40 protein-coding genes, 5 tRNA genes and 1 pseudogene (1 of these 46 running past the window's edge) are annotated in these 44,784 nt (G+C 39.8%); 29 read left to right on the top strand and 17 right to left on the bottom strand.

The annotated features are described in order from the left end of the window. The 7 genes from CWC11_RS12440 to purF form a co-directional block, all read left to right on the top strand. Nucleotides 1-1,751: FimV/HubP family polar landmark protein (locus CWC11_RS12440; protein ID WP_283241008.1), on the top strand; the 1,751-nt coding region annotated here is incomplete at its 5' end. Nucleotides 1,752-1,897: 146 nt separating this feature from the next. Beyond that, on the top strand, nucleotides 1,898-2,692 hold the full coding sequence (gene truA, locus CWC11_RS12435) for a tRNA pseudouridine(38-40) synthase TruA (protein WP_138682937.1): 795 nt from the start codon (nucleotides 1,898-1,900) through the stop codon (nucleotides 2,690-2,692). 155 nt (nucleotides 2,693-2,847) lie between these two features. Continuing rightward, nucleotides 2,848-3,723 (top strand): acetyl-CoA carboxylase, carboxyltransferase subunit beta, encoded by an 876-nt coding sequence (gene accD, locus CWC11_RS12430; RefSeq protein WP_138682936.1) that lies wholly within the window; start codon nucleotides 2,848-2,850, stop codon nucleotides 3,721-3,723. Nucleotides 3,724-3,748: 25 nt separating this feature from the next. Beyond that, nucleotides 3,749-5,014 carry a bifunctional tetrahydrofolate synthase/dihydrofolate synthase gene (gene folC, locus CWC11_RS12425; protein WP_138682935.1) on the top strand — a complete coding sequence of 422 codons (1,266 nt, stop codon included), beginning with the start codon at nucleotides 3,749-3,751 and terminating at the stop codon, nucleotides 5,012-5,014. A gap of 11 nt (nucleotides 5,015-5,025) precedes the next feature. Beyond that, the gene (locus tag CWC11_RS12420) at nucleotides 5,026-5,667 is read left to right on the top strand and encodes an SPOR domain-containing protein (RefSeq protein WP_138682934.1); all 642 of its coding nucleotides are present in this window, start codon (nucleotides 5,026-5,028) and stop codon (nucleotides 5,665-5,667) included. Nucleotides 5,668-5,861: 194 nt separating this feature from the next. Then, a complete protein-coding gene (locus tag CWC11_RS12415; RefSeq protein ID WP_058548420.1) occupies nucleotides 5,862-6,356 on the top strand; it encodes a CvpA family protein in 495 nt (164 codons plus the stop codon). An 18-nt stretch (nucleotides 6,357-6,374) separates the two neighbouring features. After that, on the top strand, nucleotides 6,375-7,901 hold the full coding sequence (purF, locus tag CWC11_RS12410) for an amidophosphoribosyltransferase (RefSeq protein WP_058548419.1): 1,527 nt from the start codon (nucleotides 6,375-6,377) through the stop codon (nucleotides 7,899-7,901). Nucleotides 7,902-8,005: 104 nt separating this feature from the next. On the opposite strand, the gene CWC11_RS12405 is transcribed toward purF, so the two are convergent. Further along, a complete protein-coding gene (locus tag CWC11_RS12405) occupies nucleotides 8,006-8,605 on the bottom strand; it encodes a Yip1 family protein (RefSeq protein ID WP_058548418.1) in 600 nt (199 codons plus the stop codon). A 214-nt stretch (nucleotides 8,606-8,819) separates the two neighbouring features. On the opposite strand from CWC11_RS12405, the gene miaE reads away from it, so the two are divergent. Then, the gene (miaE, locus tag CWC11_RS12400) at nucleotides 8,820-9,587 is read left to right on the top strand and encodes a tRNA isopentenyl-2-thiomethyl-A-37 hydroxylase MiaE (protein WP_138682933.1); all 768 of its coding nucleotides are present in this window, start codon (nucleotides 8,820-8,822) and stop codon (nucleotides 9,585-9,587) included. 292 nt (nucleotides 9,588-9,879) lie between these two features. On the opposite strand, the gene CWC11_RS12395 is transcribed toward miaE, so the two are convergent. The 3 genes from CWC11_RS12395 to CWC11_RS12385 all read right to left on the bottom strand — a co-directional run bounded on the left by CWC11_RS12395 (nucleotide 9,880) and on the right by CWC11_RS12385 (nucleotide 12,051). Next, a complete protein-coding gene (locus tag CWC11_RS12395; protein ID WP_138682932.1) occupies nucleotides 9,880-10,677 on the bottom strand; it encodes a substrate-binding periplasmic protein in 798 nt (265 codons plus the stop codon). A 55-nt stretch (nucleotides 10,678-10,732) separates the two neighbouring features. Next, nucleotides 10,733-11,470 (bottom strand): UDP-2,3-diacylglucosamine diphosphatase, encoded by a 738-nt coding sequence (locus tag CWC11_RS12390; RefSeq protein ID WP_138682931.1) that lies wholly within the window; start codon nucleotides 11,468-11,470, stop codon nucleotides 10,733-10,735. A gap of 89 nt (nucleotides 11,471-11,559) precedes the next feature. Then, the gene (locus tag CWC11_RS12385) at nucleotides 11,560-12,051 is read right to left on the bottom strand and encodes a peptidylprolyl isomerase (RefSeq protein ID WP_058548414.1); all 492 of its coding nucleotides are present in this window, start codon (nucleotides 12,049-12,051) and stop codon (nucleotides 11,560-11,562) included. A 132-nt stretch (nucleotides 12,052-12,183) separates the two neighbouring features. Between CWC11_RS12385 and cysS the strand changes: the two genes are divergently transcribed. Then, a complete protein-coding gene (gene cysS / locus CWC11_RS12380; RefSeq protein ID WP_138682930.1) occupies nucleotides 12,184-13,563 on the top strand; it encodes a cysteine--tRNA ligase in 1,380 nt (459 codons plus the stop codon). Nucleotides 13,564-13,663: 100 nt separating this feature from the next. Here the strand turns inward: cysS and folD are convergent, their stop codons facing one another. Continuing rightward, on the bottom strand, nucleotides 13,664-14,518 hold the full coding sequence (gene folD, locus CWC11_RS12375) for a bifunctional methylenetetrahydrofolate dehydrogenase/methenyltetrahydrofolate cyclohydrolase FolD (protein ID WP_138682929.1): 855 nt from the start codon (nucleotides 14,516-14,518) through the stop codon (nucleotides 13,664-13,666). A gap of 349 nt (nucleotides 14,519-14,867) precedes the next feature. On the opposite strand from folD, the gene CWC11_RS12370 reads away from it, so the two are divergent. The 11 genes from CWC11_RS12370 to CWC11_RS12320 all read left to right on the top strand — a co-directional run bounded on the left by CWC11_RS12370 (nucleotide 14,868) and on the right by CWC11_RS12320 (nucleotide 24,331). Further along, a tRNA-Pro gene (locus tag CWC11_RS12370) sits at nucleotides 14,868-14,944 on the top strand. Nucleotides 14,945-14,988: 44 nt separating this feature from the next. After that, a tRNA-Arg gene (locus CWC11_RS12365) sits at nucleotides 14,989-15,065 on the top strand. Nucleotides 15,066-15,089: 24 nt separating this feature from the next. Then, nucleotides 15,090-15,165: transfer RNA gene (locus CWC11_RS12360), tRNA-His, on the top strand. 15 nt (nucleotides 15,166-15,180) lie between these two features. Then, nucleotides 15,181-15,257, top strand: a tRNA-Pro gene (locus tag CWC11_RS12355). 51 nt (nucleotides 15,258-15,308) lie between these two features. After that, nucleotides 15,309-15,385 (top strand) — tRNA-Pro (locus tag CWC11_RS12350). Nucleotides 15,386-15,757: 372 nt separating this feature from the next. Continuing rightward, nucleotides 15,758-17,062, top strand: coding sequence for a trigger factor (gene tig / locus CWC11_RS12345; RefSeq protein WP_138682928.1), 1,305 nt, complete (start codon nucleotides 15,758-15,760; stop codon nucleotides 17,060-17,062). Nucleotides 17,063-17,228: 166 nt separating this feature from the next. After that, entirely contained in the window at nucleotides 17,229-17,846 is a 618-nt protein-coding gene (gene clpP / locus CWC11_RS12340) for an ATP-dependent Clp endopeptidase proteolytic subunit ClpP (RefSeq protein WP_058548410.1), read from the top strand. 134 nt (nucleotides 17,847-17,980) lie between these two features. Then, entirely contained in the window at nucleotides 17,981-19,264 is a 1,284-nt protein-coding gene (gene clpX, locus CWC11_RS12335; protein ID WP_058548409.1) for an ATP-dependent protease ATP-binding subunit ClpX, read from the top strand. Between the two features lie 150 nt (nucleotides 19,265-19,414). Next, nucleotides 19,415-21,775 (top strand): endopeptidase La, encoded by a 2,361-nt coding sequence (gene lon, locus CWC11_RS12330; RefSeq protein WP_138682927.1) that lies wholly within the window; start codon nucleotides 19,415-19,417, stop codon nucleotides 21,773-21,775. Nucleotides 21,776-21,961: 186 nt separating this feature from the next. After that, nucleotides 21,962-22,258: an HU family DNA-binding protein gene (locus CWC11_RS12325; RefSeq protein WP_303430189.1), complete on the top strand. Its 297-nt coding sequence runs from the start codon at nucleotides 21,962-21,964 to the stop codon at nucleotides 22,256-22,258. Nucleotides 22,259-22,429: 171 nt separating this feature from the next. Beyond that, a complete protein-coding gene (locus CWC11_RS12320; protein WP_138682926.1) occupies nucleotides 22,430-24,331 on the top strand; it encodes a SurA N-terminal domain-containing protein in 1,902 nt (633 codons plus the stop codon). Nucleotides 24,332-24,423: 92 nt separating this feature from the next. Here the strand turns inward: CWC11_RS12320 and CWC11_RS12315 are convergent, their stop codons facing one another. The 7 genes from CWC11_RS12315 to pspF all read right to left on the bottom strand — a co-directional run bounded on the left by CWC11_RS12315 (nucleotide 24,424) and on the right by pspF (nucleotide 31,334). Continuing rightward, nucleotides 24,424-24,906, bottom strand: coding sequence for a VOC family protein (locus CWC11_RS12315; RefSeq protein WP_138682925.1), 483 nt, complete (start codon nucleotides 24,904-24,906; stop codon nucleotides 24,424-24,426). 72 nt (nucleotides 24,907-24,978) lie between these two features. Beyond that, nucleotides 24,979-25,740 (bottom strand): ATP-binding cassette domain-containing protein, encoded by a 762-nt coding sequence (locus CWC11_RS12310; RefSeq protein WP_138682924.1) that lies wholly within the window; start codon nucleotides 25,738-25,740, stop codon nucleotides 24,979-24,981. After that, entirely contained in the window at nucleotides 25,740-26,732 is a 993-nt protein-coding gene (locus CWC11_RS12305) for a peptide ABC transporter ATP-binding protein (protein ID WP_058548403.1), read from the bottom strand. Before CWC11_RS12305 ends, CWC11_RS12310 begins: the two co-directional genes overlap by 1 nt. Further along, a complete protein-coding gene (locus CWC11_RS12300; protein WP_138682923.1) occupies nucleotides 26,733-27,626 on the bottom strand; it encodes an ABC transporter permease subunit in 894 nt (297 codons plus the stop codon). Beyond that, on the bottom strand, nucleotides 27,613-28,647 hold the full coding sequence (locus tag CWC11_RS12295) for an ABC transporter permease (protein WP_138682922.1): 1,035 nt from the start codon (nucleotides 28,645-28,647) through the stop codon (nucleotides 27,613-27,615). Before CWC11_RS12295 ends, CWC11_RS12300 begins: the two co-directional genes overlap by 14 nt. Continuing rightward, the gene (locus tag CWC11_RS12290; protein WP_058548400.1) at nucleotides 28,647-30,254 is read right to left on the bottom strand and encodes an ABC transporter substrate-binding protein; all 1,608 of its coding nucleotides are present in this window, start codon (nucleotides 30,252-30,254) and stop codon (nucleotides 28,647-28,649) included. Before CWC11_RS12290 ends, CWC11_RS12295 begins: the two co-directional genes overlap by 1 nt. 15 nt (nucleotides 30,255-30,269) lie before the next feature. Continuing rightward, nucleotides 30,270-31,334, bottom strand: a complete 1,065-nt coding sequence (pspF, locus tag CWC11_RS12285) for a phage shock protein operon transcriptional activator (protein WP_138682921.1) — start codon at nucleotides 31,332-31,334, stop codon at nucleotides 30,270-30,272. A gap of 186 nt (nucleotides 31,335-31,520) precedes the next feature. Here pspF and pspA point away from each other — a divergent pair, with 186 nt between their 5' ends. The 8 genes from pspA (at nucleotide 31,521) to CWC11_RS12245 (ending at nucleotide 38,126) form a co-directional block, all read left to right on the top strand. Then, entirely contained in the window at nucleotides 31,521-32,180 is a 660-nt protein-coding gene (gene pspA / locus CWC11_RS12280; protein ID WP_138682920.1) for a phage shock protein PspA, read from the top strand. A gap of 67 nt (nucleotides 32,181-32,247) precedes the next feature. After that, on the top strand, nucleotides 32,248-32,481 hold the full coding sequence (gene pspB / locus CWC11_RS12275) for an envelope stress response membrane protein PspB (RefSeq protein ID WP_138682919.1): 234 nt from the start codon (nucleotides 32,248-32,250) through the stop codon (nucleotides 32,479-32,481). Continuing rightward, on the top strand, nucleotides 32,478-32,879 hold the full coding sequence (pspC, locus tag CWC11_RS12270; protein ID WP_138682918.1) for an envelope stress response membrane protein PspC: 402 nt from the start codon (nucleotides 32,478-32,480) through the stop codon (nucleotides 32,877-32,879). Before pspB ends, pspC begins: the two co-directional genes overlap by 4 nt. Before the next feature lie 55 nt (nucleotides 32,880-32,934). Next, nucleotides 32,935-34,359: a YcjX family GTP-binding protein gene (locus tag CWC11_RS12265; RefSeq protein WP_138682917.1), complete on the top strand. Its 1,425-nt coding sequence runs from the start codon at nucleotides 32,935-32,937 to the stop codon at nucleotides 34,357-34,359. Beyond that, nucleotides 34,356-35,384 carry a YcjF family protein gene (locus CWC11_RS12260; protein ID WP_138682916.1) on the top strand — a complete coding sequence of 343 codons (1,029 nt, stop codon included), beginning with the start codon at nucleotides 34,356-34,358 and terminating at the stop codon, nucleotides 35,382-35,384. The genes CWC11_RS12265 and CWC11_RS12260 overlap by 4 nt, the downstream gene beginning before the upstream one ends. A 142-nt stretch (nucleotides 35,385-35,526) precedes the next feature. Further along, a complete protein-coding gene (gene megL / locus CWC11_RS12255) occupies nucleotides 35,527-36,708 on the top strand; it encodes a methionine gamma-lyase (protein ID WP_138682915.1) in 1,182 nt (393 codons plus the stop codon). A 237-nt stretch (nucleotides 36,709-36,945) separates the two neighbouring features. After that, nucleotides 36,946-37,743 carry a phenylalanine 4-monooxygenase gene (gene phhA, locus CWC11_RS12250; protein WP_138682914.1) on the top strand — a complete coding sequence of 266 codons (798 nt, stop codon included), beginning with the start codon at nucleotides 36,946-36,948 and terminating at the stop codon, nucleotides 37,741-37,743. 38 nt (nucleotides 37,744-37,781) lie between these two features. After that, nucleotides 37,782-38,126, top strand: coding sequence for a 4a-hydroxytetrahydrobiopterin dehydratase (locus CWC11_RS12245; RefSeq protein ID WP_006793641.1), 345 nt, complete (start codon nucleotides 37,782-37,784; stop codon nucleotides 38,124-38,126). 59 nt (nucleotides 38,127-38,185) lie between these two features. Here CWC11_RS12245 and CWC11_RS12240 read toward each other — a convergent pair whose 3' ends face one another. The 4 genes from CWC11_RS12240 to CWC11_RS12225 are packed head-to-tail and all read right to left on the bottom strand — an operon-like array spanning nucleotide 38,186 to nucleotide 42,910. Then, a complete protein-coding gene (locus CWC11_RS12240) occupies nucleotides 38,186-38,623 on the bottom strand; it encodes a hypothetical protein (RefSeq protein ID WP_138682913.1) in 438 nt (145 codons plus the stop codon). 8 nt (nucleotides 38,624-38,631) lie between these two features. After that, complete coding sequence (locus CWC11_RS12235; RefSeq protein ID WP_138682912.1) at nucleotides 38,632-40,992, bottom strand: ABC transporter permease; 2,361 nt, start codon at nucleotides 40,990-40,992, stop codon at nucleotides 38,632-38,634. Next, the gene (locus CWC11_RS12230; RefSeq protein ID WP_138682911.1) at nucleotides 40,992-41,672 is read right to left on the bottom strand and encodes an ABC transporter ATP-binding protein; all 681 of its coding nucleotides are present in this window, start codon (nucleotides 41,670-41,672) and stop codon (nucleotides 40,992-40,994) included. Before CWC11_RS12230 ends, CWC11_RS12235 begins: the two co-directional genes overlap by 1 nt. Beyond that, a complete protein-coding gene (locus CWC11_RS12225) occupies nucleotides 41,672-42,910 on the bottom strand; it encodes an efflux RND transporter periplasmic adaptor subunit (RefSeq protein WP_138682910.1) in 1,239 nt (412 codons plus the stop codon). Before CWC11_RS12225 ends, CWC11_RS12230 begins: the two co-directional genes overlap by 1 nt. Before the next feature lie 227 nt (nucleotides 42,911-43,137). Between CWC11_RS12225 and CWC11_RS23620 the strand changes: the two are divergent. Next, nucleotides 43,138-43,233: pseudogene (locus CWC11_RS23620) on the top strand (4a-hydroxytetrahydrobiopterin dehydratase); the annotation flags it as partial. An 82-nt stretch (nucleotides 43,234-43,315) separates the two neighbouring features. On the opposite strand, the gene CWC11_RS12220 reads toward CWC11_RS23620, so the two are convergent. Beyond that, a protein-coding gene (locus tag CWC11_RS12220) for a BCCT family transporter (protein ID WP_138682909.1) crosses the window boundary here: on the bottom strand, nucleotides 43,316-44,784 show its 3' portion. It continues 562 nt past the right edge of the window; 1,469 of the gene's 2,031 nt are visible here — the last part of the coding sequence; its start codon lies beyond the right edge, outside the window — the gene reads right to left on this strand; it ends in the stop codon at nucleotides 43,316-43,318.

Genomic DNA, 44,784 nt, shown 5'->3' with positions numbered 1-44,784 from the left:
TTGTAGAAGAGCCAGAGCTTGAAGAAGAGCCAGTGCTTGAACAAAAGCCAGAGCTTGTAGAAGAGCCAGACCCGGAACTTATAGAAGAACCAGAGCAAGAGCTTGAAGAAGAGTCTGAATCTGCGGATGATTTTACTGATATATCACAATCGCTTTTAGACCCAGAAGATTCGCTTGAAGAATACACTGACGACACACTAAAAAGCGTAGATGAACTTTTAAATGAGTTACAACAAGCAACAGATGATGATTACGTAGAAACGCCGGATTGGTCTTTAGACGAGCTTGATGATGACATGGAGGAGATTGAAGTCGACCTAGGTGACGATCCACTTGCGGCTGATGAAGCTGATCTGACGCAAGATGATGAAAGCCAGGAAGATGAATTAGTAACTCCTAGTGAAGAGCTTGATGAATACCCTGAATTAGAATTGGATGATTCGCAACCTATCGAAGATGAGCCTTCGTTTGTTCCTGAGGAGCTACAAGGAGATTCTCTGGACGGCGATGCTAAAGGCATGTCGCCAAGTCAGGCTGAACAAGACTTAGCTAGCTCACTAATTGGTGACATTGATCTAGATAGCCTAGAAGATGATTTTGATGATGAACTTTTAATTGATAATGACTTTACTGAATTAACCTCTGACAATGAGCAAGCGTTGGATGTTGATGCTAAAGAGCAGGCAGATTTATTAAATGATGAATTAAACCCAAGCGAGTTAGAAAATGAAAATATTGATAGCTTACTTGAAGAGCTTGAAGATATAGAGTTACCTGAACAAGCAGATACTCAGTCACCTTTAGAACATGAGGAATTAAATAACTCTGAACTGCTAGAAGACGCTGACACAACTGAACATACACCACTGTCGGCTAGCCAAACTGAGCAAGATTTAGCAAATGCGCTTTCTCAAGATGTTGATTTAAATTCTTTAGATGATGACTTTGATAATGAACTATTAATTGAAAATGATTTCTCTGATTTTGACGACGATTTAGAGGCTTTAAATGAGCTAGAGCTTGATAACGAAGTTTTAGCTGAACCTGATAGCCCAGAAACCATAGACGAGCTGCCTGTTGAACCAGAAAAATTAGATGATGTTCTAACGCAGACGACAGAGGATAGTTTACTCGAACAAGCCTTTACTGATGAGTTGACACCGCAAACAAACGCGGAGCGAGAAGCGCAACTAACGCAAACGAATACTACTGATCAAAACAATGTTATTTCAGATGATGAACTCGATGAAGAGTTTATGGCTGATTTAACACAAACTGACTTTGATTCATTACTAAATGAATTAGCACAGCCAGAAGAACTAAATGTTGATGATTGCAGTGATTTTGATGTCGATTTTGATAGCTTATTAAGCGAAGACTTAGTCGAAAATTCAGGCGTGGATAAACCTCAAAATGCGCAAATTAATGAAGTAGATACGTCAGTAGAGGATGCCTTCGTTGATATAGACTCGTTGCTTGAGCAAAGTGACGATGCTGAACTTGAACACGAACCATATAACGATGTAAATATGGATGTAGGTTTGAGCGAGTTTGACGCATTATTAGCAGGTGATAACCCAACTGATGTAGATGCTGAAAGCGGTGGGTACTCTGCCAAGCTAGACCTTGCTCGTGCATACATTGAAATCGACGACTTTGACTCTGCATTAAATGTGATTGATGAGGTTATCGACAAAGGCCCTGAGGATGTTCAAGAAGAAGCACTTAGTTTAAAAGCAAAACTAAAGTAGTTTTTTAGGCATTATAAAAACCGCAATAAGGAATTTATTGCGGTTTTTTTGTAGGTATTTATTGGATCACAACACACTGGCTTTTATTGCATCGCGAGATAGCATAAAATGCCCCGTTCATTAGTACAGTAGGTAAAGCAGTAATTATGCGAGTAGCACTTGGAGTTGAATACAATGGCGCACGTTACAGTGGTTGGCAGCGTCAATCACATGTAAATAGTGTACAACAAGAAGTTGAAAAGGCGTTGTCGCGTATTTGTAATCATCCTGTAGAAGTTACCTGTGCGGGGCGCACAGATGCTGGCGTTCATGGAACAGGCCAAGTAATACATTTTGATACTGATGCTCAGCGCGATATGGTTGCATTTACTTTAGGCATGAATACGTTAATGCCCAAAGATATCGCTATTCGCTTTGCTCAGCCAGTTTCTGATGACTTTCATGCTCGCTTTAGTGCAACCGCTCGTCGTTATCGTTATGTTATTTATAATTATCCGTTTCGTGGAGCTGTATTAAACGAAGGTGTTACGCACTTTCATCATCATTTAGATGAAACTAAAATGCAGCAAGCTTGCCAGTATTTAATAGGTGAGCACGACTTTACCTCTTTTAGAGCGTTGCATTGCCAAGCAAATACGGCAACACGTACAATTCATCACTTATCGGTACAGCGTCAAGGTGATTACGTTATTATAGATATAAAAGCGAATGCTTTTTTACATCATATGGTGCGTAATATTACTGGTTGCCTTATGGATATTGGTTTGCACAAGCATGAGCCTGTATGGCTAAAAGAGCTTTTAGATGTTAAGGAGCGAGCAAAAGCTAGCGCCACTGCAAAAGCCGCAGGTTTATATTTAGTTGATGTTGACTACCCTGAACAATTTAATGTACCTAAAACGCCATTAGGGCCTTTATTTTTGCCTGATGTTGATATTTAATCAGCATCGGCTTTTAGCTATTTACTAAGTAGCAGCAACTACTAAGACCAGTTTTTTATACCGTGTTAGTGTAATTCATGTTTTAATTGAAAAAATTTGTCTGTGAGTTATTACTTGCAGGCTCGCGACACAGAACAGCATTAAGAGAGTTGCAAATGAGTTGGCTAGAAAAAATCTTACCAAAAACGACAAAATCATCAGGTCGTAAAGAAATCCCAGAAGGTGTTTGGGCTAAATGTACATCATGTGACTCAATTTTATATAAAGCTGAGTTAGAAAAGTCATTAAATGTATGTCCTAAATGTTCTCATCACATGCGTGTAAGTGGCCGTAAGCGCCTTGAAAGCTTTTTAGATGAAGCTGATCGTGTTGAGCTTGGTACACAACATGAGCCTAAAGATATACTTAAGTTTAAAGATTCTAAAAAGTACTCAGACCGCATTAGCGCAGCTCAAAAAGCAAGTGGTGAAAAAGACGCTCTAGTTGCCATGAAAGGGCGCTTAAAAGGCGTACCTATAGCAGCTGTAGCCTTTGAATTTTCGTTCATGGGTGGCTCTATGGCATCTGTGGTAGGTGCACGCTTTGTAGACGCTGTAGATGAATGTTTAGAGCATAACATGCCGCTCATTTGTTTTTCGGCTTCAGGTGGAGCACGTATGCAAGAAGCGCTAATGTCGCTTATGCAAATGGCTAAAACAAGTGCCGCTCTTGCTAAAATGAGCGAAAAAGGTTTACCATTTATTTCTGTAATGACTGACCCAACGATGGGCGGCGTATCAGCATCTTTAGCAATGCTAGGCGACATTAACGTTGCAGAGCCAAAGGCTTTAATTGGTTTTGCGGGCCCTCGTGTTATTGAGCAAACTGTTCGTGAAACGCTACCAGAGGGTTTCCAGCGTAGTGAATTTTTACTAGAACACGGTGCAATTGATATGATTATCGACCGCCGTGAAATGCGCGATACCTTAGCGCGTATTTTAGCTAAATTTATGAACTTGCCTTCTACTGAACAAGAGCATAGAGTAGCGTAAATTTCAGCTTTACTGATTACACGCTATGACAAAAACAATCCCTAGCCAATCATCAAGCCTTGATGATTGGCTTTGTTATTTAGAAAGTGTTCATCCGGCCAATATAGAAATGGGCCTTGAACGCGTTGCCAGTGTTGCCAATAACATTGGTCTTTTAAACTCCCCTAGCAAAATTATTTTAATTGCAGGCACAAATGGCAAGGGCACAACAGCGCGTTGTTTAGAGTCTTTATTACTTGCTCAAGGCTTTTCTGTTGGCACATACGCCTCACCTCACTTAATACGCTATAACGAACGAGTTCGCATAAATGCTCAAGAACTTGATGATCAATATCATGTAGATGCATTTCATTTGTTAGAACAAGGGCGTAAAGACACACAGCTTACTTATTTTGAATATGGCACCTTAGGTGCTCTTGCTATTTTTAAACGCTGCCAAGTTGATTATGTGTTGTTAGAAGTGGGGTTAGGTGGGCGTTATGACGCAACAAATATAGTGACACCATTTGCCAGCGTCATCACTACAATAGATTTAGACCATAAAGAATATCTAGGCGACACCCGAGAGCTAGTCGCTTACGATAAAGCAGGTATCTTTCGTGAAAACACTCCCGCAATTATAGGTGATTTAAATATACCTCACACCATGACTGATTACGGCGATGAAATTAATGCCAATATGGTTTTATCGGGCAGTGACTTTATTTTTAAAGAAAATGCGCACAGTTTTACCTGGCAGTATAAAGAGCTTGATTTAGAACTAGTTAAACCCGCAATTCCAAGTCAGAATGCTGCAACAGCTTTAACAACGCTAAGTGTTTTAAACCTACTACCTACAGAGCAAGTAATTAAGCAGTGCTTAGCTAACTTAGCCGTTGAAGGTCGTTTTCAACAACTAAGTGAAGTGCCTTTGGTTTTTACTGATGTGGCTCATAACCCAGAATCTGCTCGTTATTTAGCTAATAAGTTATCAAGCTACGTAGATAAAGGCTTTAAAATTCATGCATTAGCCGCTATGCTTGCTGATAAAGATAAAGCAGGTGTACTTAAAGAAGTAAGCCACTTAGTAAGTCAGTGGTCGGTAGCGAGTTTAGGTGGTCCGCGCGGAGATAGCGCAGAAAACTTAAATAACGCACTTCAAAGTATCTCTCAGGCTAATAATATACACAGTTATAGTAGCGTTGCAGAAGCCCTAGATGAAATTTTACCACAGCAAAAAAACGACACTGTTTTGATTGTTTTTGGTTCGTTTTTTACAGTCGCTGGCGCTATTAATTACTTTAAAAAATAGAGAGGGTATCGGTGAACTCAGGTTTTATTAATCGCTTAGTCGGAACGAGTATAGTGGTGATCGCAGCAATTGTGTTTATCCCTAACATTCTAGATGGCGAAAAAGTACACTATAAAGAAGGCTTCAAAGCTATTCCAGATAGCCCTGAGTTCAAAACAATTGATCTTCAACAATCAATTGACGAAAAAGTAGCTGATTCAGAGCCGCTAAAGCAAGATGAAATAGAAGATATAACTGCCGATGATGATATTTTAAAGCAGCAACCAGTGGTTACAGAGAGCGATTATGCTGAGCAACCAAAGCTTGTTGAAGCGACTATAGAGCCAAAAGAGCAGCCAAAGGTTAAAGACGTTGTGCCTGTTAAAGCAAAGCCTATTGCACCTCGCAAAAGTGATGAAAATCTTACAAGCATGGCTTATGTTATTCAATTAGGTAGCTTTTCTCATGTTGCTAATGTTAAAGCGCTGCAGGCTAAGTTAAAGGCTCAAGGTTTTAAAACATTTACTAAGCCTATAAAAACACCAAATGGAACACTCACAAAAGTGTTTGTTGGTCCATCGCTCGATAAAGCAGAGCTGCAAAAACAGCTCCCTGAGCTGAAAAAGCTTACCAAACTAAATGGTAAAGTGACTCAATACGAAGTGACAAAATAATATTTTAAAAGGCTCATTTAATGAGCCTTTTTTATTTTTAGACAATTATTTTTTAATGCTTCAGTGCACATAATGTGTATTTTTATATGTTAATTATTTGTATTAACACCAACATGGTAATCTCCCGTTTAAACTTGCATACAAACGATGTTTAGGTATAGAATGCGCCCCAAATTAGCGACTAATTGGTTCTTATGATCTGGGTTGATTACGCCATTCTTGGCATCATTGCACTGTCTACCATCATCGGTTTAATACGCGGCTTTGTAAAAGAAGCAATGTCATTAGCGGTATGGGCTGGCGCCTTTATCATCTCTAGTTTATTTTACCAATATTTAGCTTCCTTCCTAACAACCATTTCTGAACCCCTTTTAAGAAATGCGGCGGCCATAGCCATATTATTCTTTGCGACGCTACTGTTAGGCGGTTTACTAAACTATATTTTAGGTGAGCTTGTACATCGTACTGGTTTATCGGGTACCGACCGTGTTTTTGGCATAGTGTTTGGTGCTCTACGAGGCGTGTTGGTCGTGAGCGCGTTACTCTTCTTTCTTGATGCTTTTACTGGTGCACCTAGCACGCACTGGTGGGGCAATTCTATTTTGATTCCAGAATTTGGCTTTGTTGTTGAATGGTTTTTTTCGTACCTCGAAAACAACTCTAGCTTTTTAAATTCAGTAAACCGTTAATCGGCGAGGATAAATTACATGTGTGGTATCGTTGGAATAGTCGGAACGTCTCCTGTAAATCAGGCGATATATGATGGCTTAACCGTTTTGCAGCACCGAGGCCAAGATGCCGCGGGTATTATTACCATAGAGAACAATACGTTTAGCTTACGCAAAGCGAATGGTCTTGTGAAAGATGCATTTCACACCCGCCATATGAAGCGACTACAAGGTACAATTGGTATTGGCCATGTGCGTTATCCAACTGCAGGCTCTTCTAGTTCATCTGAAGCGCAGCCTTTTTATGTTAACTCACCATTTGGTATTGCACTTGCCCACAATGGCAACCTTACAAATGCTGAAGCGTTAAAAGAGCAGTTATTTTCAGAAGCTCGCCGTCACGTAAATACAACTTCAGATTCAGAAATTTTGCTTAACATCATGGCACATGAATTAAGCAAATCAGATAAGTTACATTTAGACCCTGAAGATATTTTTACAGCAGTAACCGAAGTAAACAATAAAGTAAGTGGTGGTTATGCAACAATTGCAATGATCATCGGTCACGGTATTGTTGCTTTTCGTGACCCGAACGGTATTCGCCCATTAGTATTTGGTAAGCGTGAGACCGAAAAAGGCACTGAATATATGTTCGCTTCAGAAAGCGTAGCGTTAAAGCCAGATGGCTTTGAATTTATTCGAGACGTAGCACCTGGTGAAGCTATTTATGTTACAGAGTCGGGTGAGTTTCATTCGCTAAGCTGTGCAGAAAAAGCATCATACTCTCCGTGTATTTTTGAATTTGTTTATTTTGCTCGTCCTGACTCTACCATCGACCGCATGTCTGTTTACGCAACACGCGTAAATATGGGCACTAAACTAGGTGAAAAAATTGCTCGTGAGTGGGCTGATAAAGACATTGACGTAGTTATCCCAATCCCTGAAACATCGTGCGATGTAGCTCTAGAAATTGCTCGTGTGCTTGATTTGCCTTACCGCCAAGGTTTTGTAAAAAACCGTTATATTGGTCGTACGTTTATCATGCCAGGCCAAGAAATGCGTAAAAAGTCAGTGCGTCAAAAACTAAACGCTATTGACCGAGAATTTAAAGGTAAAAATGTACTATTAGTTGATGACTCAATTGTACGTGGTACTACATCAGCACAAATAGTTGAAATGGCACGTGAATCCGGCGCTAAAAACGTATACTTTGCATCGGCAGCACCTGAAATTCGTTTCCCAAATGTGTATGGTATTGATATGCCATCGGCAGCTGAGCTTATTGCTCACGGCCGTGAAGTAGAAGATATTAATACGAGCATTAGCGCAGATGGTTTAATTTTCCAATCATTAAACGATTTAATAGCCGCAGTAAGCCAAGAAAATCCTGAAATTACAAAGTTCGAAACATCTGTTTTCGATGGCCAATACATCACTGGCGATATAGATCAGGATTACTTAAACAGAATAGATAAATTAAGAAATGACTCAGCAAAAAGCACTCGCGAAAACGCTATGTCTGCTAATTTAGAAATTCATAATCAAGATGAAAATGAATCAGATTAATTTTTGATTAAAAATTATCAGGTATAAAAAAAAGGAGCTAAATAGCTCCTTTTTTGCGAAGGAAAGAAGGGAACACTTCTATCAAACAACACATATTGATTTGGTTATGTGAACATCGGGCTTACAATCCCATTTGTCCAAAGCATTGCTGTTACTGCTAAAATTATTACCAGCAGAATCAATCCACAGGTCACCACTGAGCTTGCGTAAATAAACCCCCGTTCTTGAGGTATGTGCATCAAAATAGGCACCCCGGTATACAGTAAATAAACAGAATAAGCCAAAGCCAGTATTCCTATACACACAACAAACCAAAGTTCAGGCCAAAATGCGCCAAGTGCCGACATAAATACAGGGGTTGCTGTATAAGCGGCAAGCTCTAATGTTTGAGTAAATGTAGGTTTAGCGCCAAACGTTATAGCCATCCAATGTGCTAAATAGGCAAGTGCAAAAACACCTCCAATTAATGCTATGTACATCGCAGCTGCAATGAGTAGGGCACTATCGTGAGTTAAAAAAACGGGGGCACCAGTACCTATACTCCACCCTAAATATACAGATGAGTAATACCCCATAATTGAGGGAAATAAAGCAATAAGCAGTATATGCGATAAGCTATAAGTTAAACTTTCGTGACGGTTATCTATTGTTTGCCATTCTTCGAGTGGGTGGGCATAAATGCCCCAAAGGTGATTCAGTATCATAGCGGTACTCCATAAAAGGAACGTATTACTGTTGGTTTTAATTGTTTATAGTTAGTTTGTTTTTTGTACAGTATCTATATTTATGGTTTAGTTCATAAACAAAGTCAAGTTAACTCGTTATTAACATTTTAAGTGTCTTGTTTTACCAAGTTTTATTCTTCGTAATTTTTCGTGTTAAAATGCATTTTTATTTTTTGAAGTAACGAGCAGCAACGTGCCACACAGCGAACTTTTAGCACCTATTAATAATTTTTTATTGTGCGAAACTCCCAATGAATGGGTTATTGAGGCAGTAAAAAAAGAAAACTTATCGGTGATATTAATTGATCACTTAATTTGTGAGTTAAAGGCGGCGCAAAGTGCGATGTTTTTAATTCGTAAATATGCTGTAGATAAAGAAAGTAGCGATGCTTTGCTTGAGTGGCTTAAGCCTTTTGAAACGCTTATTTATAAACGTGAAGGTGATTGGCGTGACCTGGCTGCAAAAAATAAACTCACCAAGTCTATTATTCCTAAATCGAACTCTCCTTACGGACAAGATTTGATAGATAAAATGGTTATGCTTATAAAAGAAGAGCTGCATCATTTTTATCAAGTGCTCGAAATAATGGATGAGTATGGGGTTGAGTATCAAAGTATTACGCCATGTCGATACGCTAAAGGTATGCTACGCAACGTAAAAACATTTGAGCCAAATGCTTTAGTCGATAAATTAATTGTAGGTGCCTACATTGAAGCACGCTCGTGTGAGCGTTTTGCAAAGCTTGCTCCGCATGTAGATAAACGCTTAGGCGATTTTTATATTTCATTACTTCGATCTGAAGCGCGTCATTACCAAGATTATTTAACACTAGCTCAAGAAATTGCCGATTTTGATATTACAGAGCGCGTCGATTTTTTTGCAAAAATAGAAGCTGAGCTAATCCAATCTCCAGATGATGATTTTAAGTTTCATAGTGGGGCGCCAACACCTAATAGCTAATTATTTATTAATGCTACTAGGGCTTATTATATTTAAAAGCCAAACATGCTGTTCTAATACCAATTTGCAATAATACTTAATCATTTTGCGGGGCTAAACGTGTCGCCTCCTACGGTAAAAGCTCTCATTTACGACTGCATGGATGCAGAAGGTAGAGTAATGCAGGAGCAATTGCCGAGAACGACTAAATAGTAATTTTTTGCCTAGCTACCAACAGGTTTTTCCAGCCTCAAAATAGAACACTTAATTAAGCAAATTGGTATAATTCAACCTAGAAAGATAAACACCCTAGTTAGCTCTCAAAATTATTAGCAAACGCTTTTAAATAGTGTTTAATGTATTCATCACTAAAGTGATGCTTTTTTAATACTTTAGCAATAGAACCATTTTTTATAATGGCTTCAAGGCCTGCCTCAAATTGAGCAATCCGCTTGTCATTGTCAGGACTACTTTTAGATACAATTAAATGAAGCTTATGAATTGCTAAATGTGGTGGTAGGTATTCGATTACTTGTTCTTCGCTTTTTAGTAATTTAGGGCTGTGCTTAATCCAATACTCACCTACTTCTTTGGTACCCGCAACCAAATCTACTCGTTCGTTCTGTAATAAAAATAAGCTATTAACTAAGTTAGCAGTTGAGGTCAGAGATAATCTGGGGTCGTGTGAAAAATCATCGCTTATAGGGTCACCGGCCTCTTTACAGATATTATAAGGCACTAATGACTCAAGTGAACCATCGTAACTAATTACACTTTTTTTAAGTTTAAAAAGCCCTGAATGAGCAATTGCTAATGGGCGGGAGTAATCAAAAATATCGCTTCTTTGTTTTGAAAAAAAAGCACCAAGAATGGCTGTCTTTTTTTGTTTTTCTAAAAGATTAAGAGAACGGTTCCAAGAAGTAAATTCTATTTCGGTATTTATGTTCTGACTTTTTAAAGCGAGTTTAGTTATCTCAAATAACCAGCCATTATTTGGTAACTCTTCGGAGAAGTACGGAGGGAAATTTTCGGTCACTATATGCCAAGTTTGCTCGCTTTTAGCTGTATTCGTATAGAAAGCTAAAACTATAAAAAGCAGCACACGGAACATTTATTATCCTTAACTATTTAAATATTTTACATTTAAGGATAGTCAGAAAATAAAATTATGCGAAAGGTGTACTAATTAATTTTTGTGATTGTGGTGTAACCACCAAATATGAGCCTTGCGTGTACCAGTCGCCAAGTACAGTGCGTGTGAGTGTTTGCTCATCTACGGTGTATGTATGAACGTTAGGGCGATGTGTATGGCCGTGGATCATATTACTTACGTTATGTCTTTTAAACATTTCAAGTACCGCATCATCCACAACATCTAAAATTTCTATTGGCTTGTCGGCTTGGCTTAATTTACTTTTTTCACGTGCGTTGCGGGCTATTTTTTTTCTATACCAAAGCGGCATAGCTAGCATAAGTTTAGGCCACCACCAACCTCGACTTTTTTTACGGAATTTTTGATATTCAGTATCTTGAGTACACATTTCATCGCCATGTAAAATAACGGTCGGTGTCCCGTATAAATCAATCACGGCTTGTTCGCTTAAAAGTGTCATGCCAGCTAAGTTTGCATATTGCTCTCGCATAATAAAGTCGCGGTTGCCATGTATAAAATATACTGGTGTACCTGCATTACTCACAGCTTTTAAATGCTTAGCTACGTCGCTTGCAAGTTCAGTGACGTAGTCATCACCTACCCATACTTCAAAAAAGTCACCTAAAATATAAAGCGCATCAACGTCTTGATTTAGAATATTAGATTCTAAAAATTTAAAAAAAGCAGCGCTAATATCAGGTCTGTTTTCACTTAAATGTAAATCAGCAATAAAGTATGTCTTACGAGTCATAGGGATGTCTTTTCGATATAAATAAAGCGGGCCTATGCATATTGCATAAACACCCGCTGATACTCCACATTACGTGGGTAAACGTACTATTAGCTAACAGTCACGCTTTCGATGATCACGTCTTCAAGAGGCACGTCTTGGTGAAAACCGTTGCTACCTGTAGCTACACCTTTAATTTTTTCTACAATGTCCATGCCTTCAACTACTTCAGCAAACACACAATAACCCCAGCCTTGAGATGTTTCGCTGCTGTGGTTTAAGAAATCGTTGTTGTTAACGTTAATAAAAAACTGTGCAGTAGCTGAATGAGGATCAGGAGTACGTGCCATTGCTAAAGTACCTACTTTATTAGATAGGCCGTTGTTAGCTTCGTTTTGAATCGGATCGTTAACGTCTTTTTGCTCCATACCTGGAACAAAACCACCGCCTTGAACCATAAAGCCATCAATTACACGGTGAAAAATTGTACCGTTGTAAAAACCAGCATTTGCATACTCTAAAAAGTTTTTAACTGTGTTTGGTGCTTCCGCTTCGTGCATTTTAATGGTGATGTCACCAAAGTTTGTGTGTAGAACAACCATGAGGTTTCCTATATCTGGTTTAAATAGTCGCGCTATTTTATCTTAGTTAGCTAAGATTAACAAAGCGCTAGAGCCCATGCTTTGCAAGTGGTAACATACATTTTCTTGATAACAGTGAAGGACACCAACTAAATGGTACAAATATACAACACACTCACGCGACAAAAAGAACAATTTAAACCTATGGTCGAAGGAAAAATCGACATGTATGTGTGTGGTATCACCATTTATGATTACTGTCACATAGGTCATGCGCGTACATTTGTTGGGTTTGACGTAATAGTCCGTTACCTTCGCCATATTGGCTACGATTTAAAATACGTACGTAATATTACCGATGTTGACGATAAAATAATTAAACGTGCAAATGAAAACGGCGAATCAATAAACGATTTAACACTTCGTATGACCAAAGCAATGCATGAAGATTTCGATAGTTTGAACATGTTACGTCCGGATGTTGAGCCAACAGTAACAGGCCACATGGATGAAATTATCGAAATGGTTGAGCGTTTAGTTGCTAAAGGCCATGCGTATGTAGCGTCTGATGGCGATGTATTATTTGATGTTTCAACGTTTGAGCAATATGGCGCGCTATCTCAGCAAGATTTAACAATGCTTCAATCAGGCTCACGTGTTGAGGTGGCTCAAGACAAAGACGACCCATTTGACTTTGTTTTATGGAAAAAAGCCAAAGCAGGGGAGCCATCTTGGTCATCTCCATGGGGAGAAGGGCGCCCTGGTTGGCACATAGAGTGTTCAGCAATGAGCTCAAAACATCTAGGTGAGCATTTTGATATTCACGGTGGTGGTTCTGATTTACAGTTTCCACATCATGAAAACGAAATTGCTCAATCGTGCTGTGCAAATAATGGTAAATACGTAAATACGTGGATCCACACAGGTATGGTGCAAGTTAACAAAGAAAAAATGTCTAAATCTTTAGATAACTTTTTTACTGTACGTGAAGTATTAAAAGCTTACGATGCTGAATCTGTTCGTTACTTTTTAATATCGGGTCATTACCGCAGCCAATTAAATTACTCGCAAGAGAATTTAGATCAAGCACGTTCGTCTCTTGAGCGTATTTACACAGCGCTCCGTGACGTAGAGCCGGTAGAATGCGATTTAGAAGGCAATGAGTTTGTTGCCAAGTTTAGAAAAGCAATGAATGATGACTTTAATACACCAGAAGCACTACCTGTGTTGTTCGAACTTGCAAAAGAGTTAAACCGCGTTAAAGATACTGATACAGGTCAAGCTGGTAAGTTAGCGTTTATACTGCGCAGCCTTGGTGAAGTGCTAGGGGTTGCTCAACAAGCACCTGAGGCTTTTTTACAAGGCGGGCAAGATGATGATGAAGTTGCAACGATTGAAGCCTTAATAGTAAAGCGTAATGAAGCACGTGCGAGTAAAGACTGGGCTGCTGCTGATGAAGCACGTGATGCGCTTAATGCATTAGGTGTAATACTTGAAGATTCAGCCGGTAAAACAACGTGGCGTAAAGCGTAAATGTTTTAAAAAATAGCTTTAAACTAAAGAGGGTTGCCAATTGGCAACCCTCTTAATTTAATCTGCATTTTAGTTAATATATTAATTATATTAAGTAATTTTAGCTGTGGTATTTTTCACATGCTTCTAATGTGTTTTCAATTAAGCTTGCTACTGTCATTGGGCCAACGCCGCCAGGTACAGGTGTTATAAAGTCAGCTTTTTGCTCAGCAACACTGTATTGAACATCGCCCACTAATTTACCGGTATCTAAGCGGTTTATACCTACATCAATAACTATTGCTCCTTCTTTAACCCAATCACCAGGGATAAACTCAGGCTTGCCAACAGCAACTACTAATAAGTCAGCACGGCGAACGTGTGTTTCTAAATCTTGTGTAAATTTATGACATACCGTTGTAGTACAACCTGCCAGTAATAACTCAAGCGACATTGGGCGGCCAACTATATTAGATGCACCAACCACAACCGCGTGCATCCCTTTATAACGCACACCTGTTGAATCAAGTAAGGTAATAATGCCCTTTGGAGTACAAGGACGAAGCGCTGGCATGCGCTGCGCTAAACGACCTATATTATAAGGGTGGAAACCATCAACGTCTTTGTGTGGCGTGATGCGCTCTAAAATCTTTTCAGCGTCTAGGCCTTGTGGCAACGGTAATTGAACTAAGATACCGTCTACTTCAGCATCATTATTTAACTCATCAATTAAATCTAAAAGCGCTTGTTCAGTAGCGTCTGCTGGTAAATCAAAAGATTTTGAAATAAAACCAACTTCTTCACAGGCTTTGCGTTTTGAACCAACATAAACTTGGCTTGCAGGATCTTGTCCTACAAGTACTACTGCGAGTCCTGGTGCACGTAAACCATTTTTAACACGTTCAGATACACGTTCTGCTACTGCACTACGTACTTGTTTTGCGATTGCTTTACCATCAATGATGTTTGCCGTCATGGGTGACCTTTAATTAGGGTTAATTAACTTGATTCCGATACTTTAAAAAGTGAATGCATAAAATAGGGGTAGTAATGCCTTTAAAGAATCTATTCTTTAAATTATCACTTTTTAATATAGAGGCTATTTTCGCAGAAAAGCACCAAAGCGCCAAGGTGCTTTTAAGCTATAAAACGTAAGAAGCGTAAAAAGAGTTTAAATTTTAAACCCTACATTGCAATATTTAACCATTGTGAGCTAAAAATAAGCAGTTGATTGGTTTTCTTAAAAAAACGTTTGACCTAACCCCGTCAAATCACTATTATGCACCCCGTTGTCAACGAGGTCATTCGTTAACAATAGTAAGCATCGGCGATTAGCGCAGTTTGGTAGCGCACTTGGTTTGGGTCCAAGGGGTCGCAGGTTCAAATCCTGCATCGCCGACCACTTTTTTAAAAGTAAGCTTATTTGTACGCTATGAAGTTTTCGATGCGCCCATAGCTCAGCTGGATAGAGCAACGCCCTTCTAAGGCGTGGGTCGAAGGTTCGAATCCTTCTGGGCGCACCATGTTGAAAACGTGTAAATGTAGCGGTGATTGTAGCTCAGTTGGTAGAGCCCCGGATTGTGATTCCGGTTGTCGTGGGTTCGAGCCCCATCAGTCACCCCAATTTACATTGAGTATCGGCGATTAGCGCAGTTTGGTAGCGCACTTGGTTTGGGTCCAAGGGGTCGCAGGTTCAAATCCTGCATCGCCGACCACTTTCTTATAAGTGGTCTTAAATTCAAAGTTTAAGTATTCACAATATATATCGGCGATTAGCGCAGTTTGGTAGCGCACTTGGTTTGGGTCCAAGGGGTCGCAGGTTCAAATCCTGCATCGCCGACCACTTTCATTATATCAAATAATGAAAAGTGAAAATTAATACTCTATATTCCATACCTTATCTTTATATTCAAATTCATTAATAAAATTTTAATTACTTACAATCTAATTAGTTTGTTTTTTATTCGGTTGTGCGCGATCAGTGCCGATCTAGCCTAAATAATTGCCCCCTACACTCGACTCTCATGATTATTAGGTTATAATGCCGCGTCTATTGTTTAACATAGTGCCCGAAGGGCAGAGCAGCAATGATATCTCATGGTAGCGACGGATGTATTTAAGCATTAAATTTAGCTTAAATTTTATCAAGACTCATGAAGGTACTTTGTTTGTAAGGAAGGCGAACAGTCGCCAAAATTGAATATTGAGGTAAATCATGCAAGTTTCTGTTGAGACGACTCAAGGCCTTGAGCGCCGTCTGACCATCACCGTTCCTGCAGAGAACGTTGAGACCGAAGTAAAAAAACGCTTACAACAACTGTCAAAAACACAGCGTATTGATGGTTTCCGTGCTGGTAAAGTTCCAGTTTCAGTAATTAACAAGCGTTTTGGTCCTGCAGTTCGTCAAGAAGTTGCTGGCGAAGTAATGCAACGTAATTACATTGAGGCAATCGTTGCTGAAAAAATTAACCCTGCTGGCGCACCATCATTTGCTCCAAAATCTCTTGAAGCAGGTAAAGATTTAGAATTCTCAGCTACGTTTGAAGTTTACCCTGAAGTTGAAGTTCAAGGTTTAGATAAAATTGCTGTAGAAAAACCAGCAGTTACAGTAACTGACGAAGATTTAGCAAACATGCTAGAAACACTTCGTAAACAACACGCTTCTTGGGCTGATGTTGATGCAGCTGCTGGCGAAAACGACCGTGTAACTGTTGATTTCGTAGGTACTATCGACGGTGAAGTATTTGAAGGCGGTAAAGCTGAAGACTTCCCATTAGAACTTGGCCAAGGTCGTATGATCCCAGGTTTTGAAGATAACATCGTAGGTAAAAAAGCAGGCGAAGAAGTAGTTGCTGATGTAACTTTCCCTGATGACTACCACGCTGAAAATCTTAAAGGTAAAGCGGCTCAATTCACTATCACAGTGAAAAAAGTTGAAGCGCAAGAGTTACCTGAATTAAGCGAAGAGTTTGCAACTAAATTCGGTGTTACCGAAGGCGGCGTAGACGCGCTTAAAGAAGAAGTTAAAAAGAACATGACACGTGAGCTTGACCAAGCGGTTAAAGCTAACGTGAAAGACCAAGCAATTAAAGGTCTTTTAGAAAATAACGAAATTGAAGTGCCAAAAGCACTTGTTGATCAAGAAGTTGACGCACTACGTCAGCAAGCAGCTCAACGTTTTGGCGGCGACGCTAAAAACATGCCTGAGCTTCCAGCTGAATTGTTCCATGAGCAAGCTGTAACTCGCGTTAAAACTGGCCTTTTATTAGGTGAAGTGATCAAAGCTAACGACATCAAAGTTGATGATGCTAAAGTTGAAGCACTAATCGCAACAGTAGCGTCTGCATACGAAGATCCAACTGAAGTAGTAGAATACTACAAAGGTAATGATCAACTAATGCAGCAAATGCGTAATGTAGCAATGGAAGAGCAAGCAGTTGAAGCTATTTTAGCTAAAGCAAATGTTTCTGACGTTGAAAAAGCATTTGACGACATCATGAATCCGCAGCAAGGTGCTTAATAAGTCATTGACTTAAGCTCTCGCTAACGATTAAATGGCTCGTGTTACTCTGTTTATGCAGTGTGCCCGGGCCATTTTAGTTTGTGGCTCTTAATTTGCGAAAAATGATAACTATGCTTTTCTTATAGTGAAGGATAAGTATAAGCGCATAAGGAATTAAATAAGTATGAACACTGGTATTACAGATCCCCTAAACGCATTAGTCCCTATGGTTGTTGAACAAACGGCTAAAGGCGAGCGCTCGTATGATATTTATTCGAGATTATTAAAAGAGCGTATTATCTTTTTAACAGGCCAGGTTGAAGACAACATGGCAAATCTAATTTTAGCGCAAATGCTATTTTTAGAATCAGAAAACCCTGACAAAGATATCTTTTTATATATCAACTCACCAGGTGGTTCAGTTACTGCAGGCATGGCAATTTACGATACAATGAACTTCATCAAACCAGATGTAAGCACAATTTGTGTTGGTCAAGCAGCAAGCATGGGCGCATTTTTACTTACAGCGGGTGCTAAAGGTAAGCGTTTTTGTCTACCTAACTCACGTGTAATGATTCACCAACCATTAGGTGGTTTCCAAGGTCAAGCGTCTGATTTTGAAATACACGCTAAAGAAATTCTGTCTATTAAAGACAAACTTAACCGCTTAATGGCTGAGCATACAGGCCAACCATTAGATGTTATTTCACGCGATACAGATCGTGATAACTTTATGAGTGCATCACAAGCTGTAGACTACGGACTTGTAGACTCAGTATTTACAAATCGCGATAGCAAGTAAGCGTGTAGGCAAGCAAACTATTGCTTGCCACTATGAGTTACTATGCGAAAACCGGTAAATTTTGGTATAGTTAAAAGCGAATTTGAATAGTTGCCAACCGGTTTGGCAGCCAACGTATAAAATGAGGTAGCTGAATGTCTGACACTCCTACAGACGGCGACAAAAGTAATAAATTGTTATACTGTTCTTTTTGTGGCAAAAGCCAGCATGAAGTTCGTAAATTAATTGCAGGTCCTTCAGTATACATTTGTGATGAATGTGTAGAGCTGTGTAACGATATCATCAGGGAAGAAATCAAAGACATTGCTCCTAAGCATAATGCGTCTGATAAACTACCTGTGCCAAAAGAAATTCGTAATCACCTAGACGACTACGTAATTGGTCAAGACCATGCTAAAAAAGTATTGTCAGTAGCGGTATACAACCACTACAAACGCTTGCGTAACCAATCTACAAAGCAGGAAGTTGAACTAGGTAAAAGTAATATTCTACTTATCGGCCCAACAGGTAGTGGTAAAACATTACTTGCAGAAACGCTAGCACGCCTTTTAGATGTGCCGTTTACTATGGCTGATGCCACAACATTAACCGAAGCCGGTTATGTAGGTGAAGATGTAGAAAACATCATTCAAAAACTATTGCAAAAATGCGATTACGATGTAGAAAAAGCCCAGCGCGGTATTGTTTACATTGATGAAATTGACAAAATTTCTCGCAAATCAGATAACCCATCAATCACACGTGATGTATCAGGTGAAGGTGTGCAACAAGCACTACTTAAACTGATTGAGGGTACTGTTGCTTCGGTTCCACCACAAGGTGGTCGTAAGCACCCACAGCAAGAGTTTTTACAAGTAGACACATCAAAGATCTTATTTATTTGTGGTGGTGCATTTGCAGGCCTAGATAAAGTAATTGAGCAGCGCAGCCATAAAAACACCGGGATTGGTTTTGGCGTTAACGTAAAAGAGTCTGCGGCGAGCCGTTCTTTAAGTGATACATTTAAAGACGTAGAGCCAGAAGATTTAGTTAAATACGGCTTAATCCCTGAATTTATCGGTCGTCTACCGGTTGTTGCTACGTTAACTGAACTTGACGAAGCAGCGCTTGTGCAAATTTTAAGTGAACCTAAAAACGCGATTACTAAGCAGTTCTCTGTATTGTTTGGTATGGAAGACGTTGAACTTGAATTTCGTGATGACGCCTTAGCTGCAATTGCTCACAAAGCAATGGAGCGCAAAACAGGTGCTCGTGGTCTTCGTTCGATTGTTGAAGGTGTATTACTTGATACCATGTACGAACTACCGTCTATGGACGATGTAAGCAAAGTGGTTATTGATGAAACCGTTATTAAAGGTGAGTCAGACCCAATCTTGATTTATGAAAACAATAAACAAGACAAAGCTGCATCTGAGTAGTTTTTAAGCTATTTGCATAAAAAAGGAGCCTTAGGCTCCTTTTTTTATAATTAATTTAGTCGAGTAGGGGAAAATTGTTGAACTTTAATTAGTTTATCCCCATATACTTGAGTAATCTTTTAAATAAATAAAGTGCGAAGAGAAAATATAATGACGCTTGAGAGAACCGACCGAGTCGAAATCCCAGTCCTAGCACTGCGCGATGTTGTGGTATATCCACACATGGTGATCCCGCTTTTTGTTGGCCGTGAAAAATCAATAAAATGCCTAGAAGCGGCAATGGACAAAGACAAACAAATTTTCTTGGTTGCACAAAAAGATGCAACTGTAGATGAACCAGAACAAGATGATATTTACCGTATTGGTACTATTGCCACTGTACTTCAGTTATTAAAATTACCAGACGGTACAGTGAAAGTTTTAGTTGAAGGTACACAACGCGCACAAATTGAAGAATTTGTAGATAACGATGACTTTTTTGTTGCTAACGCCCAATTTATTGAATCTGATTCGGTAGACGAGCAAGAGCAAGATATATTTATTCGCAGCGCTATTAGCCAGTTTGAAGGCTACGTAAAACTAAACAAAAAGATTCCACCAGAAGTATTAACTTCTGTGTCGGGTATTGATGAGCCAGCACGTCTTGCCGACACAATGGCAGCGCATATGCCGCTTAAAGTGCCTGAAAAACAAAAAGTGCTAGAAATCTCAAGTGTGACTGAACGCTTAGAGTATTTAATGGCGTTGATGGAAGGTGAAATAGACTTACTGCAAGTTGAGAAGAAAATTCGTACCCGCGTGAAAAAGCAGATGGAAAAATCTCAGCGCGAGTATTACCTCAACGAGCAAATGAAAGCCATTCAAAAAGAGCTTGGTGAACTTGATGATGTGCCTGACGAATTTGAAGCGCTTAAAAAGCGTATTGAAGACTCTGGCATGCCTGATGAAGCTAAAGAAAAGGCCACTACTGAGCTTAATAAGCTTAAAATGATGTCGCCAATGTCTGCTGAAGCCACGGTTGTGCGTTCTTACATTGATACGTTAATTAACGTGCCATGGAAAAAACGCTCTAAAGTGAAAAAAGATTTAGCGGGCGCGCAAAAAATTCTTGATAGCGATCACCACGGCTTAGATAAAGTTAAAGAACGTATTATTGAATACCTCGCAGTACAACAGCGTACAAATAAGCTTAAAGGGCCTATTTTATGTTTAGTGGGTCCTCCAGGTGTTGGTAAAACATCTTTAGGGCAATCAATAGCGCGCTCTACTGGCCGTAAATATGTGCGTATGGCTTTAGGTGGCGTACGTGACGAGGCTGAAATTCGTGGCCATCGTCGTACTTACATTGGTTCTATGCCAGGCAAGCTAATTCAAAACATGTCTAAAGTGGGCGTTAAAAACCCATTATTCTTGTTAGATGAAATTGACAAAATGTCATCAGACATGCGCGGCGACCCAGCATCAGCACTTTTAGAAGTACTTGATCCTGAGCAAAATAGCCATTTTGCCGATCATTACCTTGAAGTAGATTACGATTTATCTGACGTTATGTTTGTAGCTACATCAAACAGCTTTAATATCCCGGGCCCATTATTGGACCGTATGGAAGTTATTCGCTTATCGGGTTACACCGAAGATGAAAAGCTAAACATTGCAAAAGAGCACCTTATTACTAAGCAAGTTAAACGTAACGGCTTAAAAGATAATGAAGTAGTAATAGAAGATAGCGCTATTATTGGCATTATTCGTTATTACACGCGTGAAGCGGGTGTACGTAATCTAGAACGTGAAATATCTAAACTGTGCCGTAAAGCCGTTAAAAATATCTTGCTAGAAAAAGACACAAAAACTGTGACTATCAATCAAGATAACCTAGAAGACTTTTTAGGTGTGCAGCGCTTTGATTATGGTAAAGCTGAAGATGGTAACCGTATTGGCCAAGTAACTGGTTTAGCATGGACAGAAGTAGGTGGCGACTTACTTACTATTGAATGTGCGGCTGTTCCAGGTAAAGGCAAGTTAAGTTACACAGGTTCGCTAGGTGATGTAATGCAAGAGTCGATTCAGGCTGCGATGACTGTGGTACGTAATCGTGCTGATACATTCCGTATTAATAGCGATTTTTACGAAAAACGCGACATACACGTTCACGTACCTGAAGGTGCAACACCTAAAGACGGCCCAAGTGCCGGTGCTGCGATGGTAACGGGTTTAGTGTCTAGCTTAACGGGTAACCCTGTAAAAGCTGACGTGGCGATGACAGGCGAAATAACACTACGTGGTGAAGTATTACCAATTGGTGGCCTTAAAGAAAAGTTATTGGCTGCGCATCGCGGTGGAATTAAAACGGTCATCATTCCAAAAATTAACGAGCGTGACCTAAAAGAGATCCCAGACAACGTGCTGGCAGGTCTTGATGTTCACCCTGTTACGTGGATTGACGAGGTGTTAAAGCTTGCTTTAGTGCATCCTGTTGAGAGTTTTTCGCCCGAAACACCGAAAAACCAATAAAAAACCCAAAAAAAGTGCTTTTTAGGGCTTTTCAAATCTAAACGGTATGATAAGTTAAGCACTGGTTTTCAAGCCTAGCCCTTATGGGGCCTAGGCTTAAGAAAAATATAATCATGTGAGCATTAAAAGTTTGCTCTAAAATTTTCAAAAAAGTGATGTTAGTTTAAAAAACCATCGCTCTTGATAATAACAATGAAAGAGGATGATATTGTGAATAAATCTCAATTAATCGATCAAATCGCAGCTGACGCTGACATTTCTAAAGCGGCTGCAGGTCGTGCACTAGATTCATTCATCGGATCTGTATCTGGCGCGCTTAAAGATGGCGATTCAGTTGCACTTGTAGGTTTTGGTACTTTCTCAGTACGTGAACGTGCTGCACGTTCAGGCCGTAACCCACAAACTGGTGAAACTATTCAAATTGCTGCAGCTAATATCCCAGCTTTCAAAGCCGGTAAAGCGCTTAAAGACGCAGTAAACTAATCACTGTTTTACACACATTAGTTATGGCGAGTGTAAAGATACTGATTCACCACAACAGATGAATTAAGTAACTTTACCGCCAGTTACTTCAAGTGAAAAAGCGTATCTGGTAAGATACGCTTTTTTTACATGTGACAAGGTAAAATACCTTGATCAAAAAGAGATAAACAAATGCTTGAGAAAATCAGAGAGGGCTCACAAGGCCCTGTAGCCAAAATAATTTTAGGCGCGGTGATTTTATCTTTTGCCTTAGCAGGGATCGGTAGTTACTTAGGTCAAACCACAGAACAACCCGTTGCTGAAGTAAATGGAATTAAAATTAGCCAAACCGAATTTAATCGTGCTTATCAAAACGAACGTAGCCGTTTAGAGCAACAATTTGGTGAATACTTTACACAAATTGCAGCCGATCCAAATTATATGGCACAAATACGTCAAGGTGTAATTGACCGCTTAGTACAACAAGAATTGCAATCACAATTAGCGGCAGATTTAGGCCTTCGCGTAAGCGACGACAGCGTACGTAAAACAATTTTAGAACTACCTTACTTTCAAATTGGCGAAAAGTTTAATAACGACCGTTACCTACAAGTAATTCGTCAAATGAACTTTCAACCAGATGCATTTCGTGAGTACCTTCGTAAAGATATGACGCGCAGCCAATTAGTATCAGCTGTAGCAGGTACTGACTTTGCATTAGAAAGCGAGCTTAAGAGTGCAATTGCACTACAGCAACAAACGCGTAGCATTGACTACTTAGTCGTTAACAAAGAAGCACTAGCAAAAGACATTGAAGTATCAGAGCAAGAAATTTCTGATTACTACGACCTAAACTCTTCACAGTTTTTATCGCCAGAGCTAATTTCAGTAAATTATATTGAATTAAATGCGTCAGATATTAACGTTGAGTCGGTAACTGAGGATGATGTAAAAGCGTATTACGAGCAAAATAAAGCGCAGTACATCGAGCCTGAAAAACGCCGTGTATCGCATATCTTAATTGATAACAGTGAAGACGACGATGCAGCTAAAGAAAAAGCTAACGCGCTACACGCTCAACTTGAGCAAGGTGCAGATTTTGCACAGCTTGCTGAGTCATCGTCTGATGATATTGTAAGCGGTGAAATGGGCGGCGACCTTGAGTGGATTGAGCGTGATGTAATGGACCCTGCATTTGAAGAGGCAGCTTTTGCACTTGAAAATAAAGGTGATTTTTCAGAGGTTGTTGCATCTGAGTTTGGTTATCACATTATTAAGCTTACAGATCTTCAGCCACAACAAGTAAAAGCGTATGATGATGTTAAAGCAGATTTACGTGCTGAGCTTGAGCAAACTGAAAAAGTAGATGCATTTTACGAGAAGCAAACTGAAATGGGCGCATTAGCGTTCGAAATTTCAGACCGTTTAGATGACGCCGCAGAAGCTGCAGACATTGAAGTTAAATCTACAGAGCTTTTAGCGCTTAACGCACTTCCTGAGCCATTAAATAACCCTGCGGTTATTACAGCGCTAACATCAGTTGATTTACTAGAAGATAAAGTAAACTCTGAGGTTATTGAACTTGGTGATGAGCACGCAGTTGTTGTTCGTATTAACGAACACAAACCTGCAGCAACTAAACCTCTCACAGAGGTAAGTGAGCAAATTAAAACTCGCTTAGTTAACGAAAAATCATCAGAGCTTGCTAAAAGTAAAGCGCGTGAATTATTCGCTCAAGTACAAGCAGGTAAGAGCTTAAATGATGTTGCACAAGAGCAAAGCTTAACAGTTCGCCAAGAAGCGCAATTAACGCGTCAAAGCTATACTGTATCGCCAGCTATTGTAACGCAAGCGTTTAAAATGGCTCACCCAGCAGATTCTGCAGTGGTTGATATTGTTGATCTAAACAATGGTGACTCAGCAATTGTTGCGCTTAAATCGGTGACTGATGCACAAGTTGCAGAAAACATTGATGCACAAACTAAGCAAACAATTACTATGGCGCAAGCTAATAAAAACTACATGGTATTTATTGAAGCGCTAAAAGCACAAGCTGAGCTTAACTTACCACTCGTTGAGCAAGCGGCTGAATAAGTTGTTTTAGCAAATACACTAAAGGCGCCTTGAGCGCCTTTTTTATTGTCTTGAATTCAGCAGTCCGCAAGAATACTAATCATTTTATGGGGCTAGATAGGCCTCGCAATAAACTCAATCCGATTACCGCTAGGCTCTCTTATCATCATGTGCTGCGCAGGGCCTTTACCTAACTTCTCTGGTGCAAATTCTATAATAATATTATTTTGCATTTTTAAGTGTTTATACAGCTCGCTTAACTTTTCAATACTCTCAACACTGAGTGCTAAATGGTGTAGGCCCACATTTTCTGCTCGATTAAACTCTACACGTTTTTCATCATTCTTAACTCGCCACAATGTAATGGTTATTTTTTTATTAGATAAAAAGTAAGCAGGATAAGTCGGATCATTTCCCAGCACTTTAAAACCAAGTACATCAGTAAAAAACACTTTAGATGAATCTAAATCTGAAACAGTTAAACCTAAATGATCGATTCCGCCAACCCAGTTTTTAACTTTGTTAGGGGTATCGGCAATAGCAGAGGCAGATAAAAACAGTAGGGGAGTAATACTAAGTAGTGTGTGTTTGAGCATGGAGCGGCCTTGTTAAAAGTAAAAGTTAATAACAAGACCTTCTAAAATGTACTTACATTACAAAAAACGGCATTAGCAGCTTAATAAACGTTGTGTAACTTTTGATTGTGGGTTTTGAAATACCTCTTCAGTGCGCCCGTATTCCACTACTTCACCTTTATCAAGCACGACGACTAAATCGCTAATATGGCGAACTAAACTAAGGTGATGAGTGATCATGACATAAGTGAGGCCAGTATCACGCTGCAGTTTAAGTAATAGATTTACGATTTGAGCACGTATCGAAGGGTCTAAAGACGAAACCGCTTCATCGAGTACAATTACCTTCGGATCTAATATTAGAGCTCTAGCAAACGCTACACGCTGCAATTGCCCCACACTAAACATATGCGGGTAATAATGTTTATGATCGATTAATAAACCTACTTTAGAAAGCGTTGCATCTATTTTTTCATCACGCTGAGCTGTATCAAACTCGGTATTGTACTGCAGGCAATCGTCAAGCATTTCACCTATGGTTAAACCAGGGTTGAGCGAGGCACCTGAGTCTTGAAAAATCATGCGAATATGCCGACATTGATTATCGCGTACGCCGTTATCTTCAATAATATTATTTTCGAGTAAAATTTGCCCGCTATCTGCGTTATCAGCGCCCGAAAGCAGCTTAGCTAATGTGCTTTTACCTGCACCAGTTTCGCCAATTATGGCGATACTTTCACCTTTGCCTACGCAAAATGAAATATTTTTAAGTACCTCAAATTTTTTGCGAGAAAAAAGCCCGGCGCGTACATTAAAGGTTTTACAAAGGGCTTGTACTTTTAATACTGGCTGCATTACTTCATGTCCTTAATTAACGGAAAGTGACACGCATAACTATGGCCATGATGCTTAGTTAAAGCGGGTGTAACGACACATGCCTTTTGCGCTTGTGGGCAACGCGGTCCTAATCGGCAGCCAATAGGCAAATGTTGCAGCGTAGGAATGGTACCTTTAAGCGCATAAAACGGCTCTTTATGGGCTAAGCCTTGCTCGTAGTCGGGCAAGCTTTTTAAGAGCGCTTGTGTATACGGATGCCTAGGTTGTTTAAATATTTGATGAGTAGGGCCTGCTTCTACCATTTGCCCGCAATACAAAACATGGATACCGTGCGACCAATGAGCAATTTCTTCAAGTTCATGAGAAATCATCAAAATAGACATGTTTTTAAGCTGGTTTAAGCTTTTTAGCAACCTAAAAACTTGCGCGCGGGTGGTGCTTTCAAGCGCTGTAGTCGGCTCATCAGCAATTAAAAGCTTAGGCGTACGTGCGATGGCCATTGCAATCATTACTTTTTGGCACACGCCCTCTGAGAGCTCATGCGGGTAACTACTAAGTACAGCTTCGTGATTTTTAATACCGACCTTGTGAATAAGTGCTTTTACACGGTCTTTTCTCTCGCGGTTGCGTTTTAAAAAGAAACCTTTGCGAGCAACTTCAGGGAGTGTTTCGGCTATTTGGTCAAATATTTTTGCGGTAGGGTCAAGGCATCTACTTGGATCTTGGTAAATCATGGCGATGTCTTGGCTTACTATTTTACGGCGTTGCTCTGGGCTTAAGCGCATTAAATCAACACCGCGCCAGTGTATACGATCGGCTGTTATATGCCAGCGTTCGTTTAATACGCCAATAATCGCTTTTGCTATTAAGCTTTTACCTGAACCAGACTCACCTACAAGTGCATGTACTTCACCTTCTTTTAGGCTAAAGCTCACTCTGTCTACGGCTCTAATTACCGTCTCAGAGGTACGTAGTTCAATCGTTAAGTTACGAACATCAAGTAATTGCATTTAATCTGCCTTACGTGCTTTGAGCACTTGTCGCAGGCCATCACCTACTAAATTGGTAGATAATACGGCTAAAAATAACAGTACACCGGGCAAAGCTACCGTCCACGGTGCTAAATAAATCAGGCCTAAGTTTTCAGCTAAAATTGCGCCCCATTCGGTTGTGGGAGGCTGTGCACCTAGCTTTAAAAAGCCAAGGGCAGAAATATCCAATATTGCGGTAGAAAGCGCCATAGTGAAAATAACCACAATGTGCTCGTAAATATTTGGAAAAATTCCCCGCGATATAATATGCCAGTTAGATGCGCCATCTAGCTTAAACGCGGTGATGTAATCTTTACCTAGCTCATCAACAATTAAGTTACGAACCGAGTGAATAAACTGTGGCAGTAGCGCTAATATAATTGCCCATACGGTATTCATTAAACCTGGGCCTAGTATGGCTATTATAATTATTGCCAATAATAAAGAAGGTATTGAGAGCGTTATATCAAGTAAATGGTTTAAAAAGCTTGAACGAAGGCCTCGGCTAATACCTGCAAAAGTACCGACTAAAACACCAATAATTGTTGTTAATAAAGCGGCCACCACAGACAAACCAAACGTATAGGTTGCGCCATTCATTAAACGAGAGAGAACATCTCGGCCTAAATCGTCGGTGCCTAAAATAAAGCGCACATCGCCCATTTCACGCCATGAAGGTGGAATGAGTAAGGCATCACTATGTTGTTGATTTACACCATAAGGCGCTAAAAATGGCGCGCTGGCTGCTAATAAAGCAAACGCCATAAAAATCCATAAACCTACAAGAGCAGGATGGTTATTTTTAAATTTTCGCCAAAATCGCGCAAGTGGCGATTTATTCGACTCTTCAGAAAATAAATTAAACTTTGCCATGGGCCTGGTTCCGCGAGAGTGGGTCGAATAATGTGTAAGTAAGCTCAGCTACAATAGTGGCTAATATAACAAATAAAGACACTGCCATTAAACCACCTTGAATAGCTGGGAAGTCGCGCTGATAAATACTGTCAATTAACCAGCGGCCTATACCTGGCCACGAAAAAATAACTTCGGTTATCATGGCAAGGGTAATTAGCGTACTAAATTGCAAACCTATTTGTTTTATAACCGGTAATAATGCATTACGAAGCGCATGGTGCATGATAAGTTGACGTCGGTTAAGGCCTTTTGCCCTGGCTGTTTTAATAAAGTTTTGATCCATTATTTTAAGCATAGACTCACGTGTAAAGCGCACCAATACCGTTGTGGGGTACATTGCCAGTACAATAGTGGGGAGTGTTAAATGGCGCAGGGCATCTACAAAAGCCATGCCTTTATAGGGAAAGCCCGCTAAAGCAATATCAACTAAAATAAACCCAGTACTTGCTGGTATTTCATAAAGTAAGCCCATTCTTCCCGACATAGGAAACCAGCCAAGCTTTAATGAAAAAATCATTATTAATAACAGGGCAAGCCAAAATACCGGAATAGAATAACCCACCATAGTGGTTGAGTTTATGAGTTTATCGGGCCAGCGTTTATGATAGCCAGAGCCTAAAATGCCTGCTGGTACACCCACCACAATTGATACAATAAGTGCATATAAGCTAAGCTCAAGCGTTGCTGGTAATAAATCAAAAATATGACTAAACACACTGCCACCAGAGGCAAACGACAGCCCCCAATCACCTTGAAATATTCGCCCTAAAAAAGCAATGTATTGCATAAAGTAATTGCTGTTGTATAAATATTTGTCTTCAAGCTCGCTATGCTGAGCGAAGTTGCTGCTAGGTACACCACTTAAATTACTTAATGGATCGCCAGGGAACAAATAAGCGAGAGAAAAAGTAAAAACGCTGAGCATTAAAATCATAAAAAACAATAAGCCAAGGCGGCGTAAAATATAATCTACGATCATTATTTTTTCCTCGCATTGGCAAGAGAAATAGCACCAAATGGGCCAAGTGTTATGCCCTCTACATCGGCGCTACTGGCTTGAAAACGCAGGCCATGGGCTAAAGGCAGCAATGGCAGCTCTTTAATTATTAAGCTTTGTGCATCTTCGTAGTATTTTTTACGTTTGTTTAAATCTGTGGTGTCGAGTGCTTGTGTAAGCATTAAATCAAATTGCGGATTACACCAATTTGCAGGGTTTTTACCGCTAAATGTAGCGGTGCAGCTTAATAGTGGGCTAAAAAAGTTATCTGGGTCGGGTGTATCAGCGGCCCAACCAAGTAATACGCTGTCGTGGCGATGTTCACCAATGCGCTGGATAAAGGTGTTCCATTCGTACTCTACAATACTTACGTTAACACCTACTTTTCGTAAATCACTTTGCATTAGCTCAGCCATTTTACGTGCATTAGGATTATAAATTCGGCTCACAGGCATTGCCCAAATAGTCATGTCAAAGCCATTTGGTAGGCCTGCTTCTATGAGTAGTTTTTTAGCTAGTTCGGGGTCAAACCTAGGCATATCTTCTTGTGGCTCAAACGCCCATGATGTTGGCGGTAAAATAGATTGTGCACGTGTGCCATTTCCGTAATAAACAGCCTGCATTATTTTATCGGTGTCTATAGCATGCGCCAGTGCTTGGCGTACGCGAATATCGTCAAACGGCGCTCGTTCAGTATTAAAAGCCCAATAACCTACATTTAAATTGGTTTCTTTTTCTACGTTTATGTCATCGCGCTGAGCCAAAATGCTGAGTTGTGCGCTACTTGGGTGAGCGGTTATATCACATTCTTTAGTTAGCATTTTTGCAATGCGGGTGGTGCCATTAGGTGTTATATCGTAAACCAATTGCTCAAGGGCTACATCGTGCTTCCAATACAGCGGATTACGGTAAAAACGTACTAAATGGTCGCGGCGGTACTCTTTATAAATATAAGGGCCAGTGCCTATAGGGTATTGATCAAATAAGTTTTCTTGGTTATTTTTTTTAAGCTGCATGGCATATTCTTCTGAAAGCACCACGGCAAAATCGGTAGCCATATTCGCTAAAAAGCTGCTCTCAGGGTTAAACAGTTCAAAACGCACTTGATAATCCGACACGCGAACAATTTTACGAATTAGCTGATCAATCCCCACACTTTGAAAGTACGGATAATTAGCATCGCCCACAAAGTGATATGGGTTATATACGTCAAATAATCGACTGAAGGTAAATATAATATCGTCGGCATTAAAGTCCCGCGACGGGGTAAAATACGACGTAGTATGAAACTTTACGTCTTTACGAAGGGTAAAGGTTACCGACTTTCCATCTTTACTAATTTTCCAATCGGTAGCGAGCTCGCTTTTAAATTCGGCCGTGACGGGGTCAATGCTAATTAAGCGGTCGTATAACTGATTGGCGATAATATCAATAGTTGAACCTGTAGTCGTTACTTGAGGGTTAAACGACACAGGGTTAGCTTCAGCGCAATAAACTAGCCCTTGGTTTTTTTCTTCTATGATTTCTTCTTTGCTATCAAGGCAACCAACTAAAGTGGTGGCAAGCAAAACAAGTAATAATTTATGCACCCGCATAACCTCTAACTATTGTTGATCCAACAAGTTGTATTTTTTAAGATAGCCACGTAATTGATGATACGTTAAACCAAGTACTTCTGCAGTTTTCTTTTGATTAAATTGGCTATGTTCGAGTGCTTTATTAATCATATTTATTTCAAACTCGTTAGAGCGCTCTTTTAAGCTACACGGAAACTGTATTTCTTCACCGGGCTCTGCTTTAGGTAAAGTACTTGGCGCAGGGGCCAAAGCAGGCTCTTGTGCAACAACTTGCGCGGGGATAGGGGCTTTAATACGCGCTTTTGGTCTAAAGCGGCTTTCAAATGGGTCTAAAATAATCTGGTGAACGGGAATATGTTCGCTGCCATGGCGATATAAGCTGCGCTCAACTACATTTTTAAGCTCACGTATATTACCTGGCCAATCGTAACTTAACAGGGTTTCAGTCGCGCTTCGGGTAAAGCCACTAAATAACTCCCACTCTAGGTCGCGGGCCATGTTCATCGCAAATTGCTCGGCAAGTAACATAATATCGTCTTGACGTTCGCGCAGTGGCGGCAGAGTAATTACATCAAAAGCAAGGCGGTCAAGTAAGTCACTTCTAAATTCACCTTGCTGTGCAAGGTGCGGTAAATCTTCGTTAGTTGCACACACTAAACGGGTATCAACTTTTACGGTTTGCTTACCGCCCACACGTTCAAATTCGCCATACTCTATTACACGTAGGAGCTTTTCTTGTACCATGGCTGAGGTGTTTGCCAGCTCATCTAAAAATAAAGTGCCGCTGTTGGCGCGCTCAAAGCGGCCTTCGTGACGTTTGCTTGCACCGGTAAAAGCACCGCTTTCATGACCAAACAATTCGCTTTCGAGGAGGTTTTCGTTAAGGGCTGCACAATTTAGTTTTACGTAGTTTTGATCCCAACGTTTAGATAAAAAGTGTAAACGCGCAGCGATGAGCTCTTTACCCGTACCGCGTTCACCAATAATTAATACCGGTTTATCTAAATTAGCTAACTGCGATACCTGATCAAGTACAGCTAAAAAGCTATCAGATTGGCCGAGTAAATTATCCTGTTGGCGATATTGGCTCATATTTCCTAACTCTTGGTCATTTTTACTAACAGTTAGTGTATTTCATAATCAAGGATAACTAAAGGAATTTGTATATTTAGTTTAACTTAATGAAAATAAAGTGTATTTTAGTTTTTAAAAAGTTGGCAAGCATATTGATACTAGTTACAGCAGACTAACTAAGTTTAAATTACAGAGGTAAATGTTATGGGAATTTTTTCACGTTTTGCAGACATTGTTAATTCTAATATCAATGCCATTTTAGATAAAGCAGAAGACCCAGAAAAAATGGTTCGTCTTATTATCCAAGAGATGGAAGACACATTAGTAGAGGTACGCTCTACGTCAGCTAAAACACTCGCTGAGAAAAAAGAAATTGTACGCCGTGCAGAAGCATTAAAGGCGCAAGTAAGTGATTGGCAAGATAAAGCCGAGCTAGCTCTTAGCAAGGATCGCGACGATTTAGCACGCTCAGCATTGCTTGAAAAGCAAAAGTCGGCTGAAGCCGCAGCTGCTGTAGAAGGTGAGCTTGAGCATGTAGAGTCTCATATTGAGAAACTACAGCAAGAAGTCACCACGCTGCAAGAAAAGCTAGCTGATGCTAAAGCGCGTCAAAAGGCAATTATTTTACGTCAACGCTCGGCTGAGTCGCGCCTTGAAGTGAAAAAAGCGCTTGATAGCTCTAAAGTAGAAGATGCACTTAATCGTTTTGAACGCTACGAAACTAAAATTGATGGACTAGAATCTCAAATAGAGTCGTACGATTTAGGTAAGAAAACATTAGCAGACGAAATTGCAGACTTACAAAAAAATGAAAAGATAGATGATGAGTTAGCCGAACTTAAAAAGAAGCTAGCTGATAAATAACTTATAAAGGGGTACTTAAAGTGCCCCACTGCTTAAAACATCGAATACGGATTGCCAGGAGAGGGTTATGTTTGATTCAGAGGTAATAATTGTACCATTTGTCATGTTTATGATTTTTGTTGCGCCACTGTGGTTAATTTTACACTACCGTAGCAAAAAACAAGTAAGCCAAGGTTTAAGTGAGCATGAACACCGCCAATTACTTGAGCTTGCTCAAAAAGCCGAAAAAATGGCTGACCGAGTAGAAACCCTTGAAGCATTACTTGATCAAGAGTCACCACAATGGAGACGTAAAGTATGAGTGCCAAACGCGAATTATTAAGAGACCCACAACGCGGTAAAATAGCCGGTGTATGTGCGGGATTAAGTGACTACTTTAATATGGAGTTATGGTTAGTTCGCATTATATTTGTTAGTGCGGTACTGCTAACAGGTGGCCCATTATTTGTGGTAGCGTATATTGCAGCGTGGTTTATTTTAGATATAAAAGACCCCACAACTACACATACAAACAGCTCAACTAAAACTGACGATCCGCTAGAAGTTAAATTTAAAGTATGGCAAAAAGGCGAGCCTCCGCGCCGCGCATTGCAAGACTTAAAAGAGCGTTTAGGGCGAGTAGATTCGCGCCTTCAAGATATGGAACGCCATGTTACTTCAAGCGAGTTTACGGTTAGCCGTGAAATCAACAAACTTTAAAGGATTTAATAGCACTTTGTTCGGTGATTAAGCATCAATGAAGTGCTAGCCCATTATGAGTAGCACTTCATTTGCCAAAAAAACCTTTAAAAGCATTAAAGGTTCAGCCCAAAAAGCCCTTCATCGTAGTTTAGATCAACACGTAAAATTAGCCGTAACGGGTTTAAGTGGTAGTGGTAAAACGGCGTTTATTACCGCGCTTGTTAAACACTTAACCACACAAAGTGATGATAAAAACTTACCCTTTTTTGATGTAATGCGAGAGCACCGCCACATTGCCACTAAAGTTGTTCCGCAAGAGGCGTTAAAGGTGCCTACGTTTGACTACCCACGAGCACTTAACGCATTACTCCCAAGCGATGGGGAGCCTACATGGCCTGCATCAACCGAGCGTATTAACACCCTGCGCTTGGCTATTAAATACCAAAGTGCTTCAGGGTTGCGTGGGCATTTTTCGCCGCAATCTACGCTGTATTTAGATATTATTGACTACCCAGGTGAATGGCTACTTGATTTACCTATGCTTGAGCAAAGCTATAGCTTGTGGTGCGAGCAACAATATCCGCTGTTATTACAGCACCCGCGTGTAAACACCTCTACTGAATTTTTAAACGCGCTTGAACAGCTTGATTTAAATGCCCCCGTAGATGAAGGGTTGCTTGCGCACATTGCAGCGCTTTATCAAAGTATGCTGGTGGGCCTTAAAAAAGACACCAAGCTTGCCATGTTACAACCTGGGCGTATGCTTATGCCTGGCGACTTACAAGGTGCGCCGCTTTTATTGTTTTTTCCGGTAAATGCACAGCATATAAAAAGCGATGAAGTGGTGCCTGGCTCTAACTTAGCGCATTTAATTAAGCGTTTTAACGCCTATGTAAAAGAAGTAGTTAAGCCTTTTTATAATGAGCACTTTAAACACTTTGACCGTCAAATTGTGCTAGTAGATGTACTCAGCGCTTTAAACGAAGGCCACGAAACACTCCAAGAGCAAAGTAGTGTAATTAATCAATTGCTCGCACACTTTAATTACGGCGAGTCGGGCTTTTTTAAACGTTTATTTAAACCCAACATAGATAAAATACTCTTTGCTGCCAATAAGTCAGATCATATAAGTGCCAAGCATCACAAAGACTTAGCACTACTGCTTGATTCGCTTGTGCATGAGCAAAGCAATCACTTAAAGTTTGATGGCGTACAAATAGAAACTATGGCTATGTCGTCAATTACTGCAACGCAGCCGCGCCAAGTTGCCGATAAAGGTCAAACGCTTGATTGCATTTATGGCAAACCACTTAACGAGCAAGACTGGCTAACTTACTTACCACCACAGCCACCTAACCGCATGCTTAATAAAAATGAGTGGCCAGCGCAGGGGTTTGAGTTTTTGTCGTTTGCGCCTATGGCAAACCCCGACAAGCAACTTAAACATATTCGTCTTGATCATGTGATGCAGTACCTGTTAGGAGACAAATTATCATGAACGATACACACCAAACATTTCAAGCGGGTAGGCGTATTAATACCCAGGCAGATGAGCAGGTTGAGCCTAAACTTGCCCCTGCAAAAATAGTTGCTCAAGGTCAAAGTGAATACATTGAAGAGCCTGATGATGAGCTTCTTGAAGATGAAATAGATTTAGAGCCGGTATATAAAAAGTCAAAATGGCAAACGCTTAAAGGTGTGTTTGTTGTCAGCTTTTTAGTACTGGTGCTACTTGAGTTTGCTTATTCGCTAGTATTTGCATTTCAGCAATCGGTAATTTTAGGCGGCGTATATTTAACAGCCGTGGTAAGTGGTGTGCTATTAATTGGGCGCATGCTCTGGCGCGAATATAGAATGCTGCGCAGTTTAAAGCGCAATCAGTTACACCGCCATGAAGCCGACAGGCTTTTAAATAGCGAGCAAGTAGGCGGCGCATTGCCGTGGCTTGAAAAGCTAAACAAGCACCAACAACTCGACAACTTCGACGCGTTTAAAAACCAAGTAGCTACCCATCATAGCGATAAAGAAATAATGACCCTTTACGCGAATAGCTTACTTATAACGCAAGACACCCACGCTAAAAAGTTAATAAATCGCTTTGCCACAGAGTCAGCATTGCTCGTTGCCCTAAGCCCGCTTGCGCTGGTGGATATGATGGCAGTGCTTTGGCGCGGCACTAAGTTAATTGAGCAAATAGGTAAAATTTATGGCATTGGTTTTGGTTACGCAAGCCGCATTAAGCTCTACCGTATGCTTATAAAACAAGTGATGTTTGTAGGCAGTGCTGAGCTTGTATCTGATTTAGCAGCCACAGCACTCAGTGCTGAGCTTTTAGGTAAGCTTTCTGGGCGTGCAGCACAAGGGGTAAGCGCGGGTATTTTTACAGCACGCATTGGTTACAAAGCAATGGAGCTTAGCCGCCCACTACCAAGGCTTGAAAACAAACGCAGCTTGTTAAAAGGCACAGTGCAAAGTATTGCTAGTAAAATTATGAGCCGTAAAAAGGCCGAGCCAACACAATAAAAAAGTGGCAATATTTGTGTACAAAGTCGCGCTGAACGGTTTTTGCACAAATAGCCATCTGAGCATCCGGCATGCTTGTGATTTAAAGTGCGGTGCGTTTTATTTATGTAATTGACACACATAATAAAAACGAGAGCACACAATGAGCAAGCATCATATTAATACCCAATGTATCCATGGCCCACAAAAAGCAAACGATCCGCACGGCGCACTCACGTCGCCTTTGTATCAAACCTCTACCTTTCATTTTGAAAATGCAGCACAAGGCGCCGCACGTTTTGCAGGCGAAGAGCCAGGTTATATTTACACCCGCCTAGGTAATCCAACCACCACCGAACTTGAGCAAAAAGTAGCACAGTTAGAAGGCTGCGAAGCTGCAGCTGCCACCGCCACCGGTATGGGCGCGGTATCGGCATCGGTATTGAGCTTTTTATCGCAGGGCGATCACCTTGTGGCATCAAGCGCGTTATATGGTTGTACGTTCGCGTTTTTTGCACACATGTTGCCGCGCTGGGGGATTGAAGTCACTTTTGTTGATATGACCTGCGAGGACGAACTACGCGCTGCCATTAAACCTAATTCCAAAATGATTTTTGTCGAAACACCCATAAATCCGACAATGGCTGTTATTGATTTAGCCTTAATTGGTGCAGTGGCTAAACAGCACAATTTAATTAGTGTGGTCGACAACACCTTTTTAACGCCACTGCTGCAATCGCCTAAGCAGTACGGTATAGATATTATTATGCACAGCGCCACCAAATATTTAAACGGCCATGGTGATGTAGTAGCAGGGCTTGTGTGTGGAACGCAAGAGCACATTACCTTAATAAAAATGACGGTACTTAAAGATATTGGTGCAACTATAAGCCCACACGACGCATGGCTAATAAACCGCGGCTTAAAAACCTTAGCTATACGCATGGAGCGTCATTGCCAAAGCGCACAAAAAGTAGCTGAACACTTAGAGGCACACCCACAGGTTAATATTGTTTACTACCCAGGGCTTAAATCGCACCCAGGTAATAAATACATAGGCAATCAAATGAAAGCTGCAGGTGGCGTTATTGCATTTGAAATTAAAGGCACCCTTGTCCAAGGAGCGCAGTTTATAGATAGTATGAAGCTTTGCACACTCGCTGTAAGTTTAGGTGATGCCGAAACGCTCATTCAGCACCCCGCATCAATGACGCACTCGCCTTATACACCACAGGAGCGAGCAGCCGCAGGTATAAGCGACGGCCTAATTAGGCTCTCTGTTGGGCTTGAGGATGTTAACGATATTATTGATGACTTAAATCAAGCTTTTACGTTGATTTATTGAGTGTATTTATTTGTGTACATTAAAGTTGAACTTCAAGGCCTTTATAAACGGTAGTGTACATAATTCACTCCTTGTGTGTAATTTTAAATTTACAGTTTGAGTGATCGTGCCAAATGCTGATATACGCTTAACTATTAAACTTTTCTTCACTTTTGCATAGTATGGCTGCATTAGATATTCACTCATCTTGAGTATCACACTGACACACATTTAGGGCTTAACCCCAAGAAGGTTATTATGGCTAAAGCAAGTAAATACACATCCAAAACACCAGACGAAAATGGTGTTATACACTGGAGCGATGAAGAAAATAAAATTTGGTCTGAGCTTGTAGCACGCCAACTTGCGTGCATAGAAGGCAAGGCCTGCGATGAGTACATGGAGGGGCTTAAAAAAATAAACCTACCACACGATCGTATCCCACAGTTAAGCGAGCTTAACGAAGTGCTTCTTGCCTCAACTGGTTGGCAAGTAGCGCCTGTACCTGCGCTTATCGATTTTGATGAGTTTTTTAGATTATTGGCAAACAAACAATTTCCGGTAGCTACGTTTATTCGTAGCCGTGAAGAGTTTGACTACCTACAAGAACCTGACATCTTCCATGAAATATTTGGCCACTGCGCAATGCTAACCAACCCTGACTTTGCCGAATTTACACACAAATATGGCCAATTAGGGTACGCAGCACAGAAAAAAGATCGCGTGTACCTTGCACGTATGTATTGGTTTACGGTTGAGTTCGGTTTAATGCAAACCGAAGATGGCCTGCGTATCTACGGCGGCGGTATTTTATCAAGTCCGGGTGAAACGCAATACGTGTATTCAGACACACCAGAAATAACGCCCATGAGCGTAATTGATGTGCTGCGTACGCCGTACCGTATTGATATTATGCAACCACAGTACTACACCATAAATTCGATTCATGATCTGTTTGATATATCGCAAATGGATATTATGACTTTGGTTGAGCAAGCTAAAGCGCTTGGTTTGCACGACCCAAAATTTCCACCTAAAGAAAAATTAGCCGGTTAACTTTAATTTAAAAAGAAACGCTAAAGTAAGGATTTAAAATGTCTTCATTAAGTGAACAAAAATGCGAAGCCTGCCACGTAGATGCACCAAAAGTATCTGACGAAGAGCTTGCACAATTAATTACTAAAATACCAGACTGGGTACCAGAAGTACGCGACGGCATTATGCAGCTTGAACGTGTTTATAAATTTAAAAACTTTAAACAAGCTATCGCATTTACTAACAAAGTGGGCGACATGGCAGAAGATGAAGGCCATCACCCTGGTTTATTAACCGAGTGGGGCAAAGTAACTGTAACGTGGTGGAGCCATTCAATTAAAGGCCTACACAAAAACGATTTTATTTGCGCAGCTAAAACAGATGACGTATTTAACGCGCTGTAAACTTTTTAAAGGTTTAACCTTTGCAAAAAAGCCCGCTAAAGCTATTTAGCGGGCTTTTTTTATATACCGTTGTCACTGGCATTTATAGAAATTGAATGAACCTTTAACTGCTTATCTGAAAACTTACTTTTAAGCATGTCGATTGTTTTTTCTTGTTGTCTACAAGGTGGACAGGGGCCTACATCTTCATCTATTGAGGTGTAAAACAACGTATACTTTTGCTGAGTAAAATCGGGCAATGTTGTTAATAGCTGCTCTAAATTACTTTTAATTAAATCGGAGTCAGGATGGCTTTGTTTATTTTTAAAAATAGATAAAATATTTGGTAAATATTTATCAGAGTAATGCATCAACTCGCCTTTGCTGTTAAATAAAAACATTTGCGGTGCGGTATTATTAATGGGCGATTTAACCATTTGGTAATGAGAGAAACTGTACTGCTCAGCGTATGTATTTCCGCCGTATATAAGTAGTGTAGCTAGTAGTAATTTGTACATGTTTATCCTTAAGTTAAGTGATTCCACGAGTTGTTAAGTGTTTTTTTAATCTCTATAGCAATAATACATATAACCGCTAACAAAATGACTAAATGCACTATCAGTATAATATTTAGGTCAAAAACGGATTGTTGAAATAAATAAGTTTGTAGTTTTTCATGTTGGGTGAAAAATAGTGCGACAATAACTATGTGGGCTATCACAAATGCAGTGAAAAAGAGCTTTAAAAATAAATAGCATATTTGGTAGCTGCGAGCGCCCATAGCACGTCTTAACGCAAGCTCTGTGGATGATTTAGCCGTAAGTTGTTTAATACTACTGTAGTTGTATAAAAACGCAGAGAGTAGAAGAATTGAGGAGCACACAACGGTAATTATAAGTAATGCATTTCTAGGGGCTTGCTCATTTTTTACTAAAGACGAAAGGGGGGTAAGTGATAAATCGTTAAAGTTTACACTTAATGCCTTTATTGCCGTTTGGAGTTCACTTTCAACTTGTGTGATGGGCGCATAAGTTTTAATTATGATTGTTTCAAAACCTGTCAGGGCGCTTATTACACTGTACACAGTGGGCTGAACGGGTGTATCGGCTCCTTCATTATAAATATCATTAACAACGCCAACTACTTTATGCTTTACTTTTCCAGTATCAAATTGGGCTAATAAATAAGCTTGGTTTAGTTCTGTGCCTGCAAAGTATTGATCCCATAAAGCACTGTTAACAACAATGCTTTGATACTGTTGCCATTGCACGCTTTGCCCTGAGATAAGCTTAGCGCCAATAGTTTTAAAGTAATGCGGGCTCACTCTATGGCTTGCGGTACTGGCGCTTTTCCCCGAACTGATAGCTTGTCCGGTAACGGTGTACCATGCACTAAACCCACTGCGATCTGATAGTGGCGGAGCAGAGCTAAGCGATACTTCTTCAATAATGGGCAGTGAATTTAATTGCTGAATTAATTGTTGAGCAGAGTTATTTGCAATAAAGGCCTCGCTAGGTGATTGCGGGAAGCTAAAACTAGCTATTAAAATATTATCAGCAACAAATCCCACGTTTTTATTATTTAAATTAATCTGGCTGTAAATAACCAAACTACTAATGTAAACACTTGTAATAGCAAGGCTAGTAAGTAACGAAAGTAATGAGAATACTTGTACTTTTTCGCTTGTTGTTGCACTTTGGCCGCGTCCAATACTGCTGTGTATCCACCTTCGTTGAAAATAACTAAGCGCCGATAAAAAAGTAATAATAACAATGTAAAATACCGCCAGCGTAAATAATGAAAAAGAGCTGCTTAGCTGGTTCAGGCTTGGTAATAAAATTGCGCTGATACTGTCGCTCAGTGGATAAAAAACGCACATTACAATAATAAGCAGTAGGCTTGTGAGTACGATATCAATAATTTGCTGCACAAAAATGTGTGTATTATTGGCTCCGCATAATTTGCGTATAGTTTCTTCTTGTTGCTTTTTAATTGATTCTGCACAGTAAAATGCACAAAAGGCAATAAAGCTAAATGAGAGTAAAATATAATATAGTAACTGCAATAAGTTTAGGCGCTTTATTATTTTGTTAAAGTGAGTTGGGTTGACGCCAATACCATCACTAAACTTAAGTTCGGTGTTATCAAATATAAACATTTCGTTTTGTAAGTGCTTATTTAGCAAGTTTAAGAAAAGTGTTTTATTTTTAACGTTTCCTAGAATATACGTAAATGTATCTGGGGTCAGGTTACTTTCTTGAGGCAAAATACGCTTGAGTTGCGAGTAAGGAATAACAAGTTTAGGTTCATAGGCACGTTTAAAGCTTTTAAACTCTTTTGGCATTACAGCAACAATGTTTATGCTTTTATTATTAACAACAAGCTGTTTGCCAATAATATCAGTGACACCTTTAAAATGAGTATGCCAAAACGAATAGCTAATAGCGGCACTTAGTGCGCTGCCTTGTTTTGGGTAATCTAATTTTTCAAAGCTGCCTAAAGCAGGAATGATACCTAATTGTTTATAACCCCCCGATATAAAACTTACCTTAACGGCCTCACTATCATGATTAACCGAAAGCTTTAATGATAAATCGATAGAGCGTTCAAAAACGCCGACTAAACCTGGGTGCAATACGGTTATTTCATCAAAAATGTATTCATCAACGGGTAAGTCATTTTGAGTGTCACTTAAGTAAACTTGTTTAATGTTATGAATGTTATTTATTGCCGTGTAATCGGCTGATAAAAACTGACTATGAATGTTACTTATATTTAAAATTAAACATAAAGGAATACTCAGCAACAAACAGCTAAGCCATAATTTAGTACTTTGCTTAGCATATTTTAGCCAGTTAAAAGTCAGATCAGTAATTAAATTTAGCATTAAAAACCTTGCGCACTTAGCTGCCCGTCTTGAATATACAAACGCGTTTTTGCTGTTTTAGCATGGTTTTCATCATGGGTAATTAAACAAATTGTTTTACCTTCGTCGTTTAGCTTATTGAGTAACTGATATATTTGCTCGCTATTGCTCGAATCTAAATTACCGGTTGGCTCGTCAGCTAAAATAACAGAGGGATCATTTATTAATGCTCTAGCAATAGCAACTCTTTGTTGTTGCCCGCCAGACAATTGGCTTGGTTTTCTATCAATAAACTCAAGCATGTTTACTTTATTAAGTGCAGCTTTAACTTTATTTAGGTAGTCCTTTCTAGGCACTGATTTGTTGTAACTCAGTGGTAAAGCAACGTTATCAAATACGCTTAAATGATTTAACAAATTAAAGTTTTGAAATATAAAGCCAAGCTCTCTGTTTTTAATAGCTGCAATCGCATCGGGTGTTAAGTCTGCTGTGTTAGTGTCTAAAATAGTGTATTGCCCTTGGCTGGGTAAATTTAACAAACCTAAAATAGAAAGTAGGGTACTTTTACCACTGCCTGAGGTGCCCGTAATTGCAATATAATCGCCACTGTTTATTTTAAAGTTTATAGCTTTAAGTGTATTCACTTTGGTATTAGGATATTGATAAAAAACATTATTAAACTCTATCAGCGGATAACTCATCAAAAAGCACCTATCAAGTCAAAGTTATTTTCAGTGGCGTAATCAGCAGGCAGTAACAACACATAGTTACTTTTTAATGGTTCATTAAAGCTTAACGTATCTCGCTCGCTCGATTTGTAATTTATGTGAGTAAGAATAGCTTTACTTGATGGTGTTACTTCATAAATCTTCCACTGGCTATGACTATCAAAGTCATTCGGCTTTGGAATATTTTGAACGAGTAGAGATTTCTCTAAATAAATATGAGCTTCTATTGCTTGGCTGCTTCTAAGCCATGATGGTGGGGGGGCGTTTAATACTAAAAATACGTTAATAGCACCATTTCTTATTACCGTATCAATATAATCAACCTTAGCTGCAATTGTGCCACTGGGCGTAACTATGTCTGCTTTTTGGCCTATCTTTAACTGAGTAGATGAATATTGAGGAACTTGTATTTTAGCGAGTAAGTTGTCGGTCTCTATTAACTCAAACAACGATTGACCTTGTGTGACCGCTTGACCTAATTTAGCTAAGTTTTGGCTTACGGTACCGTCAAAGTTTGCTGTGAGTGTTAATTGCTCTTGGCGCCTTTGTAAATAACTAAGTTTGTTTTTGGCGATGTTTATTTTGTTATCAAGCGCAATTAATTGCTGATCAAATGCATCTTTAAATAGGCCAAGTTCATCATTTTTAGCATTAACTTCAAGTTCACTTTGCTTGTAAAGCATTTCGCTTTGTTTAAAGCGAATTGCAGAAATAATACCTTGTTCCATTAAAACTTTATTAGCATTTAATTCAAGCGATTGCTGCTGCAATGCCATTTGGGCTTTAGATAAGTCTACTTTGATTTGCGAGAGCTTGATTGTTAAATTGCTTTTATCAATAGCCACCTGAGATTCTAAATTAAGCTGCTCATAGCTCGCATTATGTATATCTTGTTCCAACTCGTAGTTAGTTAGCTTTGCCAATACTTGGCCTTTTTTTATAGCTTGCCCTTCACGAATTGTAAGTGCTTTGATATTGCCTTTTAGCGGCGCAGACAAAAGCTCTCTTTGTGTAGGCTCTATTGTACCAATCCCTTTTAATACATTAGGTGAGGATATTTTAGTAACAAGTATTGGTTTCAAATAACGAGCAGGTATGCCATCAGAGAATAGTGCTAATTTAATTAAATAGCCAAGAGCTATTAACAACAATAAAGTCCCAATTATGAATGGAGCTTTCTTTTTTTGTTTTACGATTAAATACTCTTCCATTAGTACAACCTGCTAAGTGCTTTTATTATTTTAAAAATAGGCTAAACGTTATTTAAGTTAGAGTTTTCACTTTCCTTATAAAAAGGATGTGAGGTTAATATCTAGCAGCTAACAGTCTGAATATTCATCAACTCGTCCCCAAAACACACTCAGTTATATCACCACTAAGTTAACGATGTAAATTTTATTTTAATGTAACTTAGGGCAATAGAAATTTAATTATTTTACTTCTGATGATGTGGGGTAGAGAAACTATTATGTTGCTATACAAAAACGACTTTATTTGCGCAGCTAAAACAGACGACATATTTAACGCACTGTAATTAAAAATTAATTGTGCAAACTAAAAGGCACTTTTCAGTGCCTTTTTTATTGCATTAATTGTGCATTGAATACGATGCTTATTTAAGATTTATCGCTATTTAACATGTCATCGTGCTCGGCCATATCCCAAGGTAGCTCACCTGGGCTGTTACCTAAAAAGTGTAAGTAATTCTCAAATTGATCAAGAATATCTTTCACAATATCATCTTCACTGTAACCATACACATCGTAAGATTGCCCACCACGACGTAAGAAAACATCAGCCTTGTAATACATTTCGGTGTTATCAATATCGGGCTTTAGTTCTGAATAGGCAAAGCTTGGCATAGGGTGTTCGGTTAGACGAATGTCATATACAAAATCAACATGCTCATGGCGTAGCACAGTTAAATGAGCACGGCCTAAGTCGGTATCAAAATCAACCTCTGCATGCCATTGTCGAGCTTTTAATTCAGCCTGAACGGCCTGCATCGCTTGTACCACCACACTACTAATGAAGGTGTGTACTTTTTCTTTATTGGGGTAATTAACCATGGCGGCTAAACGCCGCTTCCAATGAGATAAGTTGACATTACGGCCATTGAGCGCATGTGCTTGTAAGCTAGTATCGCGATGGCCTTCAATAATGAGTGCTCGCCAAAGCCCGGCGGTTGCAATAAGCATAATAATCGCAAAGGGTAAGGCACTGGCTATAGTCATAGTTTGTAGCGCACTTAACCCTCCTGCCACTAATAAAACAGCAGCCACAGCGCCCTCTAGCACAGCCCAAAACACGCGTTGCCATGCGGGCGTATTAATATTACCGCCAGAGGCGAGGGAATCAATAACTAATGATCCTGAGTCAGACGAGGTTACAAAAAAGGTAATGATTAGAATAACGGTGAGTAGCGAAATAATAAATGATAGCGGTAGCACCTCAAATAACTGAAACAATGCAACAGCTTGGTTGGCTTGAACATCAGTAATTAAAGTATTGAACCCTTCATTCATTATTAGATTTAACGCGGTATCACCAAACACAGAAAACCACAAAAAGGTAAAAATAGTCGGAACTAACATCACTCCTACAACAAATTGCCTGATGGTTCTGCCGCGGCTTATTTTGGCGATAAACATGCCAACAAATGGCGCCCAAGCAATAGTCCAGCCAAATATAAATAGTGTCCAGTTACCAATCCAATCACTACGGCTATATGCTTGTAAATTAAAAGTACGCTCAACAATACCGCTTAGGTAGCTGCCGGTATTTTGTAAAAACGATTCAAGGATATGAATAGTAGGGCCAATAAAAAATACGAAGGCCATTAATGACACTGCAAGTGTCATGTTTACAATAGATAAGCGCTTTACTCCTTTATCCATACCTGCCACTACAGAGAGCGTGGCCGCTGCTGTAATAATGGCAATAGCAGTAATTTGTACTGTGGTATTAATAGGGATATTTGGCCACAAATAATGCAGCCCGGCATTAATTTGGGTAACGGAAAGCCCTAACGTTGTAGCAATACCAAATAGCGTGCCTAATATGGCAAACACATCAACAGTGTGAC

It is taken from the genome of Pseudoalteromonas sp. S3178 (genome assembly GCF_005886985.1).
GTDB classification, from domain to species: Bacteria; Pseudomonadota; Gammaproteobacteria; order Enterobacterales; family Alteromonadaceae; genus Pseudoalteromonas; species Pseudoalteromonas carrageenovora.
The sequence above is the reverse complement of the archived record's forward strand: the minus strand, read 5'-3'. Positions and strand labels throughout refer to the sequence as shown.

Bases quoted from the DNA above. Each gene is read 5' to 3' on its own strand.
- truA (WP_138682937.1), top strand. From the start codon at position 1,898: ATGCGAGTAGCACTTGGAGTTGAATACAATGGCGCACGTTACAGTGGT.
- accD (WP_138682936.1), top strand. From the start codon at position 2,848: ATGAGTTGGCTAGAAAAAATCTTACCAAAAACGACAAAATCATCAGGT.
- folC (WP_138682935.1), top strand. From the start codon at position 3,749: ATGACAAAAACAATCCCTAGCCAATCATCAAGCCTTGATGATTGGCTT.
- CWC11_RS12415 (WP_058548420.1), top strand. From the start codon at position 5,862: ATGATCTGGGTTGATTACGCCATTCTTGGCATCATTGCACTGTCTACC.
- purF (WP_058548419.1), top strand. From the start codon at position 6,375: ATGTGTGGTATCGTTGGAATAGTCGGAACGTCTCCTGTAAATCAGGCG.
- CWC11_RS12405 (WP_058548418.1), bottom strand. From the start codon at position 8,605: ATGATACTGAATCACCTTTGGGGCATTTATGCCCACCCACTCGAAGAA.
- CWC11_RS12395 (WP_138682932.1), bottom strand. From the start codon at position 10,677: ATGTTCCGTGTGCTGCTTTTTATAGTTTTAGCTTTCTATACGAATACA.
- CWC11_RS12390 (WP_138682931.1), bottom strand. From the start codon at position 11,470: ATGACTCGTAAGACATACTTTATTGCTGATTTACATTTAAGTGAAAAC.
- CWC11_RS12385 (WP_058548414.1), bottom strand. From the start codon at position 12,051: ATGGTTGTTCTACACACAAACTTTGGTGACATCACCATTAAAATGCAC.
- cysS (WP_138682930.1), top strand. From the start codon at position 12,184: ATGGTACAAATATACAACACACTCACGCGACAAAAAGAACAATTTAAA.
- folD (WP_138682929.1), bottom strand. From the start codon at position 14,518: ATGACGGCAAACATCATTGATGGTAAAGCAATCGCAAAACAAGTACGT.
- tig (WP_138682928.1), top strand. From the start codon at position 15,758: ATGCAAGTTTCTGTTGAGACGACTCAAGGCCTTGAGCGCCGTCTGACC.
- clpP (WP_058548410.1), top strand. From the start codon at position 17,229: ATGAACACTGGTATTACAGATCCCCTAAACGCATTAGTCCCTATGGTT.
- clpX (WP_058548409.1), top strand. From the start codon at position 17,981: ATGTCTGACACTCCTACAGACGGCGACAAAAGTAATAAATTGTTATAC.
- lon (WP_138682927.1), top strand. From the start codon at position 19,415: ATGACGCTTGAGAGAACCGACCGAGTCGAAATCCCAGTCCTAGCACTG.
- CWC11_RS12320 (WP_138682926.1), top strand. From the start codon at position 22,430: ATGCTTGAGAAAATCAGAGAGGGCTCACAAGGCCCTGTAGCCAAAATA.
- CWC11_RS12315 (WP_138682925.1), bottom strand. From the start codon at position 24,906: ATGCTCAAACACACACTACTTAGTATTACTCCCCTACTGTTTTTATCT.
- CWC11_RS12310 (WP_138682924.1), bottom strand. From the start codon at position 25,740: ATGCAGCCAGTATTAAAAGTACAAGCCCTTTGTAAAACCTTTAATGTA.
- CWC11_RS12305 (WP_058548403.1), bottom strand. From the start codon at position 26,732: ATGCAATTACTTGATGTTCGTAACTTAACGATTGAACTACGTACCTCT.
- CWC11_RS12300 (WP_138682923.1), bottom strand. From the start codon at position 27,626: ATGGCAAAGTTTAATTTATTTTCTGAAGAGTCGAATAAATCGCCACTT.
- CWC11_RS12295 (WP_138682922.1), bottom strand. From the start codon at position 28,647: ATGATCGTAGATTATATTTTACGCCGCCTTGGCTTATTGTTTTTTATG.
- pspF (WP_138682921.1), bottom strand. From the start codon at position 31,334: ATGAGCCAATATCGCCAACAGGATAATTTACTCGGCCAATCTGATAGC.
- pspA (WP_138682920.1), top strand. From the start codon at position 31,521: ATGGGAATTTTTTCACGTTTTGCAGACATTGTTAATTCTAATATCAAT.
- pspB (WP_138682919.1), top strand. From the start codon at position 32,248: ATGTTTGATTCAGAGGTAATAATTGTACCATTTGTCATGTTTATGATT.
- pspC (WP_138682918.1), top strand. From the start codon at position 32,478: ATGAGTGCCAAACGCGAATTATTAAGAGACCCACAACGCGGTAAAATA.
- CWC11_RS12265 (WP_138682917.1), top strand. From the start codon at position 32,935: ATGAGTAGCACTTCATTTGCCAAAAAAACCTTTAAAAGCATTAAAGGT.
- CWC11_RS12260 (WP_138682916.1), top strand. From the start codon at position 34,356: ATGAACGATACACACCAAACATTTCAAGCGGGTAGGCGTATTAATACC.
- megL (WP_138682915.1), top strand. From the start codon at position 35,527: ATGAGCAAGCATCATATTAATACCCAATGTATCCATGGCCCACAAAAA.
- phhA (WP_138682914.1), top strand. From the start codon at position 36,946: ATGGCTAAAGCAAGTAAATACACATCCAAAACACCAGACGAAAATGGT.
- CWC11_RS12245 (WP_006793641.1), top strand. From the start codon at position 37,782: ATGTCTTCATTAAGTGAACAAAAATGCGAAGCCTGCCACGTAGATGCA.
- CWC11_RS12240 (WP_138682913.1), bottom strand. From the start codon at position 38,623: ATGTACAAATTACTACTAGCTACACTACTTATATACGGCGGAAATACA.
- CWC11_RS12235 (WP_138682912.1), bottom strand. From the start codon at position 40,992: ATGCTAAATTTAATTACTGATCTGACTTTTAACTGGCTAAAATATGCT.
- CWC11_RS12230 (WP_138682911.1), bottom strand. From the start codon at position 41,672: ATGAGTTATCCGCTGATAGAGTTTAATAATGTTTTTTATCAATATCCT.
- CWC11_RS12225 (WP_138682910.1), bottom strand. From the start codon at position 42,910: ATGGAAGAGTATTTAATCGTAAAACAAAAAAAGAAAGCTCCATTCATA.